44 protein-coding genes (2 of these 44 running past the window's edge) are annotated in these 49,816 nt (G+C 70.5%); 31 read left to right on the forward strand and 13 right to left on the reverse strand.

The features are described 5' to 3' along the window. The 7 genes from ACWPN5_RS18055 to pflB form a co-directional block, all read left to right on the forward strand. Positions 1–249, forward strand: the 3' portion of a protein-coding gene (locus ACWPN5_RS18055) for an NADP-dependent malic enzyme (protein WP_145689841.1). It extends 2,070 nt beyond the left edge of the window; only the last 249 of its 2,319 coding nucleotides appear in the window; its start codon lies off the left edge, out of view; its stop codon occupies positions 247–249. A gap of 66 nt (positions 250–315) precedes the next feature. Then, positions 316–2,010 carry a tetratricopeptide repeat protein gene (locus ACWPN5_RS18060; RefSeq protein WP_492296653.1) on the forward strand — a complete coding sequence of 565 codons (1,695 nt, stop codon included), beginning with the start codon at positions 316–318 and terminating at the stop codon, positions 2,008–2,010. Between the two features lie 111 nt (positions 2,011–2,121). Beyond that, positions 2,122–2,823 carry a hypothetical protein gene (locus tag ACWPN5_RS18065; RefSeq protein ID WP_492296654.1) on the forward strand — a complete coding sequence of 234 codons (702 nt, stop codon included), beginning with the start codon at positions 2,122–2,124 and terminating at the stop codon, positions 2,821–2,823. Positions 2,824–2,983: 160 nt separating this feature from the next. Continuing rightward, on the forward strand, positions 2,984–4,252 hold the full coding sequence (locus ACWPN5_RS18070) for a paraquat-inducible protein A (protein WP_200479686.1): 1,269 nt from the start codon (positions 2,984–2,986) through the stop codon (positions 4,250–4,252). After that, on the forward strand, positions 4,245–5,939 hold the full coding sequence (locus tag ACWPN5_RS18075) for a PqiB family protein (protein ID WP_247888491.1): 1,695 nt from the start codon (positions 4,245–4,247) through the stop codon (positions 5,937–5,939). The genes ACWPN5_RS18070 and ACWPN5_RS18075 overlap by 8 nt, the downstream gene beginning before the upstream one ends. An 8-nt stretch (positions 5,940–5,947) precedes the next feature. Then, positions 5,948–6,559: a PqiC family protein gene (locus ACWPN5_RS18080; RefSeq protein WP_247889078.1), complete on the forward strand. Its 612-nt coding sequence runs from the start codon at positions 5,948–5,950 to the stop codon at positions 6,557–6,559. Between the two features lie 321 nt (positions 6,560–6,880). Continuing rightward, positions 6,881–9,151 (forward strand): formate C-acetyltransferase, encoded by a 2,271-nt coding sequence (gene pflB / locus ACWPN5_RS18085; RefSeq protein ID WP_492296657.1) that lies wholly within the window; start codon positions 6,881–6,883, stop codon positions 9,149–9,151. Between the two features lie 153 nt (positions 9,152–9,304). Here pflB and ACWPN5_RS18090 read toward each other — a convergent pair whose 3' ends face one another. Next, positions 9,305–10,741 (reverse strand): sigma-54 interaction domain-containing protein, encoded by a 1,437-nt coding sequence (locus tag ACWPN5_RS18090; RefSeq protein ID WP_145689848.1) that lies wholly within the window; start codon positions 10,739–10,741, stop codon positions 9,305–9,307. A 215-nt stretch (positions 10,742–10,956) separates the two neighbouring features. Between ACWPN5_RS18090 and ACWPN5_RS18095 the strand changes: the two genes are divergently transcribed. From ACWPN5_RS18095 to ACWPN5_RS18110, 4 genes are all read left to right on the forward strand, one after another. After that, the gene (locus ACWPN5_RS18095) at positions 10,957–11,532 is read left to right on the forward strand and encodes a sigma-70 family RNA polymerase sigma factor (protein WP_145689849.1); all 576 of its coding nucleotides are present in this window, start codon (positions 10,957–10,959) and stop codon (positions 11,530–11,532) included. A 2-nt stretch (positions 11,533–11,534) separates the two neighbouring features. After that, a complete protein-coding gene (locus tag ACWPN5_RS18100; RefSeq protein ID WP_492296658.1) occupies positions 11,535–12,182 on the forward strand; it encodes a ChrR family anti-sigma-E factor in 648 nt (215 codons plus the stop codon). Between the two features lie 68 nt (positions 12,183–12,250). Further along, positions 12,251–13,450 (forward strand): DNA polymerase IV, encoded by a 1,200-nt coding sequence (locus tag ACWPN5_RS18105; RefSeq protein ID WP_492296660.1) that lies wholly within the window; start codon positions 12,251–12,253, stop codon positions 13,448–13,450. 94 nt (positions 13,451–13,544) lie between these two features. Next, positions 13,545–13,937, forward strand: coding sequence for a DUF4280 domain-containing protein (locus ACWPN5_RS18110; RefSeq protein WP_014198555.1), 393 nt, complete (start codon positions 13,545–13,547; stop codon positions 13,935–13,937). Between the two features lie 164 nt (positions 13,938–14,101). Here ACWPN5_RS18110 and ACWPN5_RS18115 read toward each other — a convergent pair whose 3' ends face one another. The 11 genes from ACWPN5_RS18115 to ACWPN5_RS18165 all read right to left on the reverse strand — a co-directional run bounded on the left by ACWPN5_RS18115 (position 14,102) and on the right by ACWPN5_RS18165 (position 26,996). Continuing rightward, positions 14,102–14,794 carry a toxin-antitoxin system YwqK family antitoxin gene (locus ACWPN5_RS18115; protein WP_492296662.1) on the reverse strand — a complete coding sequence of 231 codons (693 nt, stop codon included), beginning with the start codon at positions 14,792–14,794 and terminating at the stop codon, positions 14,102–14,104. Between the two features lies 1 nt (position 14,795). Then, complete coding sequence (locus ACWPN5_RS18120; protein WP_492296663.1) at positions 14,796–16,871, reverse strand: type VI secretion system Vgr family protein; 2,076 nt, start codon at positions 16,869–16,871, stop codon at positions 14,796–14,798. Positions 16,872–16,887: 16 nt separating this feature from the next. Beyond that, the gene (gene tssH / locus ACWPN5_RS18125; protein ID WP_492296665.1) at positions 16,888–19,503 is read right to left on the reverse strand and encodes a type VI secretion system ATPase TssH; all 2,616 of its coding nucleotides are present in this window, start codon (positions 19,501–19,503) and stop codon (positions 16,888–16,890) included. 81 nt (positions 19,504–19,584) lie between these two features. Then, positions 19,585–20,703, reverse strand: coding sequence for a type VI secretion system baseplate subunit TssG (gene tssG, locus ACWPN5_RS18130; protein ID WP_492296666.1), 1,119 nt, complete (start codon positions 20,701–20,703; stop codon positions 19,585–19,587). Beyond that, a complete protein-coding gene (tssF, locus tag ACWPN5_RS18135) occupies positions 20,700–22,496 on the reverse strand; it encodes a type VI secretion system baseplate subunit TssF (protein WP_492296668.1) in 1,797 nt (598 codons plus the stop codon). The genes tssG and tssF overlap by 4 nt, the downstream gene beginning before the upstream one ends. Before the next feature lie 14 nt (positions 22,497–22,510). Beyond that, complete coding sequence (gene tssE / locus ACWPN5_RS18140) at positions 22,511–22,984, reverse strand: type VI secretion system baseplate subunit TssE (RefSeq protein ID WP_492296670.1); 474 nt, start codon at positions 22,982–22,984, stop codon at positions 22,511–22,513. 144 nt (positions 22,985–23,128) lie between these two features. Beyond that, complete coding sequence (locus ACWPN5_RS18145) at positions 23,129–23,644, reverse strand: Hcp family type VI secretion system effector (protein ID WP_052584407.1); 516 nt, start codon at positions 23,642–23,644, stop codon at positions 23,129–23,131. 37 nt (positions 23,645–23,681) lie between these two features. Further along, a complete protein-coding gene (gene tssC / locus ACWPN5_RS18150; RefSeq protein ID WP_492296671.1) occupies positions 23,682–25,151 on the reverse strand; it encodes a type VI secretion system contractile sheath large subunit in 1,470 nt (489 codons plus the stop codon). A gap of 49 nt (positions 25,152–25,200) precedes the next feature. After that, positions 25,201–25,737: a type VI secretion system contractile sheath small subunit gene (gene tssB, locus ACWPN5_RS18155; RefSeq protein ID WP_014198564.1), complete on the reverse strand. Its 537-nt coding sequence runs from the start codon at positions 25,735–25,737 to the stop codon at positions 25,201–25,203. 168 nt (positions 25,738–25,905) lie between these two features. Next, positions 25,906–26,469 carry a hypothetical protein gene (locus ACWPN5_RS18160; protein WP_186466202.1) on the reverse strand — a complete coding sequence of 188 codons (564 nt, stop codon included), beginning with the start codon at positions 26,467–26,469 and terminating at the stop codon, positions 25,906–25,908. Between the two features lie 200 nt (positions 26,470–26,669). After that, entirely contained in the window at positions 26,670–26,996 is a 327-nt protein-coding gene (locus ACWPN5_RS18165; RefSeq protein ID WP_492296673.1) for a hypothetical protein, read from the reverse strand. Between the two features lie 168 nt (positions 26,997–27,164). On the opposite strand from ACWPN5_RS18165, the gene ACWPN5_RS18170 reads away from it, so the two are divergent. From ACWPN5_RS18170 to modC, 19 genes are all read left to right on the forward strand, one after another. Next, positions 27,165–27,917, forward strand: a complete 753-nt coding sequence (locus ACWPN5_RS18170) for a hypothetical protein (protein ID WP_492296675.1) — start codon at positions 27,165–27,167, stop codon at positions 27,915–27,917. Further along, the gene (locus tag ACWPN5_RS18175; protein ID WP_492296676.1) at positions 27,914–29,857 is read left to right on the forward strand and encodes a hypothetical protein; all 1,944 of its coding nucleotides are present in this window, start codon (positions 27,914–27,916) and stop codon (positions 29,855–29,857) included. Before ACWPN5_RS18170 ends, ACWPN5_RS18175 begins: the two co-directional genes overlap by 4 nt. Beyond that, positions 29,854–31,878 (forward strand): PP2C family protein-serine/threonine phosphatase, encoded by a 2,025-nt coding sequence (locus ACWPN5_RS18180; RefSeq protein WP_492296678.1) that lies wholly within the window; start codon positions 29,854–29,856, stop codon positions 31,876–31,878. The genes ACWPN5_RS18175 and ACWPN5_RS18180 overlap by 4 nt, the downstream gene beginning before the upstream one ends. A gap of 83 nt (positions 31,879–31,961) precedes the next feature. Next, positions 31,962–32,522 (forward strand): lytic transglycosylase domain-containing protein, encoded by a 561-nt coding sequence (locus ACWPN5_RS18185; protein WP_492296680.1) that lies wholly within the window; start codon positions 31,962–31,964, stop codon positions 32,520–32,522. Between the two features lie 10 nt (positions 32,523–32,532). Beyond that, complete coding sequence (locus ACWPN5_RS18190) at positions 32,533–33,039, forward strand: SPOR domain-containing protein (RefSeq protein ID WP_492296682.1); 507 nt, start codon at positions 32,533–32,535, stop codon at positions 33,037–33,039. A 217-nt stretch (positions 33,040–33,256) separates the two neighbouring features. Continuing rightward, entirely contained in the window at positions 33,257–34,027 is a 771-nt protein-coding gene (locus tag ACWPN5_RS18195) for an SPOR domain-containing protein (protein ID WP_145689861.1), read from the forward strand. A gap of 35 nt (positions 34,028–34,062) precedes the next feature. Then, positions 34,063–34,482 (forward strand): hypothetical protein, encoded by a 420-nt coding sequence (locus ACWPN5_RS18200; protein ID WP_492296684.1) that lies wholly within the window; start codon positions 34,063–34,065, stop codon positions 34,480–34,482. A gap of 27 nt (positions 34,483–34,509) precedes the next feature. Continuing rightward, positions 34,510–35,853: a type VI secretion system baseplate subunit TssK gene (tssK, locus tag ACWPN5_RS18205; RefSeq protein WP_145689863.1), complete on the forward strand. Its 1,344-nt coding sequence runs from the start codon at positions 34,510–34,512 to the stop codon at positions 35,851–35,853. Between the two features lie 17 nt (positions 35,854–35,870). Then, positions 35,871–36,743, forward strand: a complete 873-nt coding sequence (locus ACWPN5_RS18210; protein WP_492296687.1) for a DotU family type IV/VI secretion system protein — start codon at positions 35,871–35,873, stop codon at positions 36,741–36,743. A gap of 15 nt (positions 36,744–36,758) precedes the next feature. Further along, positions 36,759–40,910: a type VI secretion protein IcmF/TssM N-terminal domain-containing protein gene (locus ACWPN5_RS18215; RefSeq protein ID WP_492296688.1), complete on the forward strand. Its 4,152-nt coding sequence runs from the start codon at positions 36,759–36,761 to the stop codon at positions 40,908–40,910. An 8-nt stretch (positions 40,911–40,918) separates the two neighbouring features. Then, complete coding sequence (gene tssA, locus ACWPN5_RS18220) at positions 40,919–42,007, forward strand: type VI secretion system protein TssA (protein WP_492296690.1); 1,089 nt, start codon at positions 40,919–40,921, stop codon at positions 42,005–42,007. Positions 42,008–42,020: 13 nt separating this feature from the next. Next, entirely contained in the window at positions 42,021–42,578 is a 558-nt protein-coding gene (locus tag ACWPN5_RS18225) for an Hcp family type VI secretion system effector (RefSeq protein ID WP_200479146.1), read from the forward strand. After that, positions 42,575–43,162: a TIGR00645 family protein gene (locus ACWPN5_RS18230; RefSeq protein WP_145689867.1), complete on the forward strand. Its 588-nt coding sequence runs from the start codon at positions 42,575–42,577 to the stop codon at positions 43,160–43,162. The genes ACWPN5_RS18225 and ACWPN5_RS18230 overlap by 4 nt, the downstream gene beginning before the upstream one ends. A 26-nt stretch (positions 43,163–43,188) precedes the next feature. Beyond that, complete coding sequence (locus ACWPN5_RS18235) at positions 43,189–44,142, forward strand: ligand-gated ion channel (protein WP_492296692.1); 954 nt, start codon at positions 43,189–43,191, stop codon at positions 44,140–44,142. Positions 44,143–44,238: 96 nt separating this feature from the next. After that, the gene (locus ACWPN5_RS18240; protein ID WP_145689869.1) at positions 44,239–44,970 is read left to right on the forward strand and encodes an SIMPL domain-containing protein; all 732 of its coding nucleotides are present in this window, start codon (positions 44,239–44,241) and stop codon (positions 44,968–44,970) included. Between the two features lie 419 nt (positions 44,971–45,389). Then, positions 45,390–46,181: a TOBE domain-containing protein gene (locus tag ACWPN5_RS18245; RefSeq protein WP_492296694.1), complete on the forward strand. Its 792-nt coding sequence runs from the start codon at positions 45,390–45,392 to the stop codon at positions 46,179–46,181. Between the two features lie 24 nt (positions 46,182–46,205). Next, positions 46,206–46,952 carry a molybdate ABC transporter substrate-binding protein gene (gene modA / locus ACWPN5_RS18250; protein WP_492296696.1) on the forward strand — a complete coding sequence of 249 codons (747 nt, stop codon included), beginning with the start codon at positions 46,206–46,208 and terminating at the stop codon, positions 46,950–46,952. Between the two features lie 34 nt (positions 46,953–46,986). Then, on the forward strand, positions 46,987–47,655 hold the full coding sequence (gene modB, locus ACWPN5_RS18255) for a molybdate ABC transporter permease subunit (protein WP_014198586.1): 669 nt from the start codon (positions 46,987–46,989) through the stop codon (positions 47,653–47,655). Further along, positions 47,652–48,743, forward strand: a complete 1,092-nt coding sequence (modC, locus tag ACWPN5_RS18260; protein ID WP_492296698.1) for a molybdenum ABC transporter ATP-binding protein — start codon at positions 47,652–47,654, stop codon at positions 48,741–48,743. The genes modB and modC overlap by 4 nt, the downstream gene beginning before the upstream one ends. Positions 48,744–48,764: 21 nt before the next feature. On the opposite strand, the gene ACWPN5_RS18265 is transcribed toward modC, so the two are convergent. Further along, a complete protein-coding gene (locus ACWPN5_RS18265; protein ID WP_145689871.1) occupies positions 48,765–49,664 on the reverse strand; it encodes a DMT family transporter in 900 nt (299 codons plus the stop codon). 12 nt (positions 49,665–49,676) lie between these two features. On the opposite strand from ACWPN5_RS18265, the gene ACWPN5_RS18270 reads away from it, so the two are divergent. Then, positions 49,677–49,816, forward strand: partial view of an acyl carrier protein gene (locus ACWPN5_RS18270; protein ID WP_236778236.1) — the 5' end (the start) only. 304 nt of this gene lie beyond the right edge of the window; 140 of the gene's 444 nt are visible here — the first part of the coding sequence; it begins with the start codon at positions 49,677–49,679; its stop codon lies beyond the right edge, outside the window.

The raw sequence follows: 49,816 nt of genomic DNA on the forward strand, positions 1-49,816 counted from the left end.
GCGAACCTGCTGGTCATGCCGACCCTGGACGCCGCCAACATCGCCTTCAACATGCTGAAGATCATGGCTGACGCGCAGAATGTCGGGCCGATGCTGCTGGGCGTGGCGCGCCCCGTGCACATCGTCACCCCGTCGGTGACCACGCGCGGTCTGGTCAACATGACGGCGGTGGCGGTGGTCGACGCCCAGCTCGCCGCCCCGGTCAACGCCGCCCCGCGTCCGCCGGCGCTGCAGGACGGTGAGGACTGAGCAACCGGCAACCGCGGGGCCGGACGGCGCTTGCGCCGTTCCGGTCCCGCGGGCCACTCTGCCGGGATGAGTCCCGACGCCCCTTCCCGCGATGATCTCTCCAGTCTGACGGCCGAGGCCGCCCGCCACCACGCCGAGGGACGGCTGGCCGAGGCGGTGACCGCCTACACCGACGCCTTGCGGCTGGATCGCCGCAACCCGGCGCTGCTCTACGGCTTCGGGCTGGTGCTGCGCGATCTCGGACAGATGGACGGGGCCGCCACATGCTTCGCGGCGGCCTTTGCCCTCGATCCCCGGTTCGTGGACGCGGCCGACAGCCTGGGCACGCTGCGCGCCGGGCAGGGCCGTTTCGCCGAGGCCGAAGCCTGCCACCGTGCCGCCCTGGCCCACCGCGCCGACCGGGCGACCTTTTGGAACAATCTGGCCAACGCGCTGAGCCGGCCAGGGCGGGCCGCCGCCGCCCTGGCGGCGTGGCGGCGCGCCGTCCTGCTCGACCCGGCCTTGCCGGAGGGGCTGTCCAACCTCGGCGGCGGGCTGCGCGACGCCGAACGGCTGGACGAGGCCGAGCGGGTGCACCGCCGCGCCCTGCGGCTGATGCCGGACGAGCCGCAGGCCAACAACAACTTTGGCCACGCGTTGCAGGCCCGCCTCCGCCATGCGGAGGCGGGCCGCTGGTTCCGCCGTGCCCTGGCGCTCGACCCCGGCTACGCGGCGGCGCTCTGCAATCTCGGTTTGGCGGTGCAGCGCCTGGGCGACGACGGGCTGGCGGAGCGCCTGTACGGGCGGGCGCTGCGCGTGGTGCCCGATCTGGCGCTGGCCCAATTCAACCGTGGCTTGCTGCAGTTGGAGCGCGGCGAACTGGCGGAGGGTTGGGCCGGCTATGGCTGGCGCTTCGCGTCCGGTCAGGCGGGCGGCGCGCGCCAGCCCCGGCTGCCCGCGTGGCGCGGCGAGGAACTGGCGGGAAAACGCCTGCTGATCTGGGGCGAGCAGGGGGTGGGCGACACCATTCTGTTCTCCTCCCTCTGCGCCGAGGCCATCGCCCGCGCCCGTTCCGTGGTGATCGAAGTCGACCGACGGCTGGTGCCGCTGTTCGCCCGCTCCTTTCCCGGCGCGCTCGTCCGTCCGCAAAGCCCCGATGCCGAGGCCGTGCCCGATTGCGACCTGCACACGCCCATCGGCTCGCTGGCACGGGTCTTCCGCCGTGACCTGTCCGCTTTCGCGGGCTCGGCCGGCGGCTGGCTGGTCCCCGACCCGGCGCGGGTGGCGCTGTGGCGGGAGCGGGTGGCCGCGCTCGGCCCCGGCCTGCGGGTGGGCATCGGCTGGCGCAGCGCGGTGATGACCGAATCGCGCCGCGCCGCCTACAGCCGGCTCGACCAGTGGGGCGCGCTGTTCGCCGTGCCGGGCGTCGTCTTCGTCAATCTCCAGTACGGCGTGTGCGAGGCCGAGCGGGTCGCGGCGGAGGCACGCTTCGGCGTCGCCATCCACCGCTGGGACGATCTCGACCTGACCGATGATGTCGACGGGACGGCGGCGCTGATGGCGTGCCTGGATCTGGTGATCGCGCCCGCCACGGCGGTGGGGGAACTGGCGGCGGCGCTCGGCGTGCCGGTCTGGCGCTTCGGCGGGCGGGACTGGACCCAACTCGGCAGCGCGGTGCGCCCCTGGTTTCCCGCGCAGCGCCTGTTCCAACCGCGGGCCGGGGAGGACGTCCCTGGCGTGTTGAAGCGGATGGCCGCACAACTCAGCCGGCGGCCTATCTGAAATTTCGGCGAAAAACAATTCGCAACTTTACATGCTTTGCGGTAATGTGAGGGTCCAGCGATCCATTCGCGTTTCCCCGTCCGGGGTGCGCGCCTGATGGGAGAGGGTGCCATGTCTGACGGAATGGCCGGCGTCAACCAGATGGTCTCGGACCTCAACAAGTCCGTGTCCGCTGCCGTCGAACGCATGAACGCCCAGCGGGAGGCCGAGGCCGCCGCCGCCGCGAACGTGCAGGAATTTCGCAAGGACGTCCGCAAATCCTCGGTCAACACCCCCGGCTTCGCCACGGACATGGGCGTTCTCGCCAAGAACGTGACCCGGCTGAACGTGGTCGGCGCGCTGGGTGCCGACGATCCCGTCGATTTCTACAAGTTCCGCGTGACCACCAAGGGCGAAGTGACTCTGGGCCAGGTGGGCGACGATGGGCTGCGCGTCCAGGTGATGTCGAAGTTCGGCACGGTCCTGGCGGACAGCGACAAGAGTGCGGGAAAGAACTACGACGCCTTCAAGAGCATGATGCAGGGCGAGTATGAACTCGACCGCGGCGACTACACGCTGCGCCTGACGCGTGACAAGGGGCAGTCGGCGAAGGACCCCAAAAACTACGCCATCCAGCTCAGCATGGGCAAATACACCCAGGATTACGACACGGTCGCCAAGGCGCCGAAGAAGGGCGAGAGCCCGTTCAACCTTTCCACCGGCCAGCAGGCCATGCTGGACGGGCTGAGCCAGGCGGCGGCAAGCCTGAATTCCATCCCGACCGGCCAGTCCGGCACGCAGAAGCTGATGGGCAGCTTCAATCTGTTCGTCTGAGCACAGTCAGCACCCGTCCGAACGTCCGAGCCCTTTCCCCACCCACGGGGGAAGGGCTTTTTCCATCCGGGGTCCCCGGCCCACCCCGGTCGGCGCTCCTCCGCCGGTGCACCCCGCATTCGGCGGACCTTTCGCCCGTGGGAAATGTTAAGCCAACGCTATGACCGCACCGGACCACCCGATCCTGCTCTGCCACGACTGCGGGGCGCCGCACGCCCTGCCGCCGGCCTCGCCCGGCCATCGCGCCGAATGCCACCGCTGCGGCGCGGTGCTGCGCCATTTCCGGACCGGCGGGCTGGGGCAGGCGGTGGCGCTGGCCATCGCCTCGACGATCCTCTTCGTCACCGCCAACCTCTTCCCGATCCTGACCTTCGAGCTGGAGGGGCGGGCGCAGACGGCGACCCTGCTCAGCGGTTCGGTGGCGCTGTGGGACGGCGGCTACGAGGTGTTGGGCGTCCTGGTCTTCTTCGTGCTGTTCCTGGCGCCGCTGGCGCAGGTGCTCGGCACGCTCTACGTGGTGATGCCGCTCGCCGCCGGGCGGACGGCGGCGCCGGGGGCGGCCTGGACCTTCCGGACGGTGGCGCGGCTGCGCCGCTGGGCGATGGCGGAGGTCTTTCTGCTCGGCCTGATCGTCGCCTATGTGAAGCTGTCCGATCTGGCGGAGCTGGAGCCGGGGGCGTCGCTGGCCGCCCTGGTCGCCTTCATCCTGGTGCAGGTCTGGGGGGAAGCGTCGCTCAGCCCCTTCGAGGTGTGGGAGCGGATCGCCCCGCAGACCCGCGTCACCCAGGCCGCCGCCGCCGACCCGGAGCGGCTGACCGCCTGCCACGATTGCCATCAGGTGGTGGCGGGGTCGGATGGTGCGTGCCCACGCTGCGGCGCCCGTCTGCACCACCGCAAGCCGAACAGCCTGCCGCGCGGCTGGGCGCTGATCTCCGCGGCGACGATCCTCTACATCCCCGCGAACCTGCTGCCGATCATGACGGTGGTCTATTTCGGCGCCGGCCAGCCCGACACCATCCTGTCCGGTGTGGAGGCTCTGATCGCGGCGGAGATGTGGCCGGTCGCCCTGCTGGTTTTCTTCGCCAGCATCACCGTGCCGGTGCTGAAGCTGATCGGGCTGGCCTATCTGCTGTGGACGGTGCAGCGGGGCTCGCCGAAACGGCAGCGCGACCGCACGCGGCTCTACCGCCTCATCGAGGGGGTCGGGCGCTGGTCGATGGTGGACATCTTCATGATCTCGCTTCTGGCGGCCCTGGTCCAGTTGGGCGCCATCGCCACCATCCACGCGGAGATTGGCGCCGTCGCCTTCGCCGCGGTCGTCATCATCACCATGCTGGCGTCGGAGTCCTTTGACCCGCGGCTGATCTGGGATGCGCCGCCCCGGCGGGCGCAGCGGCAGGATTCTTCTATGATTGATGCCCATGACTGATCCCAAGCCCACCGTGGAGCCGGCCAGCCCGGTGATCCGCCGCCGCCGCGGCCTGCCGCTGATCTGGCTGGTTCCGCTGGTCGCCGCGCTGATCGGCGGCTGGCTGGCCTGGAAGACGCTGAACGAGCGCGGGCCGACCATCACCATCACCTTCGACACGGCGGAGGGGCTGGAGCCCGGCAAGACCCGCGTGCGCTACCGCGACGTCGATGTCGGGACCGTGCAGGGGGTGGCGGTCTCGCCCGACCTGTCCAACGTCATCGTCTCCGTGCGCATGGTGAAGGGCGCCGCCTCCTACCTCAACGACCGGACGAGCTTCTGGGTGGTCAAGCCGCGGCTGGGCTTCGGCGGCGTGTCGGGCCTCGGCACGCTGGTCTCGGGCGCCTACATCGGCATGGATCCGGGAACCGGCAACGGCGAGGCGCTCACCGCCTTCCGCGGGTTGGAGGAGCCGCCGCTGATCCGCTCCAGCTCGCCGGGGCGGCGCTTCGCGCTCCGCGCCGACCGGTTGGGCGGCCTCGGGCCGGGGGCGCCGATCTACTACCGCGGCATCCAGGTCGGCGAGGTGGTCGGCTACGAGTTCTCCAAGGACTGGCAGTCGCTGACCATCCCGGTCTTCATCCACGCCCCCTACGACCGGATCGTCCGGCCCAACACCCGCTTCTGGAACGCCAGCGGCCTGTCGGTGTCCATCGGGCCGGAGGGGCCGACGGTGGCGCTGGAGTCCCTGCAATCGCTGGCGACCGGCGGCGTGTCCTTCGAGACTCCCGGCCTCGGCGGTCCCGGCGACAACGGCGAGATCGCGGCGGAGGGCACGGACTTTCCGCTCTACGAGAACCGCAACGCGGCCAGCGACGCGCGCTTCACCCGGCGGGTGCCTTTCCTGGTGCATTTCGACGGGTCGGTGCGCGGCCTGCATCCGGGCTCGGCTGTGGAGTTCCGCGGCATCCGGGTGGGCGAGGTGACGGACATCCGCCTGGACGTCGATCCGGTGTCGGGGGAGGCCCGCATCCCGGTCACCCTGAACATCGAGCCGGAGCGGCTGGGCGGAGAGCTGCCGGCAGCGCACGACACCGAGGCCGCCTATGCCGGCATGCAGGCGCTGGTCGAGCGGGGGCTGCGGGCGCAGTTGCGCACCGGCAACCTGCTGACCGGCGAGCTGATCGTGACGTTGGACCTGTTCCCCGATGCGCCGAAGCAGACGATGATTTCGGGCGGTCCCTATCCGGAGGTGCCGTCCCAGCCGAACGTGCTCGACACGGCGACCAAGACCGCCACCGATCTGATGAACGAGCTGGCCCGCGCGCCGATCGCCGAAACGGTGGTGGAACTGCGCTCGACCATCCAGAAGGCCGGCGCCCTGATCGCCTCGCCGGAGATCGCCCAGGCCATCGGCTCGCTCAGCCGGTCGTTGGCCGAGCTGGAGAAGACCACGCAGGCGCTGGGCAGCGAGGGCGAGCCGACCATCCGCGCCCTGCGCGACGTGGCGGAGAACACCTCCAAGCTGGTCCGGCAGGCCGAAAAGACGCTCAGCAGCACCGACGGGTTGGTCAACTCGTCCCGTCCCGCGGTCAGCGACCTGCAGGGGCTGGTGCGCGAACTGACCGCCGCGGCCCGGTCGATCCGCGGCCTGACCGACTATCTCGAACGCCATCCCGAAGCCCTGATCCGGGGCAAACGCGGTTGAGGACACCCATGGCAATCGCTCGTCACTCCCATCGCTTGCTGCTGTGCGCTTCCGCTGTGGCCCTGCTGGCCGCCTGCAGCACGCCGCCCAGCCGCTTCTACCATCTGGACGCGGTCGCGCCGGACACGGCCCCCTCGGGCACAGCCCCAATGCGGGCCGGCGAGGCGCAACGGCGGGTGATCGGGCTGGAGGGCGTGAAGGTCCCCGGCTATCTCGACCGGTCGGAGCTGGTGATGCGGGCGCCGGGCAACCGGCTGGTCGTCCGCGAGTTCGACCGCTGGGGCGGCCCCCTTGACGAAATGGTGACCCGCACGCTGCTGCGGAACCTGGAGACGGACCTGCCGGGGACGGAGGTCGTCGGCCTGCCGCTTCAGCGCGACTTCCCGCTGTCCCAGGTGGTCGAGGTGACGCTGGACCGCTTCGACGCGGCGGAGGAGGGGCCGGCCGTTCTGGAGGCGCGCTGGCGCGTCTTCGACCAGGGCGGCGACCGGCTGCGCCGGCTGGGTCACACCGCGGCGCAGGAACCGGTGAGCGCTGCCGGCGATCCCGGTGCCGTCGCCGATGCCCTCAGCCGAACCCTGGCCCGTTTGGCGCAAGATATTGCAAGCGCGCTGCGCTGATCCGAACCGTCTGTTTTAAAACGGCCGATCCGGATGAAAATATTCGATTTCCGGTGGATTGTCTCAAATGCTGCGACGCAGAAACGGCCGGTTTCTTCAGTTTTTGTGACAGGACGTGCCTTGGACGGTGCCCTGCGTATTTCGCAGGGATTGATTGATTGGGATCAATGAGGCTGGGGAGCTTTGGGCGCCTACTGATCGGGCAAGCGCGATGCTTGGCCGGGCGGTTCGTCCGGTTCGGCGCCGCGCAACGTGGCGCGGCCCCCGCCGGGGAGGGCAGGGACCGCCGCAGACAAACAGAGGCGCGTCATGGATTCCCTGATGTTCGAACCGAAAATCCCCGTTGCCGAAGCCGAGACGCCGGACCCCTGGCGCGGTTTTGCGCCCGGTTCCTGGCGGACCACGGTCGATCTGCGCGATTTCATCGTGAAGAACGTCCGCCCCTACGGCGGCGACGGCAGTTTCCTCTCCCCGGCCAGCGACCGCACCCTGTCGCTGTGGAACAAGGTGCGCGATCTCCTGAAGGAGGAGCGCGCGGCCAAGGGCGGCGTGCTCGACGCCGACACGGAGCTGGTGTCCTCCATCGTCAGCCACGCCCCCGGCTACATCGACCGGGAGCTTGAGGTCATCGTCGGGCTTCAGACGGACAAGCCGCTGAAGCGGTCGATCATGCCCTTCGGCGGCTGGCGGATGGTCAAGACGGGCCTGGAGGCCTACGGCTTCAAGCCCTCGCCCAAGCTGGACGACGTGTTCCCGGCGCTGCGCAAGACGCACAACGACGGCGTCTTCGACGTCTACACCGACGAGATGCTGCGCTGCCGCAAGTCCGGCGTCATCACCGGCCTGCCGGACGCCTACGGCCGCGGGCGCATCATCGGCGACTACCGCCGGCTGGCGCTCTACGGCGCCGATTTCCTGATCGCCGACAAGAAGGCCCAGTACAAGAGCCTGGAAGTCGACCGCATCGACGAGAACACGCTGCGCCTGCGCGAGGAGATCACCGAGCAGATCCGCGCGCTCCGCGACCTCGTGACGATGGCGGCGTCCTACGGCTTCGACGTGACCCGCCCGGCGACCAACGCCTTCGAGGCGGTGCAGTGGACCTACCTCGCCTATCTGGCGGCGGTGAAGGAGGCCAACGGGGCGGCCATGTCGCTCGGCCGCGTCTCCAGCTTCCTTGACGTCTACATCGAGCGCGACCTGCGCGAAGGCCGCCTGGACGAGGCGGGCGCTCAGGAGCTGATTGACCAGTTCGTCATCAAGCTGCGGATGGTGCGTTTCCTGCGCACGCCGGAATACGACCAGCTCTTCTCGGGCGACCCGACCTGGGTGACGGAGTGCATCGGCGGCATGGCGCTCGACGGGCGCACGCTGGTCACCAAGGGCAGCTTCCGCATGCTGCACACACTCCAGAATCTCGGCCCGGCGCCGGAACCGAACCTGACCGTTCTGTGGTCGGAGAGCCTGCCGGAGGGCTTCAAGAAGTTCTGCGCCGAGACCTCCATCAAGACCTGCTCGGTGCAGTACGAGAACGACGACCTGATGCGGCCCTACTGGGGCGACGACTACGGCATCGCCTGCTGCGTCTCGGCCATGCGCATCGGCAAGCAGATGCAGTTCTTCGGCGCCCGCGCCAACCTCGCCAAGACGCTGCTCTACGCCATCAACGGCGGCCGCGACGAGGTGTCGGGTGAGCAGGTCGGCCCGGCCTTCGCGCCGATCACTGGCGACGTGCTCGACCACGACACGGTGGTCGCCCGCCTGCTGCCGATGATGGAGTGGCTGGCGCGCGCCTACATGAACACGCTCAACGCCATCCACTTCATGCATGACAAGTACATGTACGAGCGGCTGGAGATGGCCCTGCACGACCGCGACGTGCTGCGCACCATGGCCTGCGGCATCGCCGGCCTGAGCGTGGTCGCGGACAGCCTGTCGGCCATAAAGAACGCCACGGTCAAGGTGGTCCGCGACGAGCGCGGGCTCGCCACCGACTTCGTCATCGAGGGCGACTACCCGGCCTTCGGCAACAACGACGACCGGGTCGACGGGATCGCGGTGTGGCTGGTCGAGACCTTCATGGGTCTGCTGCGCAAGCAGAAGGCCTACCGCGACGCGGTGCCGACGCAGTCGGTGCTGACGATCACCTCGAATGTGGTCTACGGCAAGAAGACGGGCAACACGCCGGACGGGCGCAAGGCCGGCCAGCCCTTCGCGCCGGGAGCCAACCCGATGCACGGGCGCGACCGCAAGGGGGCGATCGCCTCGATGGCGTCGGTGGCCAAGCTGCCCTACGCCCACGCCCAGGACGGCATCAGCTACACCTTCACCATCGTGCCCGGCGCGCTGGGTCCGACCGAGGGCGAGCGGGTGGATAACTTGGTGGGCATGCTGGACGGCTATTTCGGCCAGGGCGGCCACCACATCAACGTGAACGTCTTCGACCGCGAGACGCTGCTGCACGCCATGGACCATCCGGAGCTGTACCCGCAGCTGACCATCCGGGTGTCGGGCTACGCGGTGAACTTCATCAAGCTGACCCGCGAGCAGCAGATGGACGTCATCAGCCGCACCTTCCATGGGGCGCATTGACGAGTTGTTGAGCAGCGGCGTGTTGCCCCCTCCCTGACCCTCCCCCGCTGGGCGGGGGAGGGAACAGCTCCCTCTCCCGCCCAGCGGGGGAGGGAAGGGGCCCGCGCAGCGGGAAGGGTGGGGGCCCTACTCCATCCCCCTCACACCGCACCCTTACACCGTCCCCTGGGTGTCCTCCTTGATCCCCAGCGCCTGCATCCGCTCGTAGAGCGAGGCGCGCGAAATCCCCAGCAGCTTGGCGGCCTTGGCCTTCACCCCGCCGGTGCGCGACAGGGCGCCGACGATGGCGGCGCGCTCCGTGTCCTTCAGCACGTCGCTCAAGGGACGGTCGCCACCCTCCGCCAGCCGCTCGCCCGGACCGGCGGGGCCCGCCGCGCGCGGCAGGGCGCCGCGGATGTGATCGGCGGTCAGGACCGTGTCGTCGGTCATCGCCGACACCCGTTCCAGCACGTTGCGCAACTCCCGCACGTTGCCGGGCCAGTCGTAATCCTCCAGAACGGCGATGGCTCCGGCGGTCAGCTCCCGCGACGGGGCGGCGGTGGTGAAGGCCAACTCGTCGAGGATGCGGTCGGCGATGCTGCCGATGTCCTCCGTCCGGTCGCGCAACGGCGGCAGGGTGATCGGCACCACGTTCAGCCGGTAATAGAGGTCGGCGCGGAACTGCCGCTCGCGGACCAGGGCGTCGAGGTCGCGGCTGGTCGCCGCGATGACGCGCAGATCGACGCGCACCACCTTGTTGGAGCCGACCGCCTCGAACTCCCGCTCCTGCAGCACGCGCAGCAGTTTGGCCTGCAGCGGCAGCGGCATGTCGCCGATCTCGTCCAGGAACAGGGTGCCGCCGTCGGCCAGTTGGAACTTGCCCTCGCGCATCTTGCGGTCGGCGCCGGTGAAGGCGCCGGGGGCGACGCCGAACAGCTCCGATTCCAGAAGGTTTTCCGGGATCGCCGCGACGTTCACCCCGACGAAGGGCGCGTTGGCGCGCGGGCTGGCGGCGTGGATGCCGTGGGCCAGCAGTTCCTTGCCGGTGCCGGTCTCGCCCAGCAGCAGAACGGTGCTGTCGAGCTGCGCGGCGCGGCGGGCCAGACGCTTCACCTCGCGCATGGAATCGCTGTTGCCGATCATCTGCGACAGGGAGTATTTCGCGCGCCGCTCCTGCGCCAGCTCCTGGCGGGCACGGGTCAGCTCCTCCTGGAGCTTCTGGTACTTCGACATCAGCGGGCGCAGCCGGTCGGCCCGGTCGAACAGGGCGAAGCCGATGGCGCCGATCAGCGTCCCGTCCTCATCGCGCAGCGGCAGGCGGGTCACCACGATGGTCCGCTCCCCGATGTCCATGAGGTCGAGCAGCATGGTCTGCCCGCTCTCCACCACATGGCGCATCTGGCTGTTGGGGATGACCTCCTCCACCGGGCGGCCCAGCGCGTCGTCCGGATTGCCGGAATAGCCGAGCAACTCCAGATAGCGCTCGCCGATCCAGGCGATCCGCGCGTGCTGGTCGACCACGATCAGCCCGACGCAGGCGTCCGCCAGATGGTGGAACAGCGATTCCACGGCCCGGGCCCGCAAATGTTCGAAGTTCGGTTCGAGGCTCATGCCTTCTTCCTTCTTGGCGAGGGACTTTGCGGAGGGCTCGGTGGAGGGGGATGCGGACCTAGCATCAAGTGGGGGCACCATACCAGGGAATCCAGTTGGGGGATGCCCCGCGCATGGGCACGACGGAATTCCTATGCCGAATTACGCCGTGTGCCGCAGGACACGCTGCTGTATGGTGCGGAAAGACTGAGACCGACTGAAGACTTGTCCCTGGCATGCTGCCGAAGGCCGATTCGAACGACCCGACCATGCCGGACCACGAGCAACTTCTGCTTGCTGTCGCCCGCAACCGCGACTCCACCGCCTTCCGCGCGCTGTTCGATCACTTCGCGCCGCGGATCAAGGCCTACATGCGCCGCCTGGGCGCCGACGGCAGCGCGGCCGAGGAGCTGGTCCAAGACGTCATGATGGCGGTCTGGCTGCGGGCGGACCGCTTCGACCCGACACTGGCCAGCGCCTCCACCTGGATCTACACCATCGCCCGCAACCGCCGTATCGACCGTGTCCGGCAGGAGCGGCGGCCTGAGCTTCAACCCGATGATCTGGCGCCGGACGGTGGGGAGGAACCCCCGCCCGACCACCAGTTCGAAGCCGCCGAGACGGCCTCCCGCCTGCGCGCGGTGATCGGCAACCTGCCGCCGGAGCAGGCCGACGTGCTGCGGCTCGCCTATTACGAGGACAAGGTCCACACGGAGATCTCCGCCGAACGCGGCATTCCGCTGGGGACCGTGAAGACGCGCCTGCGGCTGGCCCTCGGCCGCCTGCGCCGGGCTTTTGGAGAGGGAGCGTGACCGTGCCGGCCCATCACCCCGCCCCCGAACTGCTGCTCGACTACGCCGCCGGCAGCCTGCGCGCGGTGCAGTCGCTGCTGGTCGCCGCGCATCTCGCCTATTGCCCGGAATGCCGGGCGCAGGTCGCGGAGCTGGAGGCCTGCGGCGGCGTCCTGCTGGCGGATCTGCCGCCGGAGCCGGTGTCCGATTCGCTGTTCGGCACGCTGATGACCCGGCTCGACGCGACGGTGGCCACGCCGACGCCCGTTCCCGCGCCGGCGGGGAAGAGCCTGTTTCCCGGCCCGCTGCGCCGCGCCATCGGGGCGGAACCGGAGGCGCTGGAATGGGTGCGCGTCGTTCCGGGCGTCCACCTGTCGGCCTGGGGAGTCAGCGCCGGAACGGCCTCGGCCTGCCTGCTGCGCATGGCGCCGGGGTCGCGGGTGCCGGCCCACCGTCACACCGACAGCGAGATGCTGCTGGTGATGAAGGGCGGCTTCTCCGACGAGTTCGGGGCCTACCGGGTCGGCGACGTGGCGTCCTACGACACCGGCACGCCGCACCACGCCGTGGCCGACGCGGACGGGGAGTGCCTGTGCCTGCTGGTGCAGGACCAGCCCTTGGTCTTCACCGGCCCGCTCGGCTGGCTGCTCAACCGGGGTTTCCGTTTCTGAGCGGAAAACTGGAACGGGACAGGAACATTCCTTCCCCGCCGCGGGCGCGCTGCTGCTAGACTGCGGCCATGGCTGTGTTCGACGATTGCAAGGTCCTGTGCCGCGACTGCGCGGCGGCCCTCCGCGGGAGCGAGCCGCGCTGCTCCAAATGCGGCGGCCGGCGGCTGGTCCGGCATGAGGAGCTGCACGGCCTCGCCATCGGCCACATCGACTGCGACGCCTTCTACGCCACGGTGGAGAAGCGCGACCGGCCAGAGCTGGTCAGCCGCCCGCTGATCATCGGCGGCGACCGGCGCGGGGTGGTGGCCGCCTGCTGCTACATCGCGCGGATGGCCGGGGTGCGCTCGGCCATGCCGATGTGGCAGGCGCTGGAGGCCTGCCCGGACGCCGTCGTGCTGCGGCCCGACATGGCGAAGTACAAGGCGGTGGGCCGGCAGGCGCGGGAGCTGATGCACGCCTTCACCCCGCTGGTCGAGCCGCTGTCCATCGACGAGGCCTTCCTCGACCTGTCCGGCGTGGCCGAGCGGCTGAGCATCAGCCCGGCCCAGGCGCTGGCCGAGCTGGTCCGCCGCTTCGAGAACCAGTTGGGCATCACCGCCTCGGTCGGGCTCAGCTACAACAAGCTGTTCGCCAAGATCGCCTCCGACCTGGAGAAGCCGCGGGGCTTCTCGGTGATCGGGCGGGGACAGGCGCTCGACTTTTTGGCACCCAAGCCGGTGTCGATCCTGTGGGGCGTTGGGCCGGTGCTCCAGCGCAAGCTGCAGTCGGACGGCATCCGCACGGTCGGCGACCTGCGCGGCTGGACGGAGATCGATCTGGTGCGCCGTCACGGCAAGATGGGCCGCCTGCTGCACCGCTTCGCCCGCGGCCAGGACGACCGCCGGGTGGAGCCGGAATCGCCGAGCAAGAGCATCTCCGCCGAGACGACCTTCGACTGGGAGACCGCCGACAAGGCCGCGCTCAAGGACGCGCTGCTGCCGCTGGCCGAGACGGTGGCGCGCCGCCTGTCCGCCGCGGGCCTGCGGGGGCGCAGCGTGGTCTTGAAGATGAAGACCGCCGATTTCCAGACCATCTCCCGCTCGCGCCGGGTCGATCCGCCCGCGCGGTCGGCGGGGCTGATCTGGCAGACGGGATGCGAGATGCTGGACGCCGAGCCGGCGGGCCGGTCGATCCGCCTGATCGGCGTCGGCTGCACCGACCTGCTCGACCCGGAGACCGAGGCGGAGCCGGGCCTGTTCGATGGATTCGGCCCGTCTCCGCCGGGTTGAAGCGAATTCGGACCAATCCGGTCCAGGGCATGCTTGCCGAAGGGCGGTGGCGGCGCCCACTCTTCGCCTGGACGTTTCGGTATGGAGAGACGGGATGAGTCAGGCGGTGTGCGCGGGGGCCATGATGACCTGCAGCTTCGGGGCGGCGCCGTCCGCCCTGGTGGTGCTGCCGCTGAACCGGACGATGGCCGGCGGTCCGCCGATGGCGAACATCATGGACAACAAGCCGATCATGAACATTCCGCCCTTCGGCGTGTGCACCAGCCCGGCCAACCCGGTGGTCGCCTCGATGATCCCGGTGCCGCCGCCGGGCGTGATCAAGCCGCAGCCCTGCGTCCCCTGCACCGTCGCCCCCTGGGTGCCCGGCGCGCCCACGGTGATGGTCGGCAACATGCCGGCCCTGACCTCCACCAGCAAGCTGATGTGCAACTGGGGCGGGGTGATCCAGATCGTCGTGCCGGGGCAGTTCACGGTGCAGACGCCGTGAGCCTTCTAACCGAAGTAGTTTAGCCCTCTCCCCTCTGGGGAGAGGGTGGCCCGAAGGGCCGGTGAGGGGGATATGCGTGGCGGGGCGTTCGGCAAAAGCGCACCCCCCTCACCCTAACCCTCTCCCCGGAGGGGAGAGGGGATTCTCGCTATTTAGACCGGTGCTCACCCCGCCGGGGGCTGCAGCACGGCGATCTCCTTGCCGTCCTCCGAATAGGTCCGCAGCGGTTCGATCAGCAGGCCGCGGCGGTACACGCCGTGCTGCATCAGCGCGCCGGAGGGGAAGAAGCGGCGCAGCACCCCGTCCTGGAGCCCGTCCAGGAAGGCGGCGCGCTCGCTCACCGTACCGTCGTCGTAATAGCCCAGGACCGGGCCGTGCAGGCGGTCGTTGGCGTAGCTCTCCCGCCGCATTGGGCGGCCCTGCGGGCTGTGGAACAGCGCTTCGCCCTCGCGCTTGCCGTCGCAATACTGGAAGACGGCGGCCACCGTGCCGCTCTCGTGGAAGAAGACCGACGGGCCGTTGAGCAGGCCGTTGCGGTAGGTCATGCGGCAGGTCGGGCGGGCGTTGGCGTAGAAGGTGGTCTGGCCGTGCTGCACGCCGTCCGCATACTCGGCCACCTGGACCAGGGCACCGCCGGGCGCGTAGTTGCGCACCTCCCCGTGCAGCTTCCCGGCGCGCAGCCGGGCGCGCAGGATCGGGTGCCCGTCCTCGCCGTAGGCGGTGTAGAGGCCATGGAACTGCTCGTCGCGCATCTCGCCGCTGCGGACGATGCGGCCCAACTCGTCGCGCTCCTCCACGGGTTGGGGATCGGCAATCCGGGCCTCAGATGGGCTTTCGTCGGCTGTCTCGGCGGCCATCTCAATTCACCTTCACCAGGGTGCCTTTGACGGTCATGATGGCGCCGGCGCTGACCTCGCCCATGGTCTGGGCCTTCAGCGTGGCGGACAGCCCCTCGGCGGTCAGGGCCATGCCGGCCTTCAGGTTCATGCCCATGCTCGCCTTGATGTCCATGCCCATGCCCGACTTGATCTCCATGGCCATGCCGGACTTCGCGTTGAAGGCGCCCCCGGCGTCGAGCTTCATGTCGGTTCCGGACTTGACGCCGACCTCGCCGGAGGTGGCGGTCACCTTGACCGACTTGCCCTTGATGACCACGTCGCCGGTCACGTCGATGGTCAGGTTGCCCTTCACGGTGAGGGTGTAGTCGCCGTCGGCCTTGTGGATGAAGTCCGCCTTGTTGGTGTGGGTCTCGTTGTCCTTCACCGTCACGGCGCGCGTGCCCTTCGCGACCTCGTGCGTCTCATTGCCTTCCGACACGGTGATGCTGTGATCGTTCTTCACGGTCAGCTTGCGGTCGTGCTGGATGTCGATGGTGCTGTCGTTCTCGACCGTCTCCACCTCGTCGTGCTTCACGAGGCGGGTCACGTCGTTCAACACCTCGACGTTCATGTCCTTCTGGGCGTGAACGAAAATCTCCTCGGCGTCGGCCTTGTCCTCGAAGCGGATCTCGTTGAACTTGCCGGTGCCGTTCTTCGAGGTCTGGGTCTTGATGGTGCTCTTGGTCGAATCGTCGGGCAGGGTGTAGGGCACGGTCTGCTCGGCGTTGTAGACGGAGCCGGTGACCAGCGGACGGTCGGGGTCGCCGTCGAGGAAGGTCACCACCACCTCCTGCCCGACGCGCGGGAAGAACATGATGCCGTAGTTCTTGCCCGCCCAGTTCTGCGCGACGCGGACCCAGCAGGAGCTTTTCTCGTCCTTCTTGCCCAGCCGGTCCCAGTGGAACTGCACCTTGATGCGCCCGTACTTGTCGAGCCAGATCTCCTCCCCGCTTTTGCCGACGACGATGGCGGTCTGGGTAGAGTGGATGCGCGGCTTCACCGCCGTGTCGAGCGGGCGGAAGGGCAGGTCGGGCGGGAAGGCGGTGAAATGGGCGTTGAAATGGCCGCTCGCCCCATCGATGCGCACGGAATACAGGACATACTCGGCGTTCAGGTCGCTCTTGCTGTGGCCGGACACGGTGATGCGCGTCCCGGCCTCCAGCGACCGGCATTCGCCGCTGCCGCGCACCCGGCGTCCGGGGAAGGCCAGCGCCTGCTGGCGCAGCTTGGCCATCGCCTCGCCGTCCGACGAGGTGGTGTGGCGGCCCATGTAGTCGCTGACCGTGCCGAAGCCCGACGCGCCCTCGGCGGTGGCGTAGAGATCGGTCGAGGGCGTCTCGAAATGGTAGCCGTCGATGCCGTAGCTCTTGGTCGTCACGCGCCGCTCGACGCTGAGCCCGTTCAGCACATGGTCCTCGTCGTCGTGCCCTTCGGTGGTGCGGTATTCGAAGGCGTCGAGCAGTGTGCTCTTGGCGAAGGCGTTGGCCCCGTCGCCCAGCACCAGCGTGTGCTTCCCGTCCTCATGCGTGAAGTAATAGAAGATGCCTTCCTCTTCGAGCAGCCGGGCGACGAAGTTGTAGTCGGTCTCGCGGTACTGCACGCAATATTCGCGCTTGGCGTAGGTGCCGGTCAGCGACTTCTTGAGATCGGTGTAGCCGGCGCCCTTGCAGACCTCCTCGACGATTTCCGGGACCGTCTTCTCCTGGAAGATGCGGCAGTCGCCGGAATGGGTCAGCATCCACAGCCAGGGGTGAAGCTCCGCCTCGTAATGGGCGACCTGCCCGCGGTCGTCGACGTGGGTCAGCTCGATCCGCCCGACGATGGCGTTGATGTAGCGCACCGTCTCCTGGTCGCCGAGCGTGATGGCGACGGTCACCGCCTTGCCGACGAGGCGGTCGAAGGCGATGTCCTCGTCCGACGAGATCATGGTGACGCGGTAGGTGAACAGCGACGACAGCCGCTCCTCGCCCACGATGGTGCGCAGCGCCAGCGCGTCCGCCCCCAGCGGGGTGGTGATGGACAGATACTGGCCGTCCTGGGAAAAGCGCTTCGCCATCCTCGCCGCTCCCCGGTCAGGCCGCCGCGCCGTCCACGCCGACGGTGAAGCGGCCGTCCGCGCCGTGGTCCACGGTGATGCGGCCCACCGGCTGGCCGGCGGCGACGCGGTCGAGGATGCGGATCGCCACCTCCGGCACCACGAACTCCGACAGCAGCGTGTCGATCATGCGCGCCCCGGCGTCGGAGTTCAGCGCCCGCAGCACCAGCGCCTCCACCGCCGCGTCGGTGACCGCCAGTTCGGCGCCGCGGTTGCCGGCGGTGCGGCGTTGCAGCTTGTCCAGCTTCATCGTCACGATGCGGCGGATCTGCGCCTCGCTGAGCGGGTAGTAGGGCACGACCGACAGGCGGCCGAGGAAGGCCGGGCGGAAGCGGCGGCGCAGCACGTCGGAAATGGCGGCCAGCCCCTCCTCGCGCGCCTCGCCGATGCGTCCGGCGTCGAGCGCCTCGCGGCCCAGAGCGAACAACTCGGTGTCGCCCAGGTTGCTGGTCAGCAGGATCAGCGTGTTGCGGAAGTCCACCTCCACGCCCTCGCCGTCCTCCAGCACGCCCTTGTCGAAGACCTGATAGAACATGTCCAGCACATCGGGGTGGGCCTTCTCGACCTCGTCCATCAGCACCACGGCGTGCGGGCGGCGGCGCACCGCCTCGGTCAGGACGCCGCCGCTGCCGTAGCCGACATAGCCCGGCGGGGCGCCGCGCAGGGTCGCCACGGCGTGGGCCTCCTGATACTCCGACATGTTGATGGTGATCAGGCTGTCCTCGCCGCCGTTCAGCAGCTCGGCGAGCGCCAGGGCAGTTTCGGTCTTGCCGACGCCGCTGGGGCCGCTCAGCAGGAAGACGCCGATGGGGCGCTGCGGTTCGCCCAGTCCGGCGCGGTAGCCGCGCACGGCCCGCGCGATGGCCTGGAGCGCCTGCGGCTGGCCGACGACGCGGGCGGCCATGCGGTCCTCCAGCGTGGCGACCACCTCAAGGTCGTCCTTGGACATCGAGCCGACCGGGATGCCGGTCCAGTTCGACACCACGGCGGCGACCACCGCGCCGTCCACCCGGTGCGGGACCAGCGGGCTGTCGCCCTGGATCGCTTTCAGCTTCTCCGCGGCCGCGGCGGCCTCCACCGCATGGCCGGCCTTCAGCGCGGCCTCCACCGCATCGACCAGATCGCGCTCGCGCGTCCAGCGCTCGTCCAGCGCAGCCTTCTCCAGGGCCAGCGCGCCGCGGCGTTGCGAAATCTGCGACAGGCGGGCGTGGTGGGCGGTGCCGGGCTCGGCTTCCAGCCGCTCCGCCTCGCGGGCCAGGATGGCGTCCTCGCGCTCCATCGCCTCGATGGCCTCGGGCTTGGAGCTGCGGGCGATGGCGACGCGGGCGCAGGCGGTGTCGAGCACGCTGATCGCCTTGTCGGGCAACTGGCGGGCGGGGATGTAGCGCGCGGACAGGGCCACCGCGGCGGCGATGCCGTCGTCGAGCACGCTGACCCCGTGATGCTCCTCGAAACGGCGGACGAGGCCGCGCAGCATGGCCGCCGCCGCCGTCTCGTCCGGCTCCGGCACCGAGACGGGCTGGAAGCGGCGGGCCAGGGCCGGATCCTTCTCGAAATACTTCTTGTACTCGGCCCAGGTGGTGGCGGCGATGGTGCGGAACTCGCCGCGCGCCAAGGCGGGCTTCAGCAGGTTGGCGGCGTCGCCCTGGCCGGCGGCCCCGCCGGCGCCGATCAGCGCGTGCGCCTCGTCGATGAAGACGACCATCGGCACGGGGGAGGCCGAGACCTCCTTGATGATCGATTTCAGCCGGTTCTCGAACTCGCCCTTCACCCCGGCCCCGGCCTGGAGCAGCCCGAGGTCGAGCGTGCGGATGACCATGCCGCGCAGCGGCAGCGGCACGTCGCCCTCGGCGATGCGCAGGGCCAGCCCTTCCACGATGGCGGTCTTGCCGACGCCGGGGTCGCCAACGAGGATCGGGTTGTTCTGGCGGCGGCGCATCATCACGTCGATGACCTGCCGGATCTCGCGGTCGCGCCCGATCACCGGGTCGATCTTCCCGGCCTTGGCCTGGGCGGTCAGGTCCTGGCTGTACTGGTCCAGCATGGCCCGCCCGTCCGACGCCGCGGAGACCGGAGCGGCGGCGGGAGAGGTCTCGGATGCGGTGGCGGACGGCCCGCCCGCCTTCAGGGCGCGGACCAGTTCCGGCAGGTCGGACGCGGTGCGCTCGCGCGGCAGGGCGAGCAGGGAGGGGGCGGACTCCGTGACCACCGCCCGCACGGAATCGCAGGCGACCGCGGCCCAGAGGATGGCCGGGAGAAGGATCTGCGGGCTGTCCAGATGGGTGACGGAGATCAGCAGCGCCGTCTCCAGCATCTCCGGCACGCGGGGGGAGAAGGCCGGGGTGCGGCTGTTGCCGCGGCGGATTCGGTCCAGAGCCGCTTCGAGTTCCGTCTCCAGACGGTTCGTCTCGACTCCGTAGTGGCGCAGGATGCCGGCGACGGTGGCGTCCTTCAGCCGCAGCAGGGCCAGCAGCACATGCTCCGCCTCGACGTCGTAATGGGTCTGCGAGACGCACAGCGCGGCGGAGCGTTCCAGAACCTTGCGCCCGTCGCGGTCGAGCTTTCCGATGAGGGACTTGATGTCGGCGGTCACGGGACGGCTCCCTGGGATGACGTTGCGGGCGAGGACGGGGTCAGATGCGTTAGGCGTCCCCTCTCCCCTCTGGGGAGAGGGTTAGGGTGAGGGAGTTGCGCGTGGTGGTACGTCCGGCACAAGCGCAACCCCCTCACCGGCCCTCCGGGCCACCCTCTCCCCAGAGGGGAGAGGGTTAGAGGGATCGAGAGTCAGGCGGCCGTCCTTCAGGTTCGGGCGGCCCGGCGCCCGCAGCCAGGAGGTCCAGCCGAGGCGGCTGCCCTCCGGCGGTTTGGTGGACAGGCGCGTCGGCGGCACCTTGGTGGCCTCCAGCACCAGCACGATGCGGAAGTCCATGCCGTCCCCGGTGTGGAAGCGGGCCAGCGCGCAGAGCGTCTGGTGGTGCCGCCCGTCGGGCAGGAACTCGCGGAAGCGCTCCAGGCTGTCGAGCGTCAGTTCGATGGCGTAGCAGCTCTGCTGGTCCCAGACGCGGCGGCCCAGCACGACCGTGCGGCCGAGGCTGTTGTTCCGCGCGCCGAAGCCGCCGCCGATGCGGGTGCGGCTCTCCTCGTCCAGCGGCAGCCAGCGCCCGACAAAGCTCTCCACCCGCACCTTGACCCGGAAGACGGCGCCGAGGATCGCCTCCAGCCCGGCCGACGAGCGGCGGCGGTTGGCGAGGATGCCGGAAAAGGCCAGCAGCATGCGGTCGGGCGTGCCGGGCAGGCGCTGCTCCAGGCCGGGCGTGCCGATGCCGGCCAGCGCGCGCAGCACGCGAGCCATCAGGGTGCGTTCCGGGTCGCGCTCCAGCAGGGGCAGGCTGCCCTGGCGGGTGCGGTAGAAGATCGACATCAGGCGGTGGTTGAAGATGTCGTAGAAGGCCGAGCCCGCCGTGTCGCGCCGCGCCGCCCGCTCGACCAGCAGTTCGGTGGCGACGTAGGGCAGGGGGCCGTTGATGCCGGCCACGCCGAGAACGGGGGAGCGCACCACGCCGCGACCGTCCTCCGTCCGCCGCGCCTCGACGACGTCGCTGGCGGGGAAGACGAAGCTGGGGTCGTGCTCGATGCGGACGGCCTCCTGCTCCGGGTCGATGCCGGTGCCGAGCGGCGCCAGGCCGGGGGCGGCGCGCTCCAGCAGGGCGATGGCCTGCAGCAGGTCGAAGCCCCAGGGCTCGGCCTCCAGCCGGTCGATCAGGGCGGGAGGCTGCGACGCGCGGTCCGTCACAGGACCGGCTGGCTGCCGGCAAGGCGCGACCATGCCTTCCACACCCCTTCCCGTTGCACCGAGCGCAGCCGAAGCTGGGCGAAGGCGTTGACGTTGACGTAGAGCCCGAGGAAGCGGCTGAGCACGCCGCCGAAGACCAGCGGGCTGGCGCCAACGAAGTTCCGTTCGTCCAGGGCCACCGTCACCTCCAGCCCGCGCACGAAGCCGCGCCAGGCGTCCTGCCCCATGCGGTGCAACACCGGGCGGGAGGACAGGCCCTGCACGCCGCGGATCTGGTGCTGAGCGGACGGATCGTCGGGCGCGTGCAGCAGCAGGATCGATTGCAGGGCGCGCAGCCCCTCGGCGTCGCCGGTCAGGCTGAGATGGTTGACCGACAGGTGCGAGATCAGCTTCCAAGCCGAGGAACCGCCCGCCGGGGCGGGGCGTCCGGGGGTCGGCTTGTGCAGGCAGCGGATGGTGGCGATGGGGGCGGATTCTTCGATCATCAGCGCGGCCCCCGCCGGGACCTGCTCGGCCAACGCCCGGTTGGTGCAGAGCGTGCGCACGAGAAGCGTCTCGTCCGCCGGGTCGGTCGGCGTCAGGTCGAGGTGGTGCAGGCTGAGATGGATGTCGGTGCCCGGCACGTCCTCCCGTTGGGTCGGCTCGCGCGCGGCCAGCCAGAAGCCGCGCGGCTCGGCCTCGGCCTCGGCGTGCTGGTGGGAGAAGAGGGGGACGTAGCGGTGGTGCATCCCGTCGCCGTCGCGCAGACCGCTGACCTCCAGGATCGAATGGACCTCGGTGGTGCGCTCGCGCAGGGCGTCGGGAACGACGCGGTAGGCGGTGCGCCGGTGGTTCAGCCGGATCGGCTCCGCCGTGCGGTTGAACAGGTTGACAATGGGCGTGCAGCCGAGGACGAAGCTGTCCTTGCGCAGGGTCAGCCGGTTGGGCAGCGGGCGCGACACCGCGATCAGGATGTCGACGACCTCCCCCGACAGCCGCCCTTGCGGAAGTGGCAGGTCGTAGAAGTCGAACTTCTGTGGGAACTCGAAGTATTCCTGGAGCAGGCCGTAGGCGGGCTGGGCGTGCCTGGGATGGGGCAGCACCGTCTCGTCCGGACCGAAGCCCACCGGGGCGATCAGGGGCTCGCCGCGCAGCCGCACCGGCGGCTTGCCCGGCTGGACGTAGGCGATCTCGACCACACCGCACAGGAACAGCTCGTGCAGGGCGGAGGTGAGGATCGTCTCGCCGTCGATGAACAGGCGCAGCTTGTCGATCGGCAGATTCTCGAAGGACTGGTTGCGCGTCTCCAGCCGCAGCCGCAGCACCGAGGCGGTGGCGGCGCCGTCGAGGAAGTCGTAGCGGTCCGCCGGCTCCACCGCGGCGTCGGTCACCGCGACCGGCCACAGCGTCACGTCGTAGGCGGTGCGGAAGCGGCAGCGGATGTTGTCCTCGGCCACGGCGTGCAAGGGGGTGCCGCGCGGCACGCGGAAGCCGCCGGTCAGCCGCCCCTCACCGGGTGTCGGCTCCATCCGCGCGATGCCCATGGCCGGGATCGGCGCGATCATCTGCGGGTGCAGGATGCCGAGCAGCGCCTCGGAGAAGCGCGGGAACTCGCGCTCCAGATTCAGTTGCAGGCGACCCGACAGGAAGGCGAAGGATTCGATCAGCCGCTCGACGTTGGGGTCGGCGGCCTGATCCGGTCCCAGCGCCAAGCGGCGCGCGATCTTGGGATAGCTGCGCGCGAAGGCTTCGCCCGCCCGGCGGACGTAGAGAAGCTCGCGTTCGTAATGGTCGAGGAGGTCCTCGCGCCGCATCCTGGTGCGTCCTTTCAGCCGGACTGGCTTGGCTCGGTGGGGGCCAGGCCGCGCAGACCCACGTCGAACTCAAGCCGTTCGGTGACGGTGCCCGCCACGACCTCGCCGGAGATGCTGGTGACCATGGTGCCGCGCCCGGTTCCGGCGCTGACGGTCACCCGCGGGCGCTTCAGCCGCGGCTCGAAATCGATGATGGCCTGTCGCACCATCCGCTCCACCTGACGACGGTCGGCGTCGGAGGCGGCGTCCAAATGCGTGATGTCGGAAATCCCATAGTTCAGCGCCGTTCCGCCGAGATCGGGGCGGCGCGTGCCGGTGCTGCGGCTGTCGAGGATGCGCGCCACCTCGCGCCGGATCGACGCCTTGAGGTCGGGCATGGACAGCACCGTGGCGGACGGCTCGTCGCCCGTCGGGTGGTCCGGTTCGAAGTCGATCAGCCGTTCGAACAGCAGCGACCGTCCACCGGTCATCGTCTTGGGCTGGGTCATCGCCGTGTCCGTTGGGGGCTTCAGTTCCTTCTCCCCTCTGGGGAGAAGGTTAGGATGAGGGGGTTGTGCTTTTGCCGGACGTGCCGACATGCACAACCCCCTCACCCTTCCCTCTCCCCAGAGGGGAGAGGGTTATTCAACGGCTCAGCTGTCGGAGACGGTGCCCTTCAGCAGGTTGAACTTCACGCCGCCACCGCCTTCGTGCTTCTGCTCTTCGGTGTAGCGCTTGTAGGTCCAGTAGATCTCGGTGGCGTTGATCTCGATGGTCTCGGTCGTGTCGCCCTCGTTGACGCTCAGGCTGTGCTTGGCGATCAGCGGGTTGGTCAGCTCGATCGTCAGGAACTCGCCCCACTGGTGGCTGTCGCCGATCGGCTTCAGGCAGTGGATGGTCCACTGCTTCTTCGCCGTGTCGGAGTTGGCCGAGCGCAGCAGCAGCGAGATCAGCTTGGGCGAGGCCCGGTCCCACTTGCGCTCAAGCGTGATGTTCTCGACCTTCGGGGTGTGGACCGTGCGGCGGGCGTTGGTCGACACTTCCATTTCGACGGTCATGTCCTGCGACAGGGATTCGCACAGGATCATGTCCTTGAACACCACGCCCCCGGCGATCTCCACCGCGGACTCCCCCTGGACGTTGGGGATATCGAGAATGATCATAGACATGCGGATTTACTCCGGACGATGCGTTCGGGGGAGGGGATCAGGCTTCCGGTGCCGGCAGTTCGGCGACCATGCGGATGGAGGCCGACAGCTCTTCGAGCTGGAAATGCGGACGCAGGAAGATGTTGGCGCGGTAGACGCCCGGACGGCCCGGCACGTCGTAGACGTCGATGCGGGCCTCGCGCAGCGGGAAACGGGCCTTCGTGCCCTGCGACGCCTCGTCGTCCAGCAGGACGTAGTTGGCGATCCAGGTGTTCAGGTGGTCCGTGATGTTGTTGCGCGTCAGGAAGGCGCCGATCTTGTCGCGCAGCATCACCTTCAGGTAATGGGCGAAGCGCGACGACACCAGCATGTATGGCAGCATCGCCGAGATGCGGGCGTTCGCGTTGGCCTCGTCGGTGTTGTAGACCTTCGGCTTGTTGGTGGTCTGGCCGCTGAAGAACGCCGCGTAATCCGTGTTCTTGCAGTGGACCAGCGAGATGAAGCCGAGGTCGTTCAGCTCCTTCTCACGGCGATCGGTGATGGCGATCTCCGTCGGGCACTTCAGGGCGACGTCGCCCTCGTCGGTCTTGAAGGTGTGGCTGGGCAGACCCTCGACCTTGCCGCCGCCTTCCACGCCGCGGATGGCCGCGGTCCAGCCGTGCTTGGCGAAACTGTCGGTGATGCGCGCGGCCAGCGCCCAGGAGGCGTTGCCCCACAGGTACTTGGAATGATCGCGGCCGTCGGTGTCCTCGACGAAGTTCATGCCTTCGACCGGAACGGTGTTCGGGCCGTAGGGCAGGCGCATCAGGACGTGCGGCATGGTCAGCGAGACGTAGCGGGAGTCTTCCGACGAACGGAAGGACCGCCACTTCACCATCTCGGCCGTCTCGAAGATCTTCGACAGGTCGCGCGGGGCGCCCAGCTCGCCGAAGTTCTCCATGTCGAACATCGCCGGCGACACGGCGCTGATGAACGGCGCGTGGGCGGCGGCGGCGAGGTTCGACATCTTCTCCAGCAGGGAGACGTCCTGCGGATGGCGGCCGAACTCGTAATCACCGACCAGCATGCTGTAGGGCGTGCCGCCCAGCGTGCCGTACTCGGCCTCGTAGACCATCTTGAACATGGCGCTCTGGTCGAACTCGACCGCGCTGTCCAGGTCCTTCTGGAGGTCCTTGCGCGAGACGTTGAGGACGCGCAGCTTCAGCGTCGTCGAGGTCTCGGTGTTCATGACGAGGTAGTTGAGGCCGCGCCACGTGCCTTCCAGCTTCTGGAAGTCGGGGTGGTGCATGACCTCGTTCAGCTGGTCGCTGATCAGCTCGTCAATCTGCGCGATGCGCTGGTTGATCGCCTCGACCACGTCGATGGCGGAGGCGTCGCCGGTCTCGGCGAGGACCTGGTCGACGAATTCGGTCAGAAGGTCGCGGGCGTAGGGCCGCTGGCCCTCCTCGCGCGCCATCTTGCCTTCGACCATCATGCGGTCGAGCAGGGACAGATTGGCGGCGCTCTCAACGGACGTTTCCGTGCTCACCTGTTCGCTCCGTGAAGGGGGTTCTGATTGGGCTTGACGGGACGGGGAATCAGGCGGGCTCGCCCGCGGGCTCGCCGGCCGGGGCACCGGCCACCGGGCCGAGGAGCTTCTTCAGTTCGTCCTGCTGCTCGGTGCTGGTGATGACGTCGTTCAGCAGGCCGTTCAGCTCGTCGTTGCCGTCCAGCTTGGCCAGCAGGTCCGACAGCTTCTGGCGGGCTTCGAACAGGCGGCTCAGCGTCGGCACCTGCTTCAGCACCTCCACCGGCTGGAAATCGTCCATGTGGCGCATGTTCAGCAGGATGTTCAGCTTGCCGCCGTCCTCCTGCAGCTTGTTGTCCACCTGGAAGGCGAGGCGCGGCCCGACGGAGGCCATCACGTCGTTGAAGTTGTCGCGGTCGATCTCGACGAACTTGCGCTCCTTCAGCTTGGGAAGGGGCTTCTCCGGCTTGCCGCTGAGGTCGGCCAGGATGCCGACCAGGAAGGGCAGCTCCTTCATCTCCTGGGCGCCACCGGTGTGGACCTCGTAGGTGAGCTTCACCCGCGGCGGGCGGACGCGCTCCAACTTCTTCTGACTGCTCTCGCTCATATCTGACGACCTCATAGGGTTGTGCGCGTCGCGCGCCGGCTGTCGAGCTTCGCCATCATTCGAAAGGCACCCCCGCGGAGGCCAGCCGAGATGGACCCCAATTGGACGACATCGCCCCGGAACACCTCCGTTTCGGAGGGAATGTCCGGCGTACGAAGCATCGCCCGCTCAGCTTCGAAGGTGCTGCAAGAGGAAGTTGCGGGCCTCCAAGAGTTGACTCATCCGCTCGGCGCTGGAGAGCAGGCCGGTGTCGGGGTGGAAGATCGGGGCCAGCGTGCGGAAGCGGCTGTTCACCACCTGCGGGTCAAGGCCCCATTCATGGGTGAAGCCGAGCACATAGGTGGCCTGCCACGGCTTGCGGATCGGCTGGCGCAGCGGGCGGAAGGCCAGGGTCTCCAGCGCCGCGGTCAACTGTTCCAGCCGCAGGCGGCAGCGGCTCATCTCGCTTTCCACGGCGTTCAGTTCGCCCGCGGTGATGAGATGCGCGCCGTCGTCGTTGCCGATGGTGGCGGCGACCCAGGCGGCCTTGCGCACGGTCGCCGCGTCGAGCGGCGTGGCGTGGCGCACGCGCAGCTTCGGCACGACCCGCACGCGGCGGGTGCCGCCGTTCTTCAGCGTCACGGTGCGGTGGGAGACGTCCACCGGCTCCGGGCTGCCGGGATCGGGCAGATGGGTCAGCGCCTCCGGCCCGACCAGCGTCAGGCAGGAGCGGATCAGGGCGGGCACCGTCATGCCGCGCGCCGTCGCCGCGGAGTCCACGGCGGCGTAAAGGGCATGCTGACAGGGTGCGGTGATGGTGGGCAAAGGGCCTCCGGGTACGCACGGCGGTAGTGCCCCGCAAGGTGTGCGATGGCGGGCCGCCGCGGAACGCCTTGTTGGTCCACTCCCGGAGTCACGCCGCCGGAACTGCGTCCGTTGCGGAGCGAAGGCGGTCAGGCGCCTTTGCCGCCGCCCTTGCCGCCGCGGAACTCCTCCATCACGGCGCGGATGCCGGTCTCCAGCGCCCGGACGCGGCGGCGCTGCCGCTCCTCCCGCCGCGTCGCCTCCTGCGCCTCGCCGCGCAGGCGGTCCACCTCCTCGACCAGCGAGGGGGCGACGGTGCCGCGGTCGGTGTAGAACAGCCCGACCTGGATGACCTCGTAGAGGGAGGTGCCAGCGGGCATCAGCCGCTCCAGCGCGGAGAGGGCGGCCAGCCGCTCGCCGGGGGAATCGCTGCGCAGCCGGGCGAGGATCGCCTGCAGGCGGGCATCCCGGTTCATGATGGCCGGTTCATGATGGAGCGCGCCCTTTCTGGTTGGCCGGTCTGGTTCGCCGGGGGAGTATCGCAGGGGCCGGGGAGCGGCAAAAGCAGATCAGACCAAGTTGGGCCAATCTGAACGGGATGCCCCCAAGGAAAGCCGCTATAGCCGGACCCTGGGAGGCTGGCCATGCTCTACGGTTTCGGGCGTCTGGCGCTTGTGTTGTGGCTGTGCGCCGTGGGCGGGCAGGCGTTCACCCTGTTCGCCTTTCACAACGCGGTGGCGGAGGCACACACGGCGGAAATCGCCGCGCGCGCGTCGGCGCTGGCCAGCCGCGTGGCGGCCAGTGCTGCGGAGCGCGCCGCCATCGGCTTTCCACTCGCCGACCAGAACGACCTGCAAAGGCTGATCGAAGTGGCCTCCACCGGCGGTGGGGGCGTGCGGCTCTACGTGGTGGACCCGCGCGGGACCGTGCTGTTCGCCACCGCCCAGGCGGCGGGGACGCCGGTGCCGGCCTCCTGGATGGGCGGCGCCGCGGGACTGCCGACGGAGCCCTGGGACCTCGCCGACCGCGACGGAGTGCTGGTCGGCGTGCCGGTGGCCGACGCCCTGGGCAAGCCCGCCGGCGCCGTGCTGGGCCTCGCCCCGCAGCAGGACGCGCGGGTTGAGGTGCTGGCCGCGCTGCGCGAGACCGCCACGGTCACCGCCGTCTTCCTGGCTGCCATCGCGATCCTTGCCGTTCTGGGCACGCGGCTTCTGCTGTCCGGCGTCTGCCGGTCCGTTCTGGAGCGGACGGCCTTCTACGCCGCCGAGGCCCGGCAACTCCAGGTCGACGAACCCGCCACCGTGGCGGTGGCCGACCCGGCGCTGTCCGCCGTGCTGGCCGGGCTGCGCGCGGCGGAGACCGAGGCCGCCCGCATCGACGGGGAGGTGCTGCGATGACCCGCCCCGTGACTCCATTCCCTCTGCGCGGCGTGTTGCGGCGCTTCATCCCGCTGATGGCGGTGGTGGTCGTCGTGCCCTGGCTCGCCACTCTGGCGGCGGCGTTGATCGCCGCGGCGGGGCTGGCCGACCGGGGAACCGCCTCCCGCGCCGAGATCGTCGGGACGGGCATCGCCCATGACCTGGAGAAGGCGCTGGCCCTCGGCCTGCCGCTCGACCGCATGGCCGGGATGGACGATTATCTGGGCGAGGCCGGCGCGGTCTTCCCGGAGATCAAGCTGATCCTGGTGGTGGACGGCGCCGGCCGTCCCCTGTTCCAGAAATCCGACGCGGCGCGGCCCGACCTGTCGGTGCGGCTGGTGCCGGCGGAAACCGACTGGTCCGCGCTGGGGCTGGTCCTGCAACGCTTTCCCATCCGCCAGGGCGCCGCCGCCGCGGGCGAGGTCCTTCTCGGCCGCAGCGCCGTGGCGCAACCGGCCAATGCGCCGCGCATCCTGATCGATTTCGCGGTGGCGCTGAGCATTGCGCTGGCGCTCGGCGGGCTGGCGCTGCGCACCATGCTGAACGCCCAGGTGATGGCGCCGCTGCGGCTGGCGGCCTCTCTGGAGGCCAACCTGGCGCGCTCCGCCTACGACCGCATCGCTCCGCCGGTGGAGCAGAGCCTGATCGGCACCCTGCTGGCCGAGATGAACCGGGTGGTGACCGGGGTGAACGACCGCTTCGCCCGCCTGCGCAGCTATCTGGCCGAGGTGCGCGACCTCAGCTTCAACAAGGACGCCGCGGCAGAGGTGGCGCCGCTGATCGAACGGATCGAGCGGCTGGGCCGCTTCTCGCCCGACCGGCTGACCGCGCTGGCCCCGCCGGACGCCGGGTCGCTGCCCTACGCCACCGCCTTCTGCGCGGGTGTGGGAACGGCCGTCGCCGCGGCGGTCGCGGCCCGGCACCTGCCGCCGGGCGTGGCGCTCGGCGGGGTGGTTCTGGGCATGGCCGCGGCGGTTCCGCTCGCTCTGGCGCTCGGCCGCCGCGCGCCCGTCGCCGGTGCGCTGGCGCTGGGTGGCTGGGCGCTGCTGAGCGGGCTGGGCGACGGGACAGCGGTATGGCTGGCCGGCGCTGTGCTGGGCGGGCTGTTCGCAGCACTTCCCTTCCAGGCGGCGCGTCCCGCCGCGGAAAGCCTGCGCGCCGGGCCGGCGGTGTCCGCCGCCGGTGGTCTTGTCGTCGGGACGGGGCTGTCGGTCCTGTGCCTTGGCGGCGCCGTGCCGGGTGTCCTCATGGCCGGAGCGATGCTGTCCGGGCTGGCCGGCCTCCTGGCCGCCGTCCGGCTGGAGCGGCGGACCGGCGTGACCCTGCCGCGGGCGACCCTGCGCTCCCTGCTGGCGGTGGACCGCTGGTGGACGGAGGGCGCGGTGCGTCCCAAGGGCTGGGGGCTGTGGCTGGTCACCGCGCTGGCTCTGGCGGTGTTGAGCCGGGCTGACGGCGGCGGGGCGATGGACGCTCGCCGGGTCGCGGAACTCCTCTGGCTGCACGCCACCCCGGCCTGGCTGGCCGCCGCGCTGGTCGCGGTCCTGGTGCCGCGGAGCGCCGCGCCGTTGTTGAGCCTGGGGGGGACGGCGGCGGTCGGCCTGCTCCTGGCGCTCGGCCCGGTCGAGCCGGGGACCGCCGTCGCGCTCGCCGTCGCGGCGGCGCTCGGTGCCGGGCACGCGGGCTTCGCGGTGTCGGGCGATTGGGGAGGCATGACCGCGGCGCGGGCCGCGCTGACCCTGGTCGGAACGCTCGGCGCGCTCTGGCTGTCCGGCGGCAGCACTCCCATGGTCGCCGCGGGCACGCTGCCCTCGCTCGCCTTGCTTGCCGGGATCGCCGCCGTGCCGCCGTTGCTCCTGACCCTGTGGCGCCACGCCGCACCGCGCCGGCGCGTTCCGGTCGACGGGGAGGCCGCGCGATGACCGGTCTTCGCCAGCGCATGACGGTGGCCGCCGCCGCGGTGGTCCTTGCCGTGCTCGTCACCGCCGCGGTCTTCGCCCTGCTGCGCATCGAGAGCGGAGCCACCCGCCACGCCGAGGACGAGGGACGGATGACCCTGCGGCTGTGGGAAGGGCTGCTCGATCAGTCCGCCGCGGCCGCGCGGGTGGCGGTGGGCGACCCCCGCCTCACCGACGCCCTGGAGCGCGGCAACGCAGCGACAGTAGCCGAGCGGCTCGGCGCTCTGGGCTTCACGGCGGTGACGGTGGTCAACGGTGCCGGGCAGACCCTGCTCGCCGTCCCAGCCGACCAGCCGATCCGTCTTCTCGACGAGCGGCGCATAGGGCAGGTGCTGGCCCGCAACGACACGCAGGACGGTCTGGTGCTGACCGGCGGTGCCGCGCAGCTTCTGCTCGCCCGTCCCCTCGGCGCGCAGCGGCCCGCCGACCGGGCGCTGGTCGCCATCCGCCCGCTGACCGGCAGCCTGGAGGCGCTGGCCGGCGTCCTCGGCGGCTCCGCTTTTCTGGTCGGCGGCGACGGGCGGCTTTACGGGCACGCCGGGCCGCTGGCCTGGGCCGACGTGCACCCCGCCGCGGAGCGCGGCGAGGAGGTGCAGGCGACCATCGGCGCCCGCGGCTACGGCGTGCGCAAGCTGCGCCTGCCCAAGATCGCCGGGACGGAGGGGGACGGCACGCTGTACCTCGTCACCGTGCGCGAGACCACGCTGGCCGCCATGGCCGACAGCCTGCTGGACAGCTCCGCCATCCTCGTGGTGCTGATGGTGCTGGTGGCGGGGACGCTGGGGCTGGACTGGTACTTCCGGCGCGTCTTCACGCCGGTCTACGCCTCCATGTCCGCCTTGTCGGCCCTGGCCGCGGGTGACACCGGCGTCGCCGTGCTGGGGGCGGAGCGCAGCGACGAGGCCGGGCAACTCGCCCGCACCGTCGAGGTCTTCCGCAGCCGCAGCCGCGCGCTGCGCGACGCCGAGGAGCGGCGCGCCCGCCACTGGCTGCGCCAGCAGTCCTTCATCCGGCGCCAGATGCTGCGCCTGTCGGAAACCCTGCCGGAGCAGGGGCGGCGGGAGCTTCTCGCCGACCTCGCCCGCATCGAAGCGGCGTCGGAGGGCCGGACGCCCTGCGCCCGCACCGACGACCCCGGCGCGCTCGCCGTCGCCTTCGAGGTGATGGCGGAACGCGTGCGCGACCAGCACACCGCACTCGACGGCATGGTCCGCCAGCTTCAATCGGCGTTGGACACCCGGACCGAGCTTGTGGAGCTGCAAAAACAGTTCGAGATCGCCCGGCGCATGCAGGCGGCGATCCTGCCGCCCGACCTGACCACGGCCCCCGACCTGGAAGCGTCGGGCCTGATGCGCCCGGCGGCGGAGTTCGACGGCAGCTTCTACGACTTCTTCCTGACGGCGGATGGGTCGCTGGCGGTGCTGATCGGGCAGGTGTCGGGCGGTGGGCTGGCGGCCGGCTTCATGACGGTGACGGCGCGCGCCGCTCTGCGGACGCTGGCGGCGGCCGGGCTCGGGCCGGCCGCCTGCCTGACCGGCGCCAACCGGCTGCTGGCGGCGGACAACGCCGCCGGTCTGTCGATCGGGCTCGCCATGGGCATCGTGTCGCCGCGCTCGCGCCGGCTGGTCTTCGCCGCGGCGGGCGTGCCGGAGCCCTTCCTGCTGCGGCGTTTCGGCGACGTGGTGGACCTGCCGGTGGCGGCCAACCCGCCGCTCGGCCTCGATCCCACGATAACGGCGGTGGAAACCGCGCTCGACCTGCCGGTGCCCTCGACGCTGGTGCTGTGCAACGGCGGTCTGCTGGACGGCGAGAACCGCTTCGGCGTCGCCTTCGGGCGGGCGCGGTTGACCGGCATCCTCGGCAACCTCGACGACCTGTCCTCGGCCAGCGTCACCGCGGCGGTGTCCGCCGGGCTGACCGAGCATGGCGGCGGCGCCGCGATGGCGGTGGACCGGCTGTGCGTCGCCCTGCGGGTGCGGGCATGAGGGCCGGCGGAATTCCATTCCCTCTCCCGGGACGGGAGAGGGGTTGGCGGGCGGGGCGCCTTTTCGCCGGTGTTCTGGGATTGATGGGCGCCCTGCACGCCGGGCCGGCGGCGGCGGAGCTGGCCCCGGCGTCCGACGGCGGACCGGCGCTGTTCCAATGCAGCCGCTACCTGCGCAACGGGGAGGCGCTCTACGGCATTCCGCCGGGCATCCTGCACGCCATGAGCGTCGTGGAATCCGGGCGGGCCGGGATGCCCTGGCCCTGGGCGCTGAACGTCTCCGGCCGCCCGCACTATCCGGCGACGCGGCGCGAGGCGCTGCGGCTGATGCAGGACGGCGAGGGCGGCCTGCGCGGCGACGTGGCGGTCGGCTGCATGCAGATCCACACGCGCTGGCACGCCGGCTCCTTCGCGGGTGGCGAGGACATGCTGGACCCCGCGGTCAACGTCGCCTACGCCGCCCGCTTCCTGCGGGAGCTGTATGACCGCCACGGCTCCTGGACGGAGGCGGTGCGCCGCTACCACGCCAGCGACCCGGCGGCGCAGGACACCTACCTCTGCCTCGTGCTCGACCGGCGGGTGCGGCTCGGCTACCAGCGCGAGACGGCGGAGATGCGGCGGCTGTGCGGCGGTCCGGACTCATGAGCGCGGTGCCATGAAGAAACTTCTGATCGGCATTCTGGCGCTGCTGCTCCTCCTGGTGGCCTTCGCGGGCGGCTATTTCCTGGCGGGCGGGGGCTTGCCCGGCGCCGCGGACGACCCCGCGCCCGCCGAAGCGAACGCCGCGCCCGCCGCCGCGCCACAGGAGGCGGCGAAGGCGGAGCCGGAGAAGGCCGCTCCGGCCGCGGTCCCGGTCCGCCCGGTCGCGACCGTGAAGGCGCCCACGGCGCGCTTCTCCATCGAACTCGGAGTCTTCCGTTCCGCCGGGAACGCCCAGGACTTCGCGGCGGCGCTGGCCGGGCGGGGCCTGCCGGTGGAGATCGTCGAGACCATGGACGCGGCCGGCGGGCAGTGGCACCGCGTGCGCGCCGGCGCCTTCGCCGATCGCTGGCAGGCCGAGGCGCGCCGCCCGTCCTTCGAGCGGACCGCCGGGATCGGCGGTGTGGTGGTCGAGGAACCGCTTCCCGCCGCCCAGCCCGGGAAGGCCGGCGGCGGCGAATGATCCAGTTCGGACCAACGGGGTAACCCGCCGGATTTGCGGGCTTCTCCGCACGGCGGGGCAGGCCTCCGGGTCATCGCCGCGAAACCCCCGCGGGACTACGCCAGAACGAACCAGACAGCGCGCGGATTTGGGCCGCCGGGATGCTTCTATCAGGCTGGGCCGCCACCCCGCACGGCGAGCGGTCCGCCCGACGGTTTCTTCCCCAGGAATTCCCGCGATGACCACGATCACGCTCGGACGATGGCAGGTGGCGGCTCTGGCCGCCGGCGTCGCCGTGCTGACCGTCGTGGCCCTGCTGCTCGGCGCGGTGATGGCGGCGCTGATCCTGACGGGCGGCGATGGCGGTGGCGCACCGGTGGCGTCCGCACCCGCCTCCGCCGCCGCTTCCTCCATGGCATCCGCCGGAGCGCCCGCGGCCGGCGGAGGGCTGGGCGCGATGGCGCGCAGCAGCGTCGCCGACAGCTTCGAGGCCCGCCAGGGCGTGATCGAGACGGCGGACATCTTCAGCGACCAGGCGCGTGGACGGGCGATCTCCGCCACCGAACCGGTGACCCGCGGCGCCGCCGACGCGGCCCGCCGCCTCCTGCCCGGCTGGATGGCCGGCACCGCCGCCCACGTCATCGAGAAGACCGGCTATCGCGTCACCGAGTTCGCCGGCAACAGCGTGGAGGGCATCGTCGAGGACACGCTGAACGACCGGCTGGACGCGATGAAGGACGGCGGGGCGGCGCCGATCCGCCACTACGCCATCGAACTCGGACGCTTCGCCACCCCGGCCAACGCGGAGTCCTTCGCCGCCGCCGCCGCCCAGCGCGGCGTGCGCGGCACGGTCGATTTCGCGCCGCTGCCCGGCGGCAATGCCCCCTACGCCGTGCGCACCGGACGCTACGCCGCGGCCGATGAGGCCGCCCGCGCGCTGGACGCGCTGACGCGGGCCAATGGGGTGTCCGGAACCGTCGTCACCCTTGCCGAAGCGGGAGAGCGCTGAACGCCATGACTCCGGTGAACGGAAAAGGAATTGGTTTGGCCGGCGCGCTGGCGCTGGCGCTGCTCGCCGCCGGATGCGCGGACAAGCCGCGCGCCGCGCTGGACAGCGTGTCCTTCACGGTCGCGCCCGCCGCCAACGACACCACGCCGGTCGCCATCGACCTCGTCGCTGTCCGCGACAAGGCGCTGGTGGACAAGCTGGGGGCACTGACCGCCGCGGAGTGGTTCGGCCAGCGCGAGCAGTCCATGCGCGATCACCCGACCACGCTCGGCGTGACGAGCTGGGAGCTGGTCCCCGGCCAGACGCTGAAGACCGACCTGCCGCCGGGCGAGCCGGCCTGGGCCCTGCTGGTCTTCGCCAACTATTCCACGCCGGGACCGCACCGCCTGCGGGTGCCGGACACACGAACGCTGACCCTCACCGCCGGGGACAAGGATGTCGAACTGGTTCCGTGATGTTCTTTCCCATTCCGTGAGGGCCGAATGACCGAGGCGCGCGACATTCCCGACGCCATCGACTGGCACGACGGGATGCTGCTGGCCCCGCAGCATTTCCAGCAGCAGGCGCTGCGGCACGAGCGGCAGCTGACCTACCATGTCCGGCAGGCGCGGCCCTTCCATTGGGGCGTCGTCCATCTCCAGGTCGACCGCGTGCAGCTCGTCTCCGGGCTGGTCCAGGTGCGGGAGCTAGAGGCGATCCTGCCCGACGGCCTCGTCGTGGACTACCGCGCCGGAACCGACGAGCCGCTGGAGGTGGACATTTCCGCCTACGCGGACCCGGTGGGGCAGACGCAGATCACCATCCACCTGATCGTTCCCGCCGCCCGCGGCGACCGCGCGCCGGGGCCGGGCGAGACGCCGCGCTACGTCTCGGTCGAGGGCGCGCCGGTCGCCGACCAGCATGGCGGGGAGGAGCTGTCCATTGCCCGGCTGCGCCCGCGGCTGGCCCTGTTCGCCACCACCGGCCCGACCCAGAAGCCGCCGCAGAAGTTCGTCTCGATGCCGGTCGCGCAGGCGACCTTCCGCAACGACGCCTTCGTGCTGACCGACTTCGTGCCGCCAGCGCTGACCGTCGCCGCCAACGCGCCGCTCGGCCGGCTGGGGGCGGAGGTGGTGCGGCGCGTGCGCGAGAAGGCGCTGTTCCTGGCCGAACGCTCCGGCGTCGGCAACGGCAACCCGGCGACCGAGCTGGCCGAGGCGGCGCGGACGGAGATCCGCAGCCTCGTCACCGGCCTGCCGCCGCTGGAGGCGCAGCTCGGCGTCGGCGTCTGCCACCCGTTCGACGTCTACATGTCGCTCTGCACGCTGGCCGGCCACCTGTCGGCCTTTGCCAGCGGCGCCGTGCCGGCCAAGCTGTCGCGCTACGACCACGACGACCCGATGGCGAGCTTCGGCGAGGTGCGCGACTTCATCCTGCGCATGATCGACCGGGTGAAGGAGGGCGTCGCCCGCATCCCCTTCACCTTCGAGGACGGCATGTTCGGGTTGCCGATGGACGAGGCCTGGCTGAAGGGCCGCTTGGTCGTCGGCGTGCGCGGCCCGGCTTCCGCCCCGGTCAGCGAGGTCGCCGCCTGGATGGAGAACTGCATCGTCGCCTCGCGCTCGCGGCTGGAGACGCTGTCCGGCCTGCGTGTGAAGGGGGCCGAGCGCGTCGCGCTGGACGACAGCGGCGAGGGCGGCGTGGCCGCCCCGCGCGGCGTGGTGCCGTTCGAGATCAAGGTCGATCCCCGTTACATCGTCCCCGGCGAGCGGCTGGAGATCTGGAATCCGGACTCGCTGGGCAGCCGCTTCCGCCCCGTCGAGATCACCCTTTTCGTCAGCGCCTGAGGCTGGGAATGACCGCCATGCTGCACCGCCGGGATCTGGTCGATCACTTCCTCGCCTTCGCGCGGGAACTCCAGAGGCACCGCGCCGCGGTCGGGGCGGGTCGTCCCGCCGCCGCCGCGAAGCCCGAGGGCGCCGCTGGGGAGACGGCGGACAGCCTGCCGGCCTTCCTGACCGAGGACGCCCTGGCGATCCCGGCGCCGCGCGGTGCCGCCGCGGCGGTGCCGGCCCTGGCGCTGGAGCCCGACGCGGAGATCATCATCCGCCGCCTCCAGGACTTCCTGGAGGCGCAGGCGGTCCAGGTCGGGCGCACCGGCACCGACCTGATGATCAGCCAGCACCGCGAGGCGCAATACGCCATGGCGGCGCTGGCCGACGACCTGTTCATCCACGACGTGGAATGGAACGGGCGGGAGCTGTGGCGCAGTGTGCTGCTGGAGCAGGCGGTGTTCCGCACCCGGCTGGCCGGCGAGCGGGTGTTCGACCGCATGGAGGCGCTGCTCGCCAGCAACGACCGGCGGCTGGTTCAGCTGGCGGCGGTCTATCTCTGCGTGCTCGGCATGGGCTTCAAGGGGCGCTGCCGGGTGCCGGGCGGCGAGTCCACCCTGCGCGACTACAGCGCCCGCCTGTTCGAGTTCATCGCCGGCCGCGAGTCCGAGCTGGGCGCCGGGGTGCTGCCCGGCGGACGGACGCTGATCCCGGCCGCCTACGCTTACACGCTGACCGACGGCAAGGCGCGCACGCTGGCGCGCGGGCCGCGCTGGCCGCTGGTGCTGGGGGCCATCGCCGGGCTGTGGCTGGTGCTGGGGCAGGCGCTCTGGTGGATGTCCACCGCACAGCTTTCCAACGCGGCGGACGCGGTGCTTCAGGCATCGGTCCGCGTGACCCGCTGACGGGAGAGGACGGTCATGGAACTCCTGGCAGCGGTCCTGTCCGGCATCGCCGGCAACCAGATCTGGGTCTTCGCGGGGCTTCTCGTCCTCGTGCTGCTGATCATCGCGGTGATGGCGGCGATCCTGCTGCGCGCCCGCAGCGCCGCGCCGCCCGCCCCGGCGGAGCCCGCCGCCCTGCCGCCGCCCGACGCGACGGCGGAGGAGGGCGGGGCGGTCCCGGCACTCGCGGCGCCGGCGCCGGACGTCACCGTCCGTGACATCCGCCGCCTGTTCCGCGACGGCTTGGCGGCCTATCGCGAGACGCTGTCGCGCAACGTCTATCTGGTGCCTTGGTACCTGCGCACTGGCGTGGCCGCGTCGGACGACGCCGGCCTGCTGTCCTGCGCCGAGGAGGTGCGCCCCCCGGTGACCGCCGAGCGGCACGCCGGCTTCTCCTGGCGCTTCTACGACCGGGCGGTGGTCATCGACGTCGACGATCCCCGCGCCGCCTGGGCCGGCGTGCTCGACCTGCTGGGCCGCCGCCGCCCGATGCTGCCCGCCGACGGGCTGATCCTCACCGTTCCGCTGGCCGAGCTGGACGACGTGCGCCGCGCCACCGCGCGCGGGACGGAGCTGTACGCCCGGCTGTGGGAGATCCAGCGCACGCTGGGCTTCGCCCTGCCGGTCTATGTGGTGGTGACGGGGTGCGAGGAGGCGCCCGGTTTCGCGGCGCTGGCCGAGGCTCTGCCCCCGTCCCTGACCGGCGGGATGCTCGGCTGGTCGAGCCCCTACGCGCTGGAGACCGCCTTTTCCCCCGACTTCGTGAGCGAGGCGCTGCAATCGCTGGCCGACGGGCTGCTGGCGGTGGAGCTGGAGGTGTTCGGCGCGACGGCCACGCCGGACGGCGCCCCGCTGTTCGCCCTGACGGAGCGGCTGACCGGGACGGAGGCGGCGCTGCGCGCCCTGCTCGGCACGGCCTTCAAGCGCACCGCCTATCAGGAGACGCTCTACGTCCGCGGCCTCTACTTCACGGGCCGCCCCGATCCGGACGCGGCGGCGCTGTTCGGGCGCGACCTGCTGAACCGCAAGATATTCCCCGAGGCCGGCCTGCCCAAGCCGACCCGAGCGCTGGCCGCGTCCCGCGCGTGGCGCCGCTACTCCTGGCCGGTGGGGACGGGGGTCGCCGCCGTGGCCGCCGTCCTGCTGCTGTGGGTGGGGGTGCAGCGCGCCTCCACCCTGTCGGACCGGCTGGTGCCGGTCCTGGCCGACATTCCGGGCGGGCTCCAGCAGCTCGCCGACCAGCGCCCGGCGGTCGAGGCCGGGGCGCCGATGACCGCCGCCTACGGCGATCCGGCCGCCCGCTTCGTCCAGGGCGTGACCATGCTGCCCACCGACTGGACCTTCAACCCGCTGCCGGCCGCTTGGATCAGCGGCGTCCCGGATTCGGTGTCGGGCGCGCTGGCCGTCGGCTACCGCCGGCTGGCCCTGTCAACCGTGCGCGACGTCGCCGAGGACCGCTTGCGCCGCCTGACCCGCGATGGCGGGGTCGGGCCGGCGGGGGCGGGCGCCTTCGAGCGGCTGCGCGCCTTCGCGGGCGAGATCGGCATCGCCGAGGGGCTGGCCCGCGCCTACAACAACGTGGACGCTCGCGACCCGACCCTGCCGCTGGACGAGGTGCTGGACTTCGCGCTCGGCTCCGGCGTGGCGCGCGGCTTCTCGGCGCGGCTGCACGGCTGGGAGATCGACCAGCCGCCGGGCGGCACCGCCATCCCGGCGCCGGGACCGGGCGCGCAACGCCCTATCGACCTGACCGCCCACCGGGCCGAGGTCAGCCGCCGTTTCCGGCAATACGCCGACGCCTACCTGCGCGACCTCGCCATGGGCGGCCTCGCCGCCGCAAGGCTGTCGGTCGCCGCCAACGAGCTGGAGCTGCTGGCCGGCGGGGCGCGCTCCGGCGCCGACGCGGCGGCGGCCTACGCCGAGGTGCTGTCGAGCCTGGAGGACGCCGCCCGCGGTTTGGGAGCGGAACGCGGCGCCTGGATCGGCGCCAACGGCCCCGTCCTGCCGCCGGAGTTCGAGGCGCTGCTGGGCCGGCTGGAGAAGTCCGACCTGCTCGGCCCCACCCTGCGCGCCGACATCCTGGATCTGGCGCAGCGCCGCTACGACGAGGCGGGCGTCGGCGCCCGCAGCCTGGACTCCGTGATCGGGCGCCTGCTGGAGCAGGCCCCCAGCGGAGGCGCCCGCTTGGCCCCGGCGGCGGAGCAGCTTCGCCGCACCCTGTCGGTGTGGATGGCCCGCCGCTTCATGAAGACGGACGACACCGGCGCGCTGGCGATGCCCGCCGTGGGCGCCGGCTGGGACCGCGCCGCTCTGGACAGCATCCCGCCGCTGGTCGAGGACTATCTGCTGTTCGACGCCAAGGACCTGCCGCAGGCGCCGGCCATGCTGCGCACCTCCATGCGGGCGGCGGCGCAGCACCAGCTCCGCCAGGGGGTTGAGCGCATCCTCGCCCGCGCCCTGGCCGGCAGCCCGGCCGGCGGCGGGGTGGACCGGGCGGGCGGGCTGGCGCAGCTCCGCGCCTCGGCCCACGCGCTGCGCACCGCCTTCCCGGTGCTGGCCGAGACGATGCAGTCCTTCCGCCAGATCGGGCTGACCACCTCCGCCGACACCATCCGCGACACGGTGGCCCGGCAGGCCAACGCCGTTCTGGCCCAGGCCGACCGACTGCTGGAGGGCGACCAGCTCTACCGGCCCGACGCGCACGCGCTGGACGTTTGGGTGGACGGGCCGCTGGTGCCGCACCTGCTGTTCGGCCAGACCACGCCGGCCGGGCTGGCGCTCTATCTCGGCAACGCCCGGCAGGAGGTGACGGTGCTCGCCCGCGACATCGCCGCCCCGGTGGTGGAGATCCTGGAGCGCCCGGTGATGGGCGCCGGGACCGGGTCGGGCGCCGCGTCCAAATGGGCGCGCATCATCACTGAACTGGACAAGTATGACGGCGGTCGCCCGAACAGCTCCCTGGCGCAGCTCGAAAAGTTCGTGACGGTGGAAAGCGCCGCGGTGGACGCCGCCGGCTGCCAGAATCTCGGCGCCATCGACGGGGTGCCGGACGACTTCTTCCGCAGCCGTCTGGCCGAGCTGAAGCAGTGGATCGCCACGCGTTGCGTGCTGGCCGCCGACGCCCGCGTCTACGACGCCTACGTCGACATGGCCGCCTCGTTCAACGAGATGCTGGCCGGACGCTTCCCCTTCGCCGCTTCAGGAATCTCCGGTGGCGCCGTGCCGGGCGAGGACGCCGACCCGGCGGCGGTGCGCGCCTTCTACGAGCGGTTCGACGCGCGCTCGGCCTTCGTGCTGGAGGGGCTGCGCCGCGGCGAACGCTTCGGCACCGCCGGACGCGAGGCGCTGCGCTTCGTGGAAACCATGGACCGGGCGCGCCCGCTGCTGATCGCCGCGGTGACCCCGGACCAGAGCGGCGGTCTGGCGCTCGACCCCGCCTTCCGCGTCAACCGCGGTCGCGAGGCCGGGGGCAGCGACATCATCGAATGGAAGCTCGCCACGCCGAACGGCTCCCTGTCCAGCATGCTGCCGCGGACGCCGCTGCGCTGGTATCCGGGCGACAAGCTGAGCCTGACGCTGCGCTGGGCCAAGGACGGCACGGTGCTGCCGGTGTCCGGCGTCGGTGCTGGGGTGACGGTCGACGGCCCCTCGCTGCGCTTCGACTATGACGGTCCCTGGGCGCTGTTCGCCCTGGCCAGCCGGCAGGCCGCGCCGCAGCGCGACCGCCGTCCCGGTCCGGACACCGAGCCGCTGCTGCTGTTCGAAGCCACCGCCAGCGGCCCGGTCAAGGAAGCCGCCGCCGCTGCCCCGCTGCCGTTCGCTCCGGCCGTGCAGGCGGTGCCGCAACCCGTGGTGAAGCCCAACGTGCGGGTCTTCATGACTCTGGCGGTCAAGCGCACCGTCCTGGCCGACGGCAAGCCGCCGCGCGAGGAGAAGGTGGCCGTGCCGGCGCTGCCCGCGCAGGCGCCGCCGCTGGCCCCGGTCGGCAGCATGCGGCGGATGCCGGGCCTGGCCGGCTGGCCGGCGCCGTCGGGCGCGGTGGCCCCGGCGGACCGCGCCTTCTTCGACCTGGGCACCCCGCCGTCCCAGTCCCCGATGCTCCGCCCCGCGGCCCAACGCTTCCCGTGAGCAGCCAAATGATCGCATCCCACCCGCTGATCGACATCGGCGCCCTGCTCCAGCCCATCCCCGGCGACGATCCGGCGGGCGACGATCTGCGCCATGGCCCGGAATTCGACGCGCTGACCGAGGCGCGCCGGATGGACGACGATCTGGATCAGGGCATCTGGCAGACCACCGTCAAGAAGGCCGACTGGAAGGGCGTCGTCCAGCAGTCCTCTGACCTTCTGAAGACCCGCACCAAGGACCTCCAGGTCGCGGCGTGGCTGGTCCAGGCGCTGGGCCACCTGCACGGCCCGGCGGGGCTGGCGCCGGGGGTTCTGCTGGTCCACGGGCTGGTTGAGGACTTCTGGGACGGCCTCTACCCGCGGCTGGACGACGGCGACCCGGAGCCGCGGCTGGCGCCGCTGGTCTGGCTGGACAGCCAGTTGTCGCGCGACCTGATGGCGACCGCCATCACCCAGCCGGGGCCGCACACCGACGAGACTCACCGTTTCCAGGACTGGCAGAACGCGCAACGCCTGCGCAAGCTCGCCACCCGCGACCCGCGCGCCTTCCACGCGGCGGTCGATGACGGCGAGGTGACGGTCGAGCAGATCCTCGCCGCGCAGGACCGCACGCCGCCGGACTTCTACCAGACCCAGCACGGTCATCTGCGCGACACGGTGACGGCGGTGCGCACCCTGGCGGCGGAGTTGGACGCCGTGGCCGGGCGCGCCGCCCCCGGCTTCAGCCAGCTTCTGAAGACTTCTGGAAAGCCTGATCCAGTTCCACCGCGAGGCGCTCGCCAAGCGCGGCATCGATCCGGACGGCGCCGCCGCCGCGACGGAGGAGGCCGAGGGCGACGAGGGGGCCACCATCGACGCGTCCGCCGAGATCATCCCCGCCGCCTTCGCCCGCCCCGGTGGGCCGCGGACCCGGCAGGAGGCCTACGCGATGCTGCACCAGATCGCCGATTTCCTGGCGCGGGAGGAGCCGCACAGCCCGACCTCCTACCTCGTCCGCCGCGCCGCGGCCTGGGGGAACCTGTCCCTGCCGGAGCTTTACGCCGAGCTGCTGGGCGACCGCGGCGAGGTCGGGCGGATCTTCGGCCTTCTGCGGCTTGAGGAGCGCTGAGCCATGCCCCGCATCCTGCTCGACTATCCCGGCATCAAGGGCGAGTCACTGATCCGCAATTACAAGAATCTGGCCGACTGCGTCAGCTTCGACCTGTCCTCGGGCAAGCGCGAGGTCGGCGGCTTCAACTACGACGACCCGATCGAGGACAACTCCTATTTCAGCGGCCGCAAGGCTCAGAAGCAGGACAAGCTCGGCGTCGACAGCCTGAAGCTGGAGCGCCACTTCGACCTCGCCTCGCCCAAGCTGATGCAGGCGGCCTTTGATCCGCAGAAGAAGGACGTCACCGCAACGATCCATTTCTTCCGCACCTTCGCACAGCTTCAGGGCGGCGAATTCTTTGGCGAAAGCGACATCTTCGCCGAGCCGTACCTGACCATCATCCTGAAGAACACGCAGATCACGGAGTACGTGCTGTCGGTCGACGACGACGACAGCAGCAACGGCACCGAGACCATCTCGCTGGCCTTCGACCAGTTGCAGATGACCTACCAGCACCAGATCGACGGCCGGAAAATCGGCCAAATCCGTGGCGACATTACATTGGCGAGCAAGTCATGACCCAGTCGAACCCGTCGGCCCTGAGCGGCGACACCCCTCTCCTGTCCCGCAACGGCCAGGGGCGCCGCAGTCCGGCGCGCCGGGCCGAGCATTTCCTGGAGCAGGTGATGTTCCAGAGCCGCTGGCTCCTGGCGCCGCTCTATGTCGGTCTGGTGGGCGCGCTGCTGATGATCGGCTGGCGCTTCGCGCTGGAACTGGTGCACGCGCTGCCGCTTCTGATCCACGGCACGGAAAACGACATCATCCTGATCGTGCTCGGGCTGGTCGACCTGACGATGGTCGGCAACCTCGTGCTGATGGTGATCTTCAGCGGTTACGAGAACTTCGTCTCGAAGATCGACGTCGCCGGCCACGCCGACCGCCCGGAATGGATGGGCAAGCTGGATTTCAGCGCGCTCAAGGTGAAGCTGATCGCCAGCATCGTGGCGATCTCCTCCATCCAGATCCTGAAGACCTTCATGAACGTGTCGGAGGTCTCCGACCGCGACCTGATGTGGCTGGTCGCCATCCACGTCACCTTCATCGTCTCCGGCGTGCTGCTGGCGACCATGGACGTGCTGGTCAAGAAGAGCCACGCGCACTGACATCCGGCAGGAAAGGAGAGGGCATCATGATTCGGTACGCGTTGGCGTTTCTCGCCATCCTTCTGACCGGCCTGCCCGGAGCGTCGAGGGCGGAAACGCCTCCTGGGCCGGCGAAGGTGGTGGTCGGCACCTACGTCAACCAGATCACCGGGGTGAACCTCCGCGACAATCAGGTCAATGTGGACTTCTACGTCTGGTTCCGCTGGGACGACGACTCCCTGAACCCGCTGGAGACGTTCGAGCTGATGAACGGGCGGATCGAATCCCGCACGCCCACCCCGATCCGCAAGCTGAAGGACACCAACTACGGGCAGGCGCGTGTCCAGGCCGTTCTGAACCAGCCCTGGGACGTGAGCCATTTTCCGCTGGACACCCAGACGATCCGTCTGGTGATCGAGGACAGCGACCAGACGGCGGAATACGTCGTCTATGTGCCGGACACCGACAACAGCACCGTCGATCCCGACGTCGACGTCTCCGGCTACACGCTGATCAACAACGGCGCCACCATCTCGGCGCACCGCTACCGCACCAACTACGGCGATATCACCCTGCCGAAGAACCACGAGTCGGTCTATTCCCGCTACACCCACGCGATCACCTTGGAGCGGCCGGATTCGGTCTATTACATCAAGACCTTCTCGACCATCTTCATCTCCTCGCTGGTGGCCTTTCTGGCTTTCCTGGTGAAGCCGGTGGACCTCGATCCCCGCTTCGGACTGGGCATCGGCGCGCTGTTCGCCGTGGTCGCCTGCTACTTCGTCATCGCCAGCGACCTGCCGCGCAGCAGCGGCTTCACCCTGTCGGACCGGGTCAACCTCGCCTCCATGGGCATGATCTTCCTCAGCCTGATGCAGAGCGCGGTGTCGCTGATGATCTATGAGCGCAACGCGGCGAAGTCCCTGCTCCTGGACCGCTGGTGTCTGGTGGCTTTTCCCGTCGCCTACGCGCTGCTGTGCGTCTGGCTGACCGCGGTGTGAGTCCGGCGCCGTGATCCAGTTGGGGGGCGCCGGTCCGGCCTGAGCTTCGCCACAATCCTCCTTCATCCTCCGAGGAGAGCGACGAGGGAGAGTGGGATGATCGGAAACCGGACGGCGCTGGCGGCTGCGGCGTTTCTCGCCATCGGGATCGCGGCGGCGGGCTGGTCGGCGGGGCGCGAGGTCGCCCAGGTCCGGCTGGCCGACCGTTTCGTCACCGTGAAGGGCTCCGCTGAGCGCGAGGTCAAGGCCAACCTTGCCCTCTGGCCGGTGCGCTTCGTCGCCACCGGCGACGACCTGTCCGCCGTCCAGGCGAAGACGGCGGCGGACGAGAAGGCCGTGCTGGCCTTTCTGGAACGCTACGGGCTGGGCGCCGACGCCGTCGTCTCGCGCTCGCTCGATCTCGTGGACCTGCTCGCCCAGGCCTACCGCCAAGGGCCGGCGGACCAGCGCTACATCCTCACCCGCACTTTGATGATCCGCAGCCCGGACGTGGAGCGGGTCGACCGCGCCAGTCAGAATCTGGCGGAACTGCTTGACCAGGGTGTCACCCTGGGCGGGGAGCCGGGCATGGGCTCCGGCCCCAATTACCTGTTCACCCGGCTGAACGACGTGAAGACCGAGATGATCGCCGAGGCGACGGCCAAGGCGCGCGAGGCGGCAACCCAGTTCGCGACCGACAGCGGCGCCACTCTGGGCGGCATCCGCCGCGCCAACCAGGGGCTGTTCCAGATCCTCGCCCGCGACGAGGCGCCCGGCATCATGGAAAGCCGGCAGATCGACAAGATCGTCCGCGTCGTGTCCACGCTCGACTGGGAACTGGTGGATTGACGGGGCGGCAGCGCGCCGCCCGCTGCCTCGTTGTATAGGGTATCTACATACAAGAATCGCCATGTCCGGCCGCCCCCTGCCAAAGGGGCGGTGCGGGCGGCGTGGATCGTCGCGGGGCTCCAAGTTCCTCTCAAGTCCATTTGGGTCCGTTTGTTTCAAGAAAACGCCGTTTTCGATAAAAGACAAACAACAACGCCGGTCTGAACACCAGGAACCGCACAGAAAATCGGCATGATGAGCGGATGCCGTGCATCATGAGCAGGATGTTTTTGACGCGGCGTTCCGATTTTCGGATCGGTGTGACCGCCGTTTCCCTCCCAAAACCTCAAAAAGCGACGGATTCGTCAGAAAGCGCTAGTTCACCTGCGCCGTGCATGGTTATATAGCCGGCATATATAGCGATTTCGGGGTGTCCGCTGATGTCCGTCCAACCGCAGGTGTCGTTCGCCGGGCCGCACGCGTCGCCGATCGGCGCCGAGCGCATCCGGCTGCTGGAGGCGGTGGGGCGCGAGGGCAGCATCTCCGGCGCGGCGCGGTCGGTCGGCGTCACCTACAAGGCGGCCTGGGACGCCATCGACGCCATGAACAACCTGTTCGGCCGCCCGCTGGTCGAGGCGCAGGCCGGCGGAAAGCGCGGCGGCGGAACCGCCTTGACCCCGGACGGCGTACGGCTGGTCGCCACCTTCCACCGTCTGCAGAGCGAGATGGTCCGCGCCTTCCAGGTGCTGGAACCGGAACTCAACGGCACCGGCCTGTCGGCGGCCAGCCTGATGTGGGGATTCTTCATGCGCACCAGTGCCCGCAACGCCCTTCGTGGAACCGTCACCGCCATCACCGACGGGGCGGTGAACGCCGAGGTCACCTTGTCCGTCTCGGACCGGACCTCGATCGTTGCGATCATCACCCGCGACAGCGTGCGCGACCTGGGCCTCTTCCCGGGGCGCGCGGCGACGGCGCTGATCAAGGCGCCCTTCGTGATCCTCGCCCCGGCGGACGAGGCGAAGCGCACCTCGATGCGCAACCGCGTGGAAGGCGTGGTGTCCCGTCGCGAGGACGGCGCGGTCAACAGCGAGATCACCCTGGACATCGGCGGCGGCAAAACGCTGACCGCCATCATCACGCTGCGCAGCGCCGATGACATCGGCCTGAAGCCCGGCGACCCGGCCTGCGCGCTGATCGACGCATCGCACATCATTCTCGCGGTGGATTGACGATAGATCGGAAGGAGTTTTCGAATGACGCGTTTCCTGCTTGCCGCCGTCGCGCTGCTGTCCGTCTCGGCGACGGCCCGGGCCGACGAATTCAACGTCGCGGTCGCCGCGAACTTCACCGCCCCGGCGAAGGAGATCGCCACCGCCTTCGAACAGAAGACCGGCCACAAGGCCGTCCTGAGCTTCGGCGCGACCGGCCAGTTCTACGCCCAGATCAAGCAGGACGCGCCCTTCGTCGTCTTCCTCGCCGCCGACGACGAGACGCCGAAGAAGGCGGTGGAGGAGGGCTTGGCCGTTCCGGACTCCCGCTTCACCTACGCCGTTGGCCGTCTGGTGCTGTGGACCAAGGCCGGCGACGCGCCGCTGGGCGAGGACACGCTGCGCAAGGGCGCCTTCGAGAAGCTGTCGATCGCCAACCCGGCGACGGCACCCTATGGCCTCGCCGCCGTGCAGACGATGAAGAAGATGGGCGTCTACGAGGCGATCCAGCCGAAGATCGTCCAGGGCAACAGCATCGCCCAGGCCTTCCAGTTCGCCGAGACCGGCGCCGCCGAGCTGGCCTTCGTGGCCCTGTCCCAGGTGATCGCCAAGCCGGACGGCACCCGCTGGCCGGTTCCGGAGGCGCTGCACGACCCGATCTTCCAGGACGCCGTCCTGCTGAAGAAGGGCGCCGGCAACGAGGCCGCCACGGCCTTCCTCGCCTTCCTCAAGGGGCCGGAGGCCGCCGCGGTGATCTCCAAGTACGGCTACGGCACGCGGGCGCCGAACTGACCATGCCGGACTCTCTGGTAAGGGCCGCCCGCCGATGAGCTGGCAACCGATCATCCTGACGCTGGAGCTGGCGGCGCTGACGACGGTCATCCTGCTGATTGTCGGCACCCCCCTGGCCTGGTGGCTGGCGCGGTCCGGGGCCTGGTGGAAGGAGGCGGTGGCCACGGTGGTGGCGCTGCCTCTGGTCCTGCCGCCGACGGTTCTCGGCTTCTACCTGCTGATGCTGCTGGGGCCGAACGGCCCCGGCGGGTGGCTGGCCTCCCTGTGGGGCGCCCGCTCCATGGCCTTCACCTTCGAAGGGCTGGTCATCGGGTCGGTGCTCTACTCCATGCCCTTCGTGGTGCAGCCGATCCGCAACGCCTTCGAGGCGTTCGGCGACCGTCCGCTGGAGGCGGCGGCGACGCTGCGCGCCTCGCCGCTCGACACCTTCTTCACCGTGGCGGTGCCGCTGGCCCGTCGCGGCTTCCTGACCGGTGCCGTGCTGGGCTTCGCCCACACCATGGGCGAGTTCGGCGTCGTCCTGATGATCGGCGGCAACATCCCCGGCCAGACCAAGGTGCTCTCGGTGGCCATCTACGACTATGTCGAGACGCTGCAATGGGATGAGGCCCATCTGCTGGCCGGCGGCATGCTGGTCTTCTCCTTCACGGTGATCCTGACGATGATGATGCTGGAGAAGCGCATCGGGCGGGGCGGGCGATGAGCCTGTCGGTGCATTTCCATGGGACGCTCGGCCAGTTCGCCCTGGACGTGGCGTTCGAGGCGCCCGGCCGCGGCATCACCGCGCTGTTCGGCCCGTCCGGCTGCGGCAAGACCTCGGTGCTGCGCTGCGCGGCCGGGCTGCAGCGGCTGAACGGGCGCTTCGCCCTGGACGGCGATGTCTGGCAGGAGGGGCGGACCTTCCGGCCGACGCACAAGCGGTCCATCGGCTACGTCTTCCAGGAAGCCAGCCTGTTCCCCCATCTGTCGGTGCGCACCAACCTGCTGTTCGGCCATCGCCGGACGGTGGGGCGCGGCGTGCCGGAGCACATCCGCCTGGACGACGTGGTGGACCTGCTGGGGCTGGGGCATCTGCTCGACCGCTCGCCGGAGCATCTGTCCGGCGGCGAGCGCCAGCGGGTCGGCGTCGGCCGCGCGCTGCTCTCGCAACCGCGCCTGCTGCTGATGGACGAGCCGCTGGCGGCGCTCGACCGCTTCAGCAAGGAGGAGATCCTCCCCTATCTGGAGCGGCTGCACGGCGTGCTGTCGGTCCCCGTGCTCTATGTCAGCCACGACATCGCGGAGGTCGAGCGGCTGGCCGACCATCTGGTGCTGCTGCGCCAGGGGCGCGTCGTCGCCGCCGGCCCGATGCAGGAGCTTCAGGCCGATCCCACCCTGCCCATCGCCCGCATGCCGGAGGCCGGGGTGACCCTGCCCGCGGTGGTGGCCGGGCGGGAGGACGCCTATGGCCTGACCCTGCTGCGGCTGGACGGCGGCCATCTGCTCGTTCCGGGCGACCTCGGGCCGCAGGGAACGGCGCGGCGCGCCCGCATCGCGGCGTCCGACGTCAGCCTCGCCCGCAACCCGCCGGAGGGCAGCACCATCCTGAACGCGCTTCCAGCCCGCATCGTCGCGGCGGAGCAGCAGGATGAGGTGCAGATGATGGCCGTCGTGGCTCTGGGCGAGGAGGGCAGGGGCGCGCGGATGCTCGCCCGCGTCACCCGCAAGAGCTGGGACGCCCTCGGGCTGTCGCCGGGCCAGCCGGTCTACGCCCAGGTCAAGGGCGTCGCCTTGGTCCAGGAATCCCTGTGATTCGGACGGGCGTGCTGCTCGCTACCTCGGCGTGAAGCGCTTGGGCAGGCGCAGCGCCCCCGTCCCCATCGCGATTCCGAACAGAACGCACAGCAGCCCGGCGGCGTGGGCGAGCGTGAAGGCCTCGCCGAGGAACAGCACGGCGGCCAGCACGCCCGCCGCCGGAATCAGACCGGTGAACAACCCGGCCCGGTTGGCCGGGACATGGGCGATCCCGCGCATCCACAGCACCACCGCCAGCAACCCGCCGGTCAGGCCGGACGCCACGAACAGCAGCCAGACCCAGCCGGGCACCGCGGCCGGATCGAAGCCGCCCAGCGTCGCCAGGGCACCCGGCGCCATCATCGCGGCCGCCAGCACATTCGCCAGGCAGGTCAGCGCCAAAGGCGGAATCCGACCGCCGAGCTGCCGGGCGAAGACTCCGTACAGCCCCTCCGACACCACCGCTCCTAGCACCAGCGCGTTGCCGACGACGGAATCGTCGGGTCCACCGCCGCCACCGGGGCGCAGATTCAGCGCCACCATGCCAACGACCGCCAAGGCGATGGCCGCGGCACTGCCGGCCCCGATCCGCTCGCGCAGGATCAGCGCCGCTCCCAGCGCGGTCATGGCCGGGATGGTGCTGGTGATGATTCCGGCGGCCACCGCGCTGGTCTCGCGCAGCCCATAGAGAAGGAACAGGTTGAACAGCACCATGCCGAACAGGGAGAGCAGGGTGAGGCTCGTCCAGTCCCGGCCATTGCGCGGCAGCGCCGCTGTTCGACCCCTGAGGGCAAAGGGTGCCAGAAGCACCGCGACCAGGGCGAAGCGCATTTCCGCGGCCACAAGCGGCGGGATGTGGGATACGATCACCTTGGACGCTGGAACGGACAAGCCGACCAGGGTCATCGACAGGGCGAGGTTGAGGTAAGCGGCGCGCATGGGCCGCATTCTATGAGCGCCGCCGCCGTCTTACGGAAGCGGCATTTTCACGCAATGAATTTGCAAAGAATGCGTGTCATTCTTCGCGCCAAGGTCGCGGTACACAAGGGGCGGGGTATGTCGGAGCCGATCCTCGGGATCACCAATTGGAT

Source organism: Azospirillum sp. UENF 211521 (assembly GCF_058780535.1).

Bases quoted from the DNA above. Each gene is read 5' to 3' on its own strand.
- ACWPN5_RS18060 (WP_492296653.1), top strand. From the start codon at position 316: ATGAGTCCCGACGCCCCTTCCCGCGATGATCTCTCCAGTCTGACGGCC.
- ACWPN5_RS18065 (WP_492296654.1), top strand. From the start codon at position 2,122: ATGTCTGACGGAATGGCCGGCGTCAACCAGATGGTCTCGGACCTCAAC.
- ACWPN5_RS18070 (WP_200479686.1), top strand. From the start codon at position 2,984: ATGACCGCACCGGACCACCCGATCCTGCTCTGCCACGACTGCGGGGCG.
- ACWPN5_RS18075 (WP_247888491.1), top strand. From the start codon at position 4,245: ATGACTGATCCCAAGCCCACCGTGGAGCCGGCCAGCCCGGTGATCCGC.
- ACWPN5_RS18080 (WP_247889078.1), top strand. From the start codon at position 5,948: ATGGCAATCGCTCGTCACTCCCATCGCTTGCTGCTGTGCGCTTCCGCT.
- pflB (WP_492296657.1), top strand. From the start codon at position 6,881: ATGTTCGAACCGAAAATCCCCGTTGCCGAAGCCGAGACGCCGGACCCC.
- ACWPN5_RS18090 (WP_145689848.1), bottom strand. From the start codon at position 10,741: ATGAGCCTCGAACCGAACTTCGAACATTTGCGGGCCCGGGCCGTGGAA.
- ACWPN5_RS18095 (WP_145689849.1), top strand. From the start codon at position 10,957: ATGCTGCCGAAGGCCGATTCGAACGACCCGACCATGCCGGACCACGAG.
- ACWPN5_RS18105 (WP_492296660.1), top strand. From the start codon at position 12,251: ATGGCTGTGTTCGACGATTGCAAGGTCCTGTGCCGCGACTGCGCGGCG.
- ACWPN5_RS18110 (WP_014198555.1), top strand. From the start codon at position 13,545: ATGAGTCAGGCGGTGTGCGCGGGGGCCATGATGACCTGCAGCTTCGGG.
- ACWPN5_RS18115 (WP_492296662.1), bottom strand. From the start codon at position 14,794: ATGGCCGCCGAGACAGCCGACGAAAGCCCATCTGAGGCCCGGATTGCC.
- ACWPN5_RS18120 (WP_492296663.1), bottom strand. From the start codon at position 16,871: ATGGCGAAGCGCTTTTCCCAGGACGGCCAGTATCTGTCCATCACCACC.
- tssF (WP_492296668.1), bottom strand. From the start codon at position 22,496: ATGCGGCGCGAGGACCTCCTCGACCATTACGAACGCGAGCTTCTCTAC.
- tssE (WP_492296670.1), bottom strand. From the start codon at position 22,984: ATGACCCAGCCCAAGACGATGACCGGTGGACGGTCGCTGCTGTTCGAA.
- ACWPN5_RS18145 (WP_052584407.1), bottom strand. From the start codon at position 23,644: ATGTCTATGATCATTCTCGATATCCCCAACGTCCAGGGGGAGTCCGCG.
- tssB (WP_014198564.1), bottom strand. From the start codon at position 25,737: ATGAGCGAGAGCAGTCAGAAGAAGTTGGAGCGCGTCCGCCCGCCGCGG.
- ACWPN5_RS18160 (WP_186466202.1), bottom strand. From the start codon at position 26,469: ATGACGGTGCCCGCCCTGATCCGCTCCTGCCTGACGCTGGTCGGGCCG.
- ACWPN5_RS18165 (WP_492296673.1), bottom strand. From the start codon at position 26,996: ATGAACCGGGATGCCCGCCTGCAGGCGATCCTCGCCCGGCTGCGCAGC.
- ACWPN5_RS18170 (WP_492296675.1), top strand. From the start codon at position 27,165: ATGCTCTACGGTTTCGGGCGTCTGGCGCTTGTGTTGTGGCTGTGCGCC.
- ACWPN5_RS18175 (WP_492296676.1), top strand. From the start codon at position 27,914: ATGACCCGCCCCGTGACTCCATTCCCTCTGCGCGGCGTGTTGCGGCGC.
- ACWPN5_RS18180 (WP_492296678.1), top strand. From the start codon at position 29,854: ATGACCGGTCTTCGCCAGCGCATGACGGTGGCCGCCGCCGCGGTGGTC.
- ACWPN5_RS18185 (WP_492296680.1), top strand. From the start codon at position 31,962: ATGGGCGCCCTGCACGCCGGGCCGGCGGCGGCGGAGCTGGCCCCGGCG.
- ACWPN5_RS18190 (WP_492296682.1), top strand. From the start codon at position 32,533: ATGAAGAAACTTCTGATCGGCATTCTGGCGCTGCTGCTCCTCCTGGTG.
- ACWPN5_RS18195 (WP_145689861.1), top strand. From the start codon at position 33,257: ATGACCACGATCACGCTCGGACGATGGCAGGTGGCGGCTCTGGCCGCC.
- tssK (WP_145689863.1), top strand. From the start codon at position 34,510: ATGACCGAGGCGCGCGACATTCCCGACGCCATCGACTGGCACGACGGG.
- ACWPN5_RS18210 (WP_492296687.1), top strand. From the start codon at position 35,871: ATGCTGCACCGCCGGGATCTGGTCGATCACTTCCTCGCCTTCGCGCGG.
- ACWPN5_RS18215 (WP_492296688.1), top strand. From the start codon at position 36,759: ATGGAACTCCTGGCAGCGGTCCTGTCCGGCATCGCCGGCAACCAGATC.
- tssA (WP_492296690.1), top strand. From the start codon at position 40,919: ATGATCGCATCCCACCCGCTGATCGACATCGGCGCCCTGCTCCAGCCC.
- ACWPN5_RS18225 (WP_200479146.1), top strand. From the start codon at position 42,021: ATGCCCCGCATCCTGCTCGACTATCCCGGCATCAAGGGCGAGTCACTG.
- ACWPN5_RS18230 (WP_145689867.1), top strand. From the start codon at position 42,575: ATGACCCAGTCGAACCCGTCGGCCCTGAGCGGCGACACCCCTCTCCTG.
- ACWPN5_RS18235 (WP_492296692.1), top strand. From the start codon at position 43,189: ATGATTCGGTACGCGTTGGCGTTTCTCGCCATCCTTCTGACCGGCCTG.
- ACWPN5_RS18240 (WP_145689869.1), top strand. From the start codon at position 44,239: ATGATCGGAAACCGGACGGCGCTGGCGGCTGCGGCGTTTCTCGCCATC.
- ACWPN5_RS18245 (WP_492296694.1), top strand. From the start codon at position 45,390: ATGTCCGTCCAACCGCAGGTGTCGTTCGCCGGGCCGCACGCGTCGCCG.
- modA (WP_492296696.1), top strand. From the start codon at position 46,206: ATGACGCGTTTCCTGCTTGCCGCCGTCGCGCTGCTGTCCGTCTCGGCG.
- modB (WP_014198586.1), top strand. From the start codon at position 46,987: ATGAGCTGGCAACCGATCATCCTGACGCTGGAGCTGGCGGCGCTGACG.
- modC (WP_492296698.1), top strand. From the start codon at position 47,652: ATGAGCCTGTCGGTGCATTTCCATGGGACGCTCGGCCAGTTCGCCCTG.
- ACWPN5_RS18265 (WP_145689871.1), bottom strand. From the start codon at position 49,664: ATGCGCGCCGCTTACCTCAACCTCGCCCTGTCGATGACCCTGGTCGGC.